A 55,033-nucleotide genomic window follows, 5' to 3' on the forward strand; every position below is an offset into this window, starting at 1 on the left:
TACACCTACACCTACACCTACACCTACACCTACACCTACACCTACACCTACACCTACACCTACACCTACACCTACACCTACACCTACACCTACACCTACACCTACACCTACACCTACACCTACACCTACACCTACACCTACACCTACACCTACACCTACACCTACACCTACACCTACACCTACACCTACACCCATGATGCCCGCGTTATCAGCGTTAGGGCGTCACTTTGGCCGTACAAGAATGTAGGTGTCACTGGCAGCAGGGCATCACTGTTTGGTCTACCCGGTATGGAATTCTTTTAGCAGCAGCATTCGATACGTCAGTGCTTGTGCTGTCGTGAGGATCTATCCAGCTATTTTTAAAATGTTTCAAAATGGTTGACCATTTTGAGTGTTGAGGTGTTTTTATTTTTCCTCTGGTACTCAAAGTCAGTGATTGTGGTTTATTTCACTGGGCAGCGATGGTTTTTTTAAACAATTTCATATTGCTGTTTTTAAACACTATTATTTATCAATGAGCATTGGTTTTGAGCGATTTTACTGATGTTTAATGCGCGATTCCGTTATTGTTTAGACTAAAGTTTCGTTTCAAGCCATCGCAATTATCTCTATCTTGAAATGGTCAACCATTTGGAGGTGACTGGAATGAGTCAAACAGCTACCGTGTCGAGGGCTGGTGTTATTGAGGTGCTTCGGCAGCGAGCTTACAAAATTCGCCGCCACGCTCTGCGGATGGGTGAGGTGCAAGGGCAGGGGTACGTTGGTCAAGCGCTCGGGATTGCCGATGTTTTGGCGGTGTCTTACTTCCATGCCCTGAAGCTGGATCCCAAGAACCCTGACTGGGAAGGACGAGATCGTTTCTTGCTCTCTATCGGGCATTACGCCATCGCCTTGTACGCCGCTTTGATCGAGGCTGGTGTTATCAGCGAGGAAGAGATCGAAGACTACGGCAGCGATGACAGTATTCTGCCCATGTCAGGTATGGCCGACTACACGCCGGGCATGGAAATCACCGGTGGCTCGCTAGGTCACGGTCTGGGTATCGGCGTAGGAATGGCGCTGGGCCTCAAGCGCAAAGAGAGCACTTCACGGATTTTTAACCTGCTTTCAGATGGTGAGCTAAATGAAGGCTCGACCTGGGAAGCTGTCGCATCCGCAGCCCACTGGAAGTTGGATAACCTGATTGCCATTGTCGATGTCAACGATCAGCAGGCCGACGACAGGTCCTCCACCGTACTCAACTACGAGCCGATCGCTGATAAGTGGGTTGCGTTTGGGTGGGAAACCTACCGTGTTGATGGCAATGATCTTGAAGCGCTAGTCGAAGCCTTCGACAGTGCGCTAGCAAGTGACTCAAATAAGCCCCGGGTGATTATCTGCGACACCCTGATGGGGCGCGGTGTGCCTTTCCTCGAAGAACGTGACAAGAACCACTTTATTCGTGTTGATGAGAATGAGTGGAGTGTGGCGCTCAAACAGCTCGATGAAGTTTACGGTGTCCAGTAAGGAGGAAATGAAATGAGCGCCAAGAAGAAGCTAAAGACCTCGGCAATGATTGCGTCCATCGCGGGCGAAGACCAGCCAACGACCGCTGCGCCCTTCGGCCATGCGTTGGTAGAGGCTGCTGGGAAAAATCCCAAGATTGTTGGTATGACGGCAGATCTGGGCAAATATACCGACCTGCACATCTTCGCCCAGGCCTACCCGGATCGCTACTACCAGATGGGCATGGCTGAGCAGCTACTCATGATGGCCGGTGCGGGTATGGCACGCGAAGGCTTTATCCCTTTCGTGACGACCTATAGCGTTTTCGCCTCACGCCGTGCTTACGACTTTATTTGCCTAGCGATTGCCGAAGAGAAACTCAACGTCAAAATTGTTAGCGCACTTCCTGGGCTTACCACGGGCTATGGCCCGAGCCACCAGGCTACCGAAGATATCGCTATCTTCCGCGGCATGCCGAACCTGACCATCATCGACCCTTGTGATGCGGTTGATATCGAGCAGTCAGTTCAAGCGATGGTCGATTTTGATGGCCCCGTCTACTTACGCCTACTGCGTGGCAAGGTGCCCCGTGTTTTAGATCGCTTTGAAGGTTACCAATTCGAGATCGGCAAGGCTAAAAGGCTGCTAGATGGAGAAGATGCCTTAATCATCTCTTCTGGGCTGATGACGATGCGTGCGATTGAGGCTGCCGATGAGCTGAGAGAGAAAGGCACCAACGTGGCGGTTTTACACTGCGCCACAATCAAGCCGCTAGATACCGATACCATTCTGGCGGAGGTTCGTCGCTATCCTGAACGTCCCGTCTTCGTGGCCGAAAACCACTCAATCATTGGTGGTCTGGGCGAAAGCATTGCATCGCTGCTGATGAAAGAGGGTGTATCCGTCAAATTTAATCAGATCGGCCTTCCCGATGAATTTCTGGATGCCGGTGCTTTACCCACTCTGCATGATCGTTACGGTATTTCCACCAAGGAGGTGATCAAAACGCTAAAGCAGCACGTTGCCTGAATATACTAACTAAATCAAAAAACTAAGACTCCAGCTACGTTTGATAACCGCTATTTCTAACAACAAATATTTTAATAGAGAGAAACGTCATGAAAAAAACAGTCCTTGCTTCTGTCATTGCCAGCGCTTTTTTCATTAGTGGTAATGCTGCCGCTCAGCAAACCCTGCAACTTGCCCATAACGCGGCGGAAGGTAACCCCAAGTGGGATGCTTCAGAACTCTTCGCAGAGCTCGTCGAAGAAGGAACCAATGGGGAATTAATCGTCGATGTTGGTGGTAATGCGCAGTACGGCGACGATATGGAAGCCATCACTCAGATGAGAATGGGTACCTTAGCGTTTAGTACCAATAGCCAGGGCTCGACATCCAGCGTTGTACCGCAGTTCTCCGTTCTGGGACTACCGTTTCTGTTCAACTCTCTTCCCAGCGCTTGGGAGGTTATGGACGGCGAAGTCGGCGATGAACTGAAAAGGCTTTCTGAAGAGAAGGGGCTTGTACTACTGGCGCTGTGGGATAACGGCATTCGTCATGTCAGCAATAATGTTCGCCCTATTGAGACCCCTGATGACTTGGAAGGCCTTAAGATTCGAACCCCTCCCGATGAGATGACGGTTGATATCTTTGAGGCGCTTGGCGCAAACCCCACCCCAATGAATTTCTCTGAACTCTATATTGCTCTTGAACAAGGGGTCGTTGATGGTCAGGAAAATCCATTAATGAATATTTACTCATCCAAGCTTCACGAGGTGCAGGACTATATTTCCTTAACCGGCCACAAGTATGAGTCAACCCCGCTACTTATGAGCAAGATGGTCTGGGATACGCTTTCACCCGAATACCAAGAAGTGATTCAGCAAGCGGCCGTCGAGGCGGGTGAGTTCAATCGTCAAGCGTCACTTGAGGCCGACGATGCGCTGAGAAGTAAGATGGAAGAGGCGGGTGTCGCTTTTAACGAAGTAAATCCTGAACCTTTCATCGAAGCCACTTCATCCGTTTATGACCAGTGGGCAGAAGAGTACCCAGAATTGGTCGAGATGGTCGTCAATGCGGCTCAGCGTGAAGCGCAATAACGGAAGGGGCTTTTCATGACGCTCTCAATAGAGAGCCGCGACAGTGAAGTGGGCGGGACCACTTCACTGTTAGCGAGCTCAAAGCGTGTGATTTATCACACCTTCAAATGGGTATCCATCGTCGCTGTTGTGGCTATCTTCGTGTCGCTATTACTGGGTGTGGTGGTTCGCTATGTGTTTTCTACCAACTTGGGCTGGGTAGCGGAAGTGCCCAACTTGGTTTTTCCCTGGTTAACCATGTGCGCCATCGTCGCTGCTGCAGCAAGAAACGAGCACATTGGTGTCGAGTTGGTCGTCGAAAAGTTGCCAAGGCTACCCAAGAAGCTAGTGGTATTGGCCATCAACCTAATAGCAATGATCGCTTTTAGCTTCATGGCCGTTAACGGGTTGGATGTCGTTGAAATTGCAGGCTCCCAGCGATTGCCGATAACCCGGATTGGTATGTCCTGGGCTTATTGGTCAGTCGTCGTTGGTTTTATGGGGTTAGCTGTTATTTCGTTCATCAACATCGCAATGGTGCTCACCGGGGGAGATCAATCCTCTGAACCTCAAGTTTCTCACGGGGAGGAAGGGATATGACGGCCCAGATGCTCATTGGCTTTGTCTTGTTGCTGTTAATGGCGATGCCTGTTGGTTACTCGTTGGTTATAAGTGGTTGGGCGGCGCTATCCGTTTTTGGCCCTATGCCATCCAGTATGGCGGTTATGAAGATATTTCAACCGACGCAAAGTTTCCCTCTGCTGGCGATCCCCTTTTTTATACTCTCTGGTGGGCTAATGATGTCCGGCAAACTAGGACAGAAGTTAGTGGGTTTAGCCTCCATGTTGGTGGGTAAATATCACGGAGGGCTCGGCCAGGTCACCGTGGTGGGCTCCACTGTATTTGGAGGGGTCTCGGGGTCTTCTGTAGCAGAAGCGTCCGCACTTGGTTCCATGCTTATCCCTTGGCAAAAGAGAGAGGGGTATCCTGGCGCTTTCGGTGCTGCTGTTACCTCAGCCTCTTCTGTGATTGCTGGCCTGATGCCGCCTTCTATCCCACTCATCCTGTTTGCTACTGTCTCGAACACCTCCATCGCATCACTGTTCATTGCCGCAGTGATTCCCGCACTGATGCTCGCGGGTGGCATGATGCTGGCTTGCAATATCATTGGCAGACGACGCGGGTTCCCACGTCTTACGCTCAAGTACACTGGCGCTGAAATAAGAAACACGCTGTTCACCGCTTTGCCAGCGTTGTTGATGCCGGTATTTATCGTTGTGCTACTGCGTGCGGGGATTGCCACACCCACTGAGGTAAGTGTCATTGCCGTTGCCTATGCGCTGGTGGTCAGTACGGTTATTTATCGGGATCTGACGGCTGAACGCGTCATGAGTGCGCTGGTAAACACAGTGATTACCACGGGCATTGTGATGCTCATTATCGCAGCAGCCAACATTATTGCTTATATTCTGACGTCAGGCGGTGTCCCGCAGGCCGTCGCTCAATGGGCTGTCGAGTATCTAAAACACCCTATCTTGATCATTTTGGCGATCAACTTGCTGATGCTATTTATCGGCATGTTTCTCGATTTGCCCGCTGCCATCTTGCTGTTAGGGCCAACGCTGGTCTCCATCGCCAACGCGATTGGGCTAGATCTGGTGCAGCTTGGCATCATCATGTGCGTGAACCTCAGCATTGGTCTGTTCACGCCCCCCATCGGTACCACTCTGTTTGTCTCTTCTGCTATTGCCCGTGAACGTATTGGCGCCGTGGTAAAGGAGCTGGGGCCTTTCTATTTGGTGGCTATTGTCGTGTTGCTGCTGGTGTCCTACGTGCCAGCTCTGATTATTTACTGAGGTGGTTATGCAAACTATCGCATTTGCAGGGCTTGGCGCCATGGGGTGGCCTATGGCAACCCGGTTGAAAAAAGATGGTTTCCAGGTGCTGGGTATGGATGCCGTTGAGTCAACGGAAACGGCTTTCAACGACCAGGTGATGTCTCCCGAGCAAAAACAGCGCGGACTGACCCGCTGCGAAGCACTTTTTATCATGGTGGTAAATGCAGATCAGGTGCGTTCTGTACTGTTGGGTACCAACAGTATTGAGTCGCTTAGGCAAGGTGCTTGTGTTGTCCAAATGTCGACCATTTCCCCGGACGATGCGGCGGCTATCTCACAAGAAGTCGCGGCGATTAGGCCTGACCTTCACTTCATCGATGCCCCGGTGTCAGGCGGAGTGGTAGGCGCCGAGGCGGGTGAACTCACGATTATGGCAGCGGGCACCCAAGACGCTTTGTCGAAATGCCGTCAAGCGTTTGAAGTGTTGAGCAAAGTTGTGTTTGAAGCCGGGGAGCAGCCAGGACAGGGCTCGGCGATGAAAGCAGTCAATCAACTGCTGTGCGGTGTGCACATTGCCGCTGCTGCAGAAGCGCTGGCACTGGCAGAGAAGAGCGGTATTGATGCCTCAACAATGCTAACGCTGTTACAGGGCTCATCAGCTTCCAGTTGGATGCTGAAGGATCGTGGCCCTCGGATGATCGCTGAGCCCAGTGATATTACCAGTGTGATCGATATTTTCTGCAAAGACATGGGCATTGTCTGCGACTCAGCCAAGACCTCCAAGGCATTTACGCCACTGGCAGAAACCGCGCGTCAGCTATTTGTTTCCAGTGCTGAGCGAGGAGAGGGCAAGTTAGATGACAGCCAGCTGATTCGCACTTACCGACTGCTGAATGGAACGGCCTAAGGGGACACAATGCCCAGTTTTATATCTGTCAGTACCGCGGCTTACGACGGCTATGATTTCGATGTGATTCTGCCATCGCTAGCGCGGTGTGGCATAAGGAATGTGGAGTTTGCCTTTATTGATGGCTATGTAGAGGTCTTCACCGACAGCGATTTTACTGCTGCTTTCGCAGCTGAGCTAAAAAGTGAAATGCAGCGCCATGGCCAGCAGTGCCGCTATTTTTCCGGCCATATTGATTTGGGCATTGAGAACGCAGCCGCCAGGCTTGAAGCGCGCTGTCGTTTTGCTGCGTCTTTAGGGGCATCCTTTGTAATTACCAACGCTGCTACGCGCGAGCGCGCAGGAACCTTCTTTGCACAGGCCGATACCCTGGCTGCGATTGCTGAAAATTATGGTCTGCGCATTCTGCTTGAGAATCCCGGTAATGGTGTTCCCAATTTACTCGACCACGCCAGTGACGCACCCCTCTTGCTTGAGCGGCTGGACTCCCAGGCCTTCGGTATTAATTACGATATCGGCAACCTGTTAGCCCACCGCCCAGCCCGAGAACCGCTTGAAGATGCACGTGCGGCAATGAATATTGCCGATCATTTTCATCTTAAACCCTGTGCGCGCCGTGAGGGCGGCATCGATTTCGTCCCATTGGGAGCAGGAGATGTGAATGACACTGCTCTGGCGTTGGAGCTTCTTCGCCAGAATAAGCCGTTTTCACTCGAGCTTCCATTCCGCCTACATCGCGATGCCAATGCTCAACCTTGGCGTGATGAGCAACCACTGCCACTCGACGTAATCGAGTCGCGCATTTCCTGCTCTCTTATGGAGCTGTCATCACTCCACAAACAACTTACTACAACCCAATAAAAGGAAAACGCTATGTTACTTAAAGACAAGGTATGTATCGTCACCGGCGCCGCAGGTGAAAAAGGCATTGGCTTGAGAACTGCCAAGCTCTTCTATGAGCACGGAGCCTCAGTCGTCATTTCCGATATCAATGAGCAAGCCTGCGAGCAAGTGCGCAGCGAATTTGACCCTGAGCGCTCACAAATAGTGGTTGGAAACGTGGTGAACCGTGATGATTGCTTCAATTTGGCGAAGGCTGTCATGGATAAATTCGGCCGCATTGATGCGCTCATCAATAACGCTGGTATTACTCAGCCGGTAAAGTTCGAAGAGATTTTGCCAGAAGACTATGATCGCATCCTGGATGTTAACCTCCGTGGCATGCTCTATATGTCGCAGGCTGTCGTACCACATATGAAAGCGGCAAAATCAGGCTCAATTATTAACACCTCTTCGGTTTCCGCGCAGAGGGGGGGCGGTATTTTTGGGGGCCCGCACTACAGTGCCGCCAAGGCTGGCATGTTGGGGCTGGGCAAGGCCATGGCACGAGAGCTTGGTGCTTTTGGCATTCGCATTAACTCCGTTACCCCGGGGTTAATTGCTACAGACATCACCGCTGGCAAGCTTGACGATCAGATGAAAGCCAAGATTTTAGAAGGTATTCCGCTGGCACGAATGGGCACCCCCGAGGATGTAGCCAAGGCCTTCCTGTTTTTGGCGAGTGACCTGTCCAGCTACATTACAGGGGCCACTCTGGATGTTAACGGCGGTATGCACATTCATTGATTATGCTAAGCTGCCCCTATACTTACGAAACGGTATAGGGGTGGCGTTTGGATGATGTTATGAGTCAGATCGATCCGAATCTTTTGGATAGACTTAAGGAGTTTGTGTCGGTCTCCGAACTGTCTAAGGATGGCCGGTTAAAGCTTCCTGCAGAAAGAGCGCTGTGTGAACATTTTGATATGCATCGTTCGTCGGTTAGGAACGTCCTTTCGTTATTGCAAAGTCTTGGCTTCATCGAACGCAAGCAGGGTAGTGGCACCTTTCTTAAAATGCCCGAACCTGTCTTTATCCAGCTCTATTTTGAGCTGGCGCTTAAGCTCAACTACATCTCAGTAGACCATCTTGAAACGGCTAGAGAGATGTTTGAAAAAGAGATCGTACAGGCGGCAGCAGTCAACCATCAGCCTCATGAGCTGAGAAGGCTTGAGTTGCTTTGCGAAAAAATCGTGACGTCATCCGATGTTCTTGAAGGGATTCAGGCGGATTATGAATTCCATGAACTGTTGGCCATTATGGCCAAAAATCCTGCCATATTGATTATTTTCCAAGGGTTATCATCGGTATTGAAAAAGGTGCTTCACCAGCGCAGGATTTTGGCCCGGCAGTCTAAAGAGGCACAAAAGAAAACTAACGAGACGCATATTGCTATTGTCGCAGCAGTTAAAACCCGCGACCGGGAGCTCGCGCGTCAAGCTATGCATGATCACTTTGAAACATGGAACCAGCAGACGATGCGCAGCTTTCCCAAAGCTGAGGATTCAAGTCTTTTTGCCGAGTAAGTGCTACTACTTTGCAGCAAAGAGCCTAAACGGCTAGTTAAGCGTCAACCGTCTATGAATTGACTCAGGTAGCGAGCTAACATTCAGATTGCCCGCTACCTAAGCATCTCCACAATTTTAGCAGTGACTTATTTTAGCCCTTGAATCCGTCGATGGTTTTCCAAAGTCATTACCAACGCTTCAGCCGCTTCCTTGCCTTTGGCACGGAAATGGTCATAGAAAAAATCATGATGTGTGCTGTGTTCATGGAAATGATGCGGCGTCAGCACGACAGAAAGTATGGGAATTTCTGTGTCCAGTTGCACCTGCATCATGCCTTCAACCACTGCCTGAGCAACGAAGTCGTGGCGATAGATGCCTCCATCAATAACAAAGCCCGCACCCACAATGGCGCTGTAACGACCTGTTTTGGCTAGCAACTTAGCTTGAAGAGGCACTTCATAAGCCCCCGCAACTTGGAATATTTCTATTTGATCAGCGGAAAAGCCATGCTCACTGGCAAGTTGAGCAATAAATGCTTCTCTGGCTTGGGCAACAATATCGTGATGCCAAGACGCTTCGATAAAGGCAACGCGAGGGAATGAAGAAAGTTGGGTCTGATTCATGGTCATCCTAAGGGGATTGGTTACCAGAACCAGGGCATGAGGCATCCAATAGCACAGCACCCGCATGCGTTGGAACGCTACGGGTAATATCACTAGGAAACCTTCTCTTTTATCCGGACTATTACCGTCGGCTTCGGGATCTCACCGAATCTGCTGTCCTCAACCGTTAGGTGACACCTCTGGTTGAGCGCTCGTGGGCTTATCCGCATCAATAAAGATATGGCATCACCACCGGTGGGGACTTACACCCCGCCCTGAGAAAGTTCGCCATTACTGGCGGAAGACATTATACGCTGGCTGGCCGACAGATACAGATAGCATGACCAAAAAATTAAGATGATGGATGACGTCTTGAAAGGTGAGCTTAGCAACCAAAAGCATACCTCTTCGCCATCATTGAAGCCCAAACCACTGGTTAAGTGCTAGACTACTGGATGTCATTAGCAGGTTAATTATTGCGTCAATAGGGACAGATTTTAAGATTTAGGGAGTCGATGTGAAGGGCGTCGTGTTGAATGCAGGGAGCGCAAAAGCGCTGGCAATATCACTAACCGTTGGCGCCGTTGGCGGTACGCTGTTTCAACTGTCCGGTTTGCCCCTTGCATGGATGCTTGGCCCTCTTATTGCCAACCTAGTGGTCTCTTCACAAGGCGTGAAGGTCGAAGTGCCTGAGCCACTGCGTAACGTATTTCTAGCCGTCATGGGGTTGGTGTTGGGTAGCCAGGTGACGCCGCAGCTGGCTCATCGCGTACTGGATTGGCCGGTTTCTGCTGCTCTCTTGCTGCTGGGAGTAGCCGCCTCCACTGCCGTAGCCGCTGCCTGGTACCGGCGCTGTGGTTTCGACCCCGTCAGTGCCTGGTTTGGTGCCTCGCCCGGCGCGATGACGGCGATGATTCTGTTGGGCGAAAAGTGCGGTGGCGACCCCCAGCGTATTGCAGTCGCGCAGTCGCTGCGCATCATTTTAGTGATTCTTTTTTTGCCGCCGCTATTTTGGGCCTATGAGGGCGGAGGCGAGGGCATCGGCCCTGTTCATAGCAGTTTTGAACACGGCTGGATGCTTCTGATGATCCCGCTGCTGTTGCCGCTAGGACGCTGGCTGCGAATTCCCAGCCCTGCACTGCTGGCACCACTGCTAGCCGCTGCTCTATTATCCGGTGTTGATATTGCCAGTTTCGCTCTCCCAGAGTGGGGGATGAACCTGATGCTGTGGGTGCTGGGCAGTGCCATTGGTTCGCGCTTTAAGGGCATGACGCGAAAGCTTTTTGGCCGCTATTTATGGCAGTCTGGTGTGGCGACGCTGTTAGCGTTGCTGGTACTTGCACTATTTGCCGAGCTGATTCATCAACTGCTAGGGGTAGGGCGCGATGTGGCGCTGCTGGCGCTGGCGCCGGGGGGCATTGGCGAAATGGCTATTTTGGCCGTCGCGCTCAATATCGACCCGGTGTTTGTTGCCTTTCATCACCTGCTGCGCATGGTCACGCTGATGATCATTGCGCCTTTTTGGGCGCGTTGGCTGCTGCGCCACGCTCCTTCTTAAATCTTAAACAATCAAACTGTTACATAAATAAGTTAACGTCTGTCACATCAACCTCAGACACACCAACGCCAGTCACGTAAGGAAGCCTCATGCTATCGCGTGTTTTACAGCCGCTATTTCGTTACTTCGAAACGCGGGTAAACCCTTATCCGGAAGGCGAGGTTAAAACGCCGCCTAAGGGCTTAATGCCGTTTATTGTGCACTTTTCCCGTCCGATGCTGCCGCTGTTGCTGCTAATGACGCTGTTCACGGCGCTGGTCTCGGCGGCTGAAGTGGTTTTCTTTAGCTACATGGGGCAACTGGTCGATTGGCTGGGCAACGTTGAACGTGCAGGCTTTTGGGCTGAAAACGGCCTGTGGCTTGCTGGCCTGGGGCTATTGCTGCTGATCGGTTTGCCGCTGTTGGTGCTGATGCAGTCATTGGTCACCCATCAGAGTATTTTCGGTAACTACCCGATGATCGGCCGCTGGCTATCCCACCGCCATATGCTTAGCCAGAGCCTGGCATTTTATCAGGACGAATTTGCCGGGCGGGTGTCGCAAAAGGTGATGCAAACGGCGCTGGCGATCCGCGAGACCGTCACCAAGGTGATGGATCTATTGGTCTACGCCATCGTCTATTTCACTGGTGCGGCCTACCTGCTGGGCCGGGCGGATCTTTTGCTGCTGATCCCACTGGGACTGTGGCTGGTGGGCTACCTGTCGATCATGCGCTACTTCGTACCGCGCCTGCGCGATGTCTCCATGGCGCAGGCAGACGCCCGTGCCCAAATGACCGGGCGCGTGGTGGACAGCTACAGCAATATCCAAACCATCAAGCTGTTTGCCGACACCGAGCGCGAGCAGCGCTATGCCAAAGATGCTATGGAAGGCTTTATGGTCACCGTTCACCGCCAGATGCGGCTGGTGACGATCATGAGCGTGGGTTTGACGCTGCTCAACACGGCGCTGTTGGTGGGTACTGCGGCCATGGCGATCAGCGCCTGGTACACGGAGGCGATTTCCCTGGGCGTTTTGGCGATTGCCATCGCGCTGGTTATGCGTATCCGCTTTATGTCTGACTGGATATTGTGGGAAGTCGCCGGGTTGTTTGAAAATATCGGCACGGTTCAAGATGGCATGAACACCATCGCTCAGAAGCCCACGATCAACGATGCGCCCAATGCTAAAGCGCTTCAGGTTCCCCATGGCGAAATTGTGTTTGATGCGCTGCGCTTTCAATACGCCCAGGCGAAAGGGGAGAGTAAAAACGTCTTTGATGGACTCAGCCTGACCATCAAGCCCGGCGAGAAAATCGGCCTGATCGGCCGTTCCGGGGCGGGCAAATCCACTCTGGCCAATCTGCTGCTGCGTTTTTATGACTTGCAAGGTGGGCAGATTTTGATTGATGGGCAAAACATTGCCGAGGTGACTCAAACCTCTTTGCGCCACCAGATTGGCATGGTCACCCAGGACACCTCACTGTTGCACCGCTCACTGCGTGACAACATCCGTTACGGCAGCCCCCACGCCAGTGACGAAGACGTTTGGAACGCGGTGTGCCGCGCCCATGCAGATACCTTTATCAATGATCTGGTCGACCCGAAAGGGCGTCGCGGCCTGGATGCCCATGTGGGCGAGCGCGGAGTGAAGCTTTCCGGTGGGCAGCGCCAGCGGATCGCGATCGCCCGGGTGCTGCTCAAAAATGCCCCGATTCTGGTTCTGGACGAGGCCACCTCGGCGCTGGACTCGGAAGTGGAGGCCGCCATTCAAGAGCAGCTGGATACGCTGATGGAAGGCAAAACGGTGATTGCCATCGCGCATCGGCTGTCGACCATTGCCATGCTCGATCGGTTAATTGTGGTGGATGAAGGGCGCATGGTGGAAAGTGGCACGCACCAGGAGCTGCTTGCACGCAACGGCATTTATGCCAGCCTTTGGCAGCGCCAGTCAGGTGGCTTCCTGGGCCTTGATATCGACGGCAACGGCCCCAACCAACAGTAGATACATAAATCAATGTACATATTCGAACTGTACATACTGAGGTAACGATGAAAGCGATCAAGCTGAATCAGCCCGGCGGTTTGGACAAGCTGGACGTTGTCGACATGGAAGCGCCTGGGGAGCCGGGCCCTGGTGAAATCCGAGTACGTCTACACGCCAGCTCTCTGAATTTTCACGACTACGCCGTGGTCGCTGGGATGATTCCCACCGACGATGGGCGTATTCCCATGTCAGACGGCGCAGGTGTTGTCGAAGCCGTGGGCGATGGTGTCAGTGAGTTCGCGGTGGGCGACCACGTGGTATCGACCTTCTTTCCCCACTGGTTGGAAGGCCCGGCGCGTGTCGGTGATTTTCGCACCACGCCAGGTGACGGCGTGGATGGCTACGCTCGTGAGCAGGTTGTACGCCCGGCTGAGTGGTTTACCCATCAGCCCAAGGGCTATAGCCATGCGGAATCCGCTACCTTAACCACCGCTGGCTTGACCGCTTGGCGGGCGCTGGTCGTCGATGGTGGCATTAAAGCGGGGGATAGCGTGCTGGTGATGGGCACGGGCGGGGTATCCATTTTTGCCCTGCAGTTTGCCCGATTAATGGGCGCGCGGGTAATTGCTACCTCATCATCTAACGAAAAGCTGGCGCGGCTGCGTGAGATGGGCGCCGAGCACACCATCAACTATAAAGAGACGCCTGATTGGGGTAAGCGCGTGAAAGAGCTGACCAACGGCGAAGGCGTTGATCATATCGTCGAAGTGGGCGGGCCAGGTACGCTGCCGCAATCCTTTGATGCGATCAAAATCGGTGGGCATATCGCTTTGATTGGTATCCTCACTGGGCGTGAGGGTGAAATACCGACGGCTAAATTAATGGCCAAGCAGGCGAGTTTGAAAGGCTTGATTGTGGGCAGTCGTCGCCACCAGATCGAGATGATTCGTGCGCTGGAAACATTCGATATGCACCCGATCATTGACCGCGAATTCCCGCTTGCCGAGATCGCCGACGCTTTCCGCCACCAGGAATCTGGCCAGCACTTCGGCAAGATCTGCCTGACGTTTTAAAACAGTTGGCTTACTTTCGAGGAAGTGAGTCATAGATAAATAGTTTGCACGCCTTGCGCACTTGCCGGGCGTGCAAGTGCAGACTAATCTGGCAAGCGGCTGTAGACCACGCCTTTTACTTCAAGCTCCAATATCTCATCGTAGGGCACCATCACGCCTTCAACGTCACCCGGTGTGCGATGGCTGTTCTTAATCTCGGTTTCAGGTATCACCTTTACGCCCATTAGCCCAACGTGCTGGATTCTGGCGCTAAAGCGATTGCCCTCATGCTCAATCAGTAGCCGCTCACCGGCAATACACTTCTCGAGCTTGGCGTGGAGTTCTGTTTCGCTAACGTGGACAACACTCATTGCTTTCTCCTTTAGCTTTTGCCATTGCTCTCGCAATAAAATAATAATCCGTTATGTGCGCTAACGACTGTCTATAAAGACTTTATTTTAGACCATAAGTTCGTCTATGAGGTTAGAAGCTGCGCGCACCGTGCTAAAGTGAACGCTTATTGCTAACCATAGGGACAAGGTCATGGGGGAGCATTCATCATCAGCCGACACGCCGCTGTGGGCGGTCGTCGAGCTCGATCAGTTTCGTACCCCTGAGCAGACCCAGGCAAGCCAATGGCGACGTTCGTTGCGTTCGGCTTCGACGTGGCTGGTAGGCAAAAACAGCGCTGAGCAGCAGGTAAAAGAAGAGCATGAACTGCGTGCGTTGCCCGAGGTTAAGCTAGCGCATTTAGTGCCGCCCATCGATTGGGCGCCCGCCGCAAGGGCTTTGGCGCAGCAGCTAAAAGGCCAGCAAGCGCCGGTTACGTTTTTTATTACCCCGCCGCACAGCGGCCATGTTTCTGTGGTGAGTCAGTGGGCGGAACAGCACCACTTTGCCTGTTTGCCGCCACCCACGCTCAGCGAGCTTGCCGAAGGCGACACTCAGTGGGTAGAGCGTTGTGCCAATCAACGCGAGTGGGCTGTTCCCGCATTAGAACGCTACTTTTTACGCCACACTCAGGGTATTCAGGGCGTACGTGAATTTCTTGAGCGTGCCTTAAGTGGCCGCTTGGGGCAGGGTGTGATTGGCTGTGACAGCTGGGCGTATGCCTACCTACAAGAAGTGGTCGGTATCGAGGGCGCGCCGGTATTTACCCTTCAAGCCATGGAGGGCGAACAGCTGTCGCAGTACTTTGCGAAGATTGCGACCCATGAGGGGCAGTCTCCGTTGGTCTACAGCACGCGAACCGGTAAGCCAGTATTGACTGAATCAGCAACCCAGCATGGCGACAAAGCCCCTAACAAAGAGCTACAGCGCTTAGCTGCTCACTGTCGTGGTCATATAGGTCTTGCTTGGCACTACTGGCGCGAGCGGCTGCGTGAGCCAACAGCAGACGATGAAGAGGCGCTGTGGCTGGTCGATGCCCTCGCCGAGGCAGAACTCTCCACAGATACCGGGGATATCGCCACGCTGGTGCTGCATGCGTTATTGGTTCATGGCGGTCTGGATGACCACTCCCTCGGGCAGGTGTTGCCGTTTTCACACCACGAGGCACTCAATGCCCGGTTAGCTTTGCAGCGCAAAGGGATTGTTTCAAGCAGCGAAGGGCGTTGGCAGATCACACCGTTAAGCTACGCAAGCGTTCGCCAGCTATTGGAATCGCGCAATTATCTGGTTGATCCCCTTTAAGTCGCCGCGCTAACAGCGACAGGCCTGCGGAGGGCACCCATGGACGAACAACAAAAGTACGCACGATTGTTTAACGATATTGATAGCCAAGCGATGATTACCCTTGGGGTGGTGCTGCTATCGACCATTGTGCTGATTATTGTCAGCCAGCGGGGGCTTAACTGGCTGGCCACTCGGTTACACGGGCAAGTGCGTTTCCGCATTTTTGCCTTGGTGCCTCTAACGCGCCTACTGATTTTGATTACTGCACTGGCCATCATCGTACCGATTATTATCGAGCCATCGCTACGTAATATGGTCACGTTGCTGGGAGCACTTGGCTTAGCCATTGGTTTTGCCATGAAGGATTACGTAAGCAGCTTGATTGCGGGTGTTGTTTCGGCGATTGAACTGCCTTATCGCCCAGGGGACTGGGTTAATATTGAAGGCACTTACGGCGAGGTTAAGCACGTCGGTTTGCGCACGGTAGATATTCAGACGCCCGACGATGATTTAGTCGCCGTGCCGCACTTAAAGTTGTGGGATCACGCCGTTTACAACGCTAATAATGGCGGTACCAGCCTGCAGTGCGTGGCGAGTTTTTACCTTCACCCCGAGCACGAAGCAGGCTGGGTACGTAAAGCGCTGCGCGATGTGGCGTTAACCAGCGCCTATCTGAAGTTCGATAAGCCAATTATTGTGGTGGCCGAAGAGAAACCCTGGGGCACCCACTACCGCATACGCGCTTACCCGGTGGATCCGCGCCAGCAGTTTTTGTTTATTACCGATCTAACTGTGCGCGGTAAAACAGTGCTGAGTGCCGCAGGCGTGCAGTCAGCGATGTTGCCACCGGATGCTGCCCTGGATGCACGCAACGCGGCAGAATCTTCTTACTAACAGGCCTTAGGCGTCTGTAGACTCGGGCAGCTCACCGCTGTGATAGACGTTTTGCACATCGTCCAGTTCGTTGAGCATGCCTAGGAATTTTTCGAACATCGCTACATCATCGCCTTCCACCGGGGTGGTGGTTTGCGGCAGGAACTGAATCTCGTCTGCCTCAAAGTCAATCTCACCGAAGGCATCTAATAATGCCTGTTTGGCTTTGGCGTAGTCGGTATGTGGGGCAAAAACGGTGATCCGCTCACCCTCTTGCTCAATATCGGTGACATCCACATCGGCTTCCATCAGCGCTTCAAGCACGGCTTCTTCATCGTTTCCGGCGAAGGAGAAGATAGCGCAGTGGTCAAACATATGGCTGACGCTACCGGGAGTGCCGATTTTACTCTTGGTTTTGGTGAAGCAGCCGCGCACATCGCCAAAGGTGCGGTTGGGGTTGTCGGTAAGGCAGTCGACAATCACCATCACATTGCCAGGGCCGAAGCCTTCATAGCGTGCAGGCGAGAAATCCTCGCCACCGGCACCGCTGGCTTTGTCGAGCGCTTTATCAATAACGTGAGAGGGCACCTGATCTTTTTTGGCCCGCTCCATTAAGCCGCGCAGCGCCAGATTGCCATTAGGGTCGGTGCCGCCCGCTTTAGCGCAAACGTAAATCTCGCGTCCATATTTGCTGTAGACCTTGGTCTTTGCATCGGCCGTTTTGGCCATGGATTCCTTACGGTTCTGAAAAGCCCTACCCATGTTGCCGTCCTATGTTTTCTAGACCTATGTTCTCTATATGCCCCGCGCAATGAGCGGCGGGGCGGATGTTTTCAAAAGAGCGAATAAATCGCATAGAGCAAAAGATTAAATTTTACCCAACAGCGTACCATGCTAACAGCGTTATTTAAGACGCTTACCGAAGTGTTGCTTGGCTTGGCGTATACTGGCCATCATTGCTCATATTTTGATTTTGACCCCTCAAGGAGGAAAAGACATGCCGTTAACACTCTGGCTATCGCTCGCCGCGATTTGTGCCATGGGCGCTATGTCGCCGGGGCCGAGCTTGGCACTGGTGCTGCGCCATACGTTAGGCGGCGGGCGTTTTACTGGAGTGACCGCGGCAGTTTTCCATGCCTTTGGTGTAGGCTTTTATGCGCTCCTTACCGTTTGGGGGCTAGGCGCGATAATCGCCGGTTTTCCGCTGCTGTTCCAGCTGATTACCTGGTTCGGCGCGGCTTATTTGGCGTGGCTAGGGGTTAAAGCGCTGCGTGCCGGGAAAGCCGGTGCCTTAGAGCCTAATGCGATTGTCACTAGCCGAGGGCAGGCGGCCAAAGAGGGCGTGCTGGTGGCATTAGGCAACCCGAAGCTGATTCTGTTTTTTGTTGCACTACTGAGCCAGTTTGTGACCCCGGAGATGAGTGGGGTAGCTAAAGCTATCATTGTGTTAACGGCGATGATTATTGATGGCGGCTGGTACGTGCTGGTGGCGGTGGTGCTTTCCCACTCGCAGATTCTGCCCTGGCTACAGCGGCGTGCCCATTGGATTAACCGCATCACGGGCGTACTGTTAATCGCGCTGGCGCTACGAGTGGTCGCCGGACCGCTGGTGTAAAAAGCATAGCCGTGGCATGGTGATACCCATGCCGTTTGGGGTTTTGTGGGGCTGATTGATGCAAATATACGACCAAGACTGCTATACCCACCAAGGGCTGCCGTTCAATTTACGTGCGCTACGCGGCCAAGTGCTGCTGGTGGTTAACGTTGCCAGCCAGTGTGGCTTTACCCCGCAGCTAAGCGAACTCGAAACCCTTTTTCAGCGCTACCGGGATCGTGGCTTCACTGTGCTCGGTTTCCCGTGTAATCAGTTTGGCCGCCAGTCGCCGGAAAGTGCTCAAGCGTTTTGCCAGTTTGGCGAGCAGCAGTTTGGAGTCAGTTTTCCGCTACTGGAAAAGGTCAATGTCAATGGGAGTGATGCCCATCCACTGTTTGTGCTGCTCAAGCGCGAGGCGCCTGGAGTCCTAGGCACACAGCTGATCAAATGGAATTTTACCAAGTTCCTGGTGGGCCGTGATGGCAAGGTGATAGCCCGATTTGGGCCGCGCTATCACGGGCGCCCGCTACGCCTGGCATTAGAAGAAGCCTTGGATCAAACATACCCATAGCCCCACAGGGCACTATCCCTCTATACCTGCTCGCCCCGCGCGACTGCTACACGATTCATGAGTGCGTTCCAGCGGTGACGCACCATCATGGTCGTTAAGCCTGAAAACAGCGCCCAGCTTTTGCGGCGCCAGCCCTTCAAGCGCATATTGTGATTGACCAACTGCTTCATCAGCTTATAGTCGTCAAATTGTCGCCACTCGCTGGCGATTGAAAGCTGATGGCGAGACATCACCGGTGCCATTTCCAGGCGAAACATCCATTCGAGCTCGTTAAGCGTCATATCATAACGCTCTATGACTTCGACCATACGCGCGTAATCGCGTTCGCTGGGTTCACGATCCAGCCACAGCGGGGCTAGCGCTAGCCATAGATCGCCGCGTTCATCTACTAGCTGCTGTGCATTCATGATCGCCTCGTGGGAAGTCGTTGCTGATATAAGTACTTTGGCAGCTATCGTGACGCGAATGCGCCCCGAGCTCAAGGGCGGGCAGGAGCTCAAGGATGGAGAGTCGCTCATGGGAGGACGATAGCTCAGGAGCGGACAGAGCGCACGGAGGCAGCTAGAATAGCCTCTATGAGTCATGACACTGCTATGCCACAAACTATGCCAAAAGCTATGGCAAAACGGTGTCGCTAGTTATGATGTTGCCAGTTACGATATTAAAAGCTAAATCAATCCGATAAAGAGGTTCTCTGTGATTATTAAACCCAAAGTACGCGGCTTTATTTGTACCACTACTCATCCCATCGGCTGCGAGCAGAACGTTCGCGAACAGATTGAAGCGACCCGTGCTCGCGGTTTGGATAAGCAGGCTGGCCCAAAAAAAGTACTCGTCATTGGGGCTTCAAGTGGCTATGGGTTGGCAGCCCGTATTACCGCAGCTTTTGGCTACGGCGCCGATACCCTGGGCGTTTTCTTTGAAAAGCCTGCCACCGATAAGAAACCCGGCACCGCAGGCTGGTACAACAGTGCCGCCTTCGATAAGTTTGCCAAGCAGGAAGGGCTGTACAGCAAATCGATTAACGGCGATGCGTTCTCCCATGAAGCGCGGGAAAAAGCCATTGAACTGATCAAGCAGGACATGGGCGAGATCGATCTGGTGGTGTACTCGCTGGCGTCGCCCGTGCGTAAGCTGCCGGATAGCGGCGAACTTAAGCGCTCGAGCCTCAAGCCAATTGGCGAAACCTACCGCGCTACTGCTATCGATACCAATAAAGACGCGATTATCGAAGCAGAAGTAGAGCCAGCCACCCAGCAGGAAATCGACGACACCATTACGGTAATGGGTGGCGAAGATTGGGAACTGTGGATGGAAGCACTTGACCAAGCAGGTGTGCTGGCAAAAGGTGCGCGTAGCGTGGCGTTTAGCTATATCGGCACTGAAATCACTTGGCCGATCTACTGGCACGGTGCGCTGGGTAAAGCCAAGGAAGACCTTGACCGCGCTGCCGCGGCTATCGACGCCAAGCTGAAAGAGACCGGTGGCGGTGCCAATGTGGCGGTACTCAAGTCGGTGGTCACCCAAGCGAGCGCGGCCATTCCGGTAATGCCGCTGTATATCGCCATGGTCTACCGCATCATGAAAGAGCAGGGTCTGCACGAAGGCACAATCGATCAATTGAACCGTCTATTCGGTGAGCAGCTCTACTCAGCCCAAGGCAAGCGCGGTGAAATGGTAACTGATGAGGTAGGGCGCCTGCGTTTGGATGACTGGGAGTTGCGCGATGACGTTCAGCAAGCGTGCCAGGATCTTTGGCCTGAAGTGACGACTGAAAACTTATTCGAGATTACCGACTATGCTGGTTATAAGCACGAGTTCTTGAAGCTGTTTGGCTTTGAGCGTGACGATGTCGATTACGATGCCGACGTCAATCCAGAGGTTACGTTTGATGTCGTGAATCTGTAAGCCATTCACAGAGGCGGTAGCGCCGCCCAATTCGACCGGAACGCGGGAGGTGTTTATGGACACTAGGGAAAGCAAAACCCCGGAAGAAGAGAAGCAGCATATTATCAATGAGCGGATACCTGAGGATTATGAAACCTCAAAACCTCATCTACAGCCTGAAGCCAAGAAGCGGCCAGGCGGGCTGTATAAGCTACTCCCGATAGTGGTGATCATTGTCGGCGTGATTGTGGTTAGTATCGTCGTGTTAGGCATTATTAACCGCGGTAATTAGTACTTAACCATTCTCTCTTTTTTGCCGGGCCTTGCGCCCGGCAATTTGCATTCATGCGTCACGTTTTTGTTGCAGTGGTCATAACGCTGCCATCCTCTACGCAATTGGGTAAGATGATCGTTTATCTATGTCGATGGCGGTCTTTCATGCATCTTTTCATGCAACTCAATCAGTTATCATGCAGCCCAACCCGTTAGCCTCACCGGCAGCGCTACCGCGTCGGCGGGTGGCCTTTTTGCTGCTGCCAGGTTTTTCGTTATTGACCCACGCCAGCGCACTGGAACCGCTACAAATGGCTAACCAGCTGAGTGGGCAGATGCTTTACCACACCGTCACATTAAGTCTCAATGACGAGCCCGTGCGCAGTGGTGCTCAGCTTTCGCTCATTGCTCAGCACGCACTAAGTACCGCATTAGGCCCGCTTGACCTGCTGTTGATATGCGCACCAACACCGCTGCCCTATACGCTTCCTGCAAAGTTGAATGAGTGGCTCCGTGGGCACCAGGGGCGTGGTGTGGCACTGGGTGGGTTGGCAGGGGGCACTGAAGTGTTGGCACGCTGTGGGTTGCTTGAAGGCTATCGTGCGACGCTGCCCTGGCAGCGTTTTGAGGCCTTTGCTCAAGCCTATCCGCAAGTGACGCTTTCTCAACAGCTGTTTGAAATTGATCGCGACAGGCTGACCTGCGCGGGGGGAACCGCGGCCATGGATTTGATGCTCACGCTGATTGGCCAGCATCACGGTGCGCGCTTGGCGGAGCAGGTGTCTGAGCAGTTTGTCTGCGACCGCATCCGCTTGGCAGATGAGCGCCAGCATGTGCCGCTGCGTAGCCGCCTGGGGCATGCGCCGCAAAGTCTGGTGGAGGCTGTCACGCTTATGGAAGCCAATATTGAGGAGCCACTCTCGACCCTGGAACTGGCCGAACATCTGGGTATCTCTCGGCGTCAGTTGGAGCGGCTATTTAAGAAGTATCTGCAGGCGGTCCCTAGTCGCTACTACCTGGATTTACGCTTACAAGAGGCGCGCAAACAGCTTCGCGATAGTGACCGGCCGGTAGGCGATATTGCGTTTGCCACGGGATTTTCCTCAGGCGCGCACTTTTCTACCGCCTACCGTCACCATTTCGGCATGACGCCGAGAGAAGAGCGCCTGGGTTAGAAAGATTCAGGTTAATGTATCCACAATGCCACCTTCCACACGCAGTGCCGCCCCGCTGGTTGCACTGGCTTGGGGAGAAGCGGCGTAGACGCTCATACTCGCGACTTCTTCGGGTGTTGCTAAGCGCTGGATAATTGAAGAGGGGCGGTTCTCTTTAACAAAGCGTTCTTCCATCTCTTGCTGAGAGATGCCCTCTTTTTCCGCCATTTCCCCCATCATCTTGATCACGCCTTCTGAACGGGTCGGCCCAGGTAGAATGGCATTCACGGTGACCTGGGTGCCGCTGAGCACTTTGGCCAGCCCGCGAGAGACGGAGAGCAGCGCCGATTTGGTCATGCCGTAATGCACCATTTCACTAGGGATGTTGATCCCCGACTCGCTGGAGATAAACTGTATGCGGCCCCAGTCGCGCTCGCGCATGCCCTGGGCGTAGTGACGGGAAAGCCTCACCGCGCTCATGATATTAATATCGAAAAATTGCTGCCACGTAGCGTCATCTACATCGAAAAAGTCCTGCGGGGCGAAAATGCCTACGTTATTGATCAGGATATCCGCGCTGGGCTGCTGTTTAATAAGCGTTTGGCAACCTTCAGCGGTGCCGAGATCAGCCGCCACGCCTTCTACCTTGGCATTGGGAGTGTCTTTTTTAAGTGCGCTGATGGCACCATCAACACGTGCTTGGGTACGCCCTGTTATAACCACGTCAGCGCCTGCCTTGGCGAGCCCTTGAGCAATTGCAAAACCGATGCCCGCTGTAGAACCCGTGATAATGGCGTGTTTGCCGCTTAGATCAATCTGCATATGCTGGTCTCCTCTCATCCTGAGTGTCGGTGCTCATCACTATGCAACGCAGCTCATCGAATAACCGCATAGCTTGCTAATAAGTATGGGGCTCTTTTAGAGTTCTTCAAGGCGGTTCAGTGATACGCCGAGACGCCGCTATTCATAATTTGCCGTCCCATTGCTGAAAGCGCTTGGACTCTTTACCACCTTATACTGTTGTTACTACTTTCCTCCACTGGAGCTAGCGACCCATGAGCCATACCCCAAGCCGTCAAGATTACGACCACTACATGACGCCCAACTACTCACCACAGCAGGTCATTCCCGTGCGTGGTGAAGGTAGCCGCTTGTGGGATCAACAGGGCCGTGAATATATCGACTTTGCCGGGGGGATCGCGGTTAACTCCCTTGGTCATTGCCATCCAGTACTGGTCAATGCGCTCAAAGAGCAGGGCGAGAAGCTGTGGCACCTTTCCAACGTATATACCAACGAGCCAGCGCTGAACTTGGCCAAGACGCTGGTCGAGCGCACCTTCGCCGATAAGGTGTTCTTATGCTCCTCCGGCGGTGAAGCCAACGAAGCTGCGCTTAAGCTGGCACGCCGCTGGGCGGTGGATAATCACGGTGAGCAGAAAGATAAAATCATCTCGTTCTACCAATCTTTTCATGGCCGCACCTTCTTTACCGTCAGCGTGGGTGGCCAGCCCAAATACTCCCAGGGCTTTGGGCCGGTGCCGGGCGGAATTCTGCACGCTAATTACAATGACCTGGATAGCGTTCGCAAGCTGGTTGGCGACGACACCTGCGCAATTATGGTTGAACCCATGCAGGGCGAGGGCGGTATCGTGCCCGGCACGCAAGAATTCCTCCAAGGGCTGCGCGATCTCTGCGACGAGCACAATGCGCTATTGATTTTTGACGAAGTGCAAACCGGCGTTGGTCGTAGCGGAGAACTCTACGCTTATAAGAACTACGGCATTACGCCGGATATTCTTACCAGTGCCAAATCCTTGGGCGGCGGTTTCCCCATTGGCGCCATGCTGGCTATCGACTCGGTGGCTAAATCGCTGGTTGTTGGCACCCACGGTTCTACTTACGGCGGCAATGCGCTGGCATCTGCCGTTGCCTTGGCGGCGGTGGAGCTTATCGATACGCCCGAGGTGCTCGAAGGCGTTAAGCATCGCCACGATCTGTTCCGCGAGCATTTAGAAACTATCAACCGCAAGCATGGCGTGTTTAAAGAGATTCGCGGTATGGGCTTATTAATAGGTGCCCAGATGTCGGATGCCTATGAAGGGCGTGCCAAAGACATACTACCGCTGGCGATTGAAGAGGGCTTGATGGCGCTGATCGCCGGGCCGAACGTACTGCGCATGGCGCCTTCTCTGGTCATTCCTGAAGCGGATATCGCCGAGGGCATGGCCCGCTTAGAGCGCGCGATTGAGCGATTAGTTGCGGCAGCATGAGTGAACAGCAGGCTGCGTCAATCGTGTTAACTGAAGGGGAGGCATCGAGGATGCTGGTAGTTCGACCCGTTAAAGCGTCTGATCTCACGGCGCTTGAGCAATTAGCCGAGCATGCAGTACCTAAGCTTACTAACTTGCCTGCTAACCGTGAGCGACTTCAGGAGCGCATTGCGCGCTCTCAAGACGCCTTTAATGGTGACGTCGAGTTTCCAGAAAACGAGCACTATACGTTTGTTCTCGCCGATGACACACGCGAGGAAGTGCTCGGTACCGCCACCATACGTGCCCAGGCGGGTGCCAATGAGGCCTACTACACCTACCGCCAGGAAACGCTGATTCACGCCTCCCAGCAGTTGAACGTACGTCGTGAAGTGCAGACGCTAGCGCTCTCCCATGAAGTTTCTGACGCTACCCTGCTGTGCGCCTTTTCGCTTAACCCGCGTTATAAAGGCACCAGCGCGGAGAGCCTGCTGCGCCGGGCGCGGTTGATGTTTATCGCCCAGTACCCCGAGCGGTTTTCGCGTATTCTGGCGGTGGCGTTTCCCGGCTACTTGGATACGCGCAGTGAATCGCCGTTCTGGGAAAGCGTGGGGCGGCACTTTTTCGCCCGCAGTTTCCAGGATATTAACCACATTGCCGGGGTGCGCTCGAAAAGCTTTATCGCCGAAGTAATGCCCCAGTTCCCGCTCTATTTGCCGCTGCTAACACCCCAGGCGCGGGCGGCGATAGGTCGTGAGCACCCTGTTCATGAAGAGGCGTTGGAGGAGATGCTGGCGGAGGGCTTCGTGCGTTCGCGCCATGTGGATATTTTCGACGCCGGACCGATTGTCAAAGCCGAGCGCGAGCGGTTGGAAACCTTCCGCAGTGCTGCCTGGCACCCGGTGCGCATTCGCCCTGAACACGCTTTGCCGGATGCTGAACCCGCGCTGGTTGCCAATCAAAAGCTGGGCGAGTTTCGCTGCATCGTCGCCCGCTACGCGCTGTCACCCACGGGCCAGTTGATGCTCTCAGCGGAGCATGCTGAGCGGCTGGGTGTCACGGAAGGGCGAGCGGTGCTTGCTGCGCCGCTGACGCTACCCACCGTGGTAGACGCGCTCGATGAAGGAGAAATGTAATGCGCATTCGACCCATTGCCCGTGATGATCTGGATGGGCTTCAGGCGCTTGCGCAGCAGGCGGGCGTTGGCTTTACCTCGCTGCCGGATAATCGCGAGTTTCTAGCCGGTAAGATTGAAGCGGCTGCCAGTGCCTTTGAAGAGCGCACTCCGGTGGATGATCGGCTTTATTTCTTTGTGCTAGAGGATGAAGTAAGCGGCGAGTTGGCGGGCTGCTGCGCCATTGAGGGGCAGGTGGGGCGCGAGGTGCCGTTCTATAACTATCGGCTGGGAACCCTTGCGCACTCATCCATTCAGCTGGATCTTCACCGCACTATCGACACGCTGTTTTTAAGCTCCGACCACACCGGCGATGCCGAAGTATGCTCGCTGTTTCTGCGTCCTGAGTATCGCGGCGAAGCCAACAAACATTTGCGCAATGGCGCGCTGCTCTCCAAAGCGCGCTGGCTGTTTATTGCCCAGTTTCGTGATCGCTTTCCCGATAAAGTGCTGGCGGAGATGCGTGGGGTGTTTGATGAGCACAATACCAGCCCCTTTTGGGAGAGCCTGGGCAAGCACTTCTTTCCCATGGATTTCAGCGAAGCGGATCGCTTAACCGGCCTGGGGCAGAAGAGCTTTATTGGCGAGCTGATGCCCAAGTTCCCCATTTACACCACCTTTATGGCCGAAGAGGCGCGGGCTTGTATTGGTCAGGTGCATCGCCACACCCGACCGGCGCTGGAGATGCTTAAGAAAGAGGGGCTGCGCTGGGAAGGCTATATCGATATTTTCGACGGTGGCCCGACGGTGGAAGCTTACATTGACGATGTGCGCGCCATCCGTAACTCACGGCTCTGCCAAGTGGAAGTATCCAATAGCGCAGCAGAAGAGAGTGTCAGCCGCTGGCTGGCCGCCAACACCCATATGCTCAGCTTTACCGCCAGTTGGGTAGGCCGTGCCCCCAGCGATGACAACACTATCGTGCTGAGCGCACAAGAAGCGAAGCGCTTAGGCGTTGCCACCGGCGATACCCTACGGCTACTCGAGACCTAGGCGACGTTTACAGGAGAGTTTTATGCACGCCCAACAGCAGCAACTGATCAATGGCGCCTGGGTCGCAGGCGACGCCGAGCCGTTGAGCAAGCACGATCCCGTTTCCGGACAGCCGTTATGGCAAGCAGCGACGGCCAGTACTAAGCAGGTCGCAGCCGCTGTAGAGGCCGCCCGCGGTGCCTTCCCCGGCTGGGCGCGTACCCCTTTTGCCGAGCGCCAGGCGCTAGTCGAACGGTTTGCCGAGGTGCTCAAAAACCGCGGGGAAGACTTAGCCGTGGCGATTGCCTCTGAAACCGGTAAACCGCTCTGGGAAGCGCGCACCGAAGCGGGTGCCATGGTGGGTAAGGTGGCGCTGTCGGTTAAGGCGTATAACGAGCGCACCGGGGAACGGGCAAAAGTGGTGGGCAGTGCAAATGCGGTGCTGCGCCATCGTCCTCATGGTGTGATGGCGGTGTTTGGCCCTTACAACTTCCCTGGCCACCTGCCCAACGGCCATATGGTGCCTGCGCTATTGGCGGGTAACTGTGTGGTCTTCAAGCCCAGCGACCAAACCCCGCTTACTGCGGATTTGACCCTACAGTGCTGGCTAGAGGCCGGGCTTCCGGCAGGCGTCATTAACCTGGTGCAGGGCGGTGTGCCGGTAGGCCAGGCACTGGCAGGTAACCCGGATATTGATGGCCTGCTGTTTACCGGTAGCGCCAAAGTGGGCGGTATGCTGCACCAGCAGTTTGCCGGACAACTGGATAAAATTCTGGCGCTGGAACTAGGCGGCAATAACCCCCTGGTAGTGAAGGATGTCGACGACGAGCGTGCCGCGGTATTGACCATTCTGCAGTCGGCGTACCTCTCCGGCGGCCAGCGCTGCACCTGCGCGCGGCGCTTAATGGTGCCGGAGGGTGCAGTAGGCGATCGATTGATCGATGCGCTTTCTGAGGCGATCGCCAAGTTACACGTGGCGGGCCAGTTCGAAGAAAATCCTGCGCCGTTCTATGGCGGTTTGGTCAGCGTAGCGGCGGCGGACGGCCTGCTCAAGGCCCAAGAGGAGCTGGAGGCCATGGGCGGTACGGTGATCAATCGTATGAAGCGCCAGAAAGAGAACACCAGCCTGTTAAGTCCCGCGCTAATTGATGTGACCGGTCTTGACGTGCCGGACGAGGAGCACTTCGGCCCGCTGCTGAAAATCCACCGCTATCGCGATTGGGATGAAGCGCTACAGCTTGCCAATAACACCCGCTACGGGCTCTCCGCCGGTTTAATTGGCGGCGATCGAGCCGATTGGGATGACTTCCTGCTGCGTATTCGTGCCGGAATCGTCAACTGGAACCGCCAAACCACCGGTGCATCCGGCGATGCACCTTTTGGTGGTGTGGGTGACAGCGGCAACCACCGTCCCAGCGCGTTTTACGCGGCGGATTACTGCGCCTACCCAGTCGCCTCCATGGAAGCTGACAGCCTGGAGATGCCCGAGACCCTGCCGCCGGGAGTGAGCCTGTGAGTGCCGCCGATCTCAGCAGCGTTAGGGAAGTCAATTTTGACGGCCTAGTCGGCCCAACCCATAACTACTCTGGGTTGGCCGTGGGCAATGTCGCGTCCATGAGTCACGGCGGCTTAGTCTCCAATCCCAAGGAGGGCGCGCTGCAGGGGCTGCTTAAGATGAAGTCGCTGATGGACGCGGGCTATGCCCAGGGCGTTCTGCCACCCCAACAGCGCCCCGATATTGGCGCACTGCGCGATTTAGGTTTTAGCGGTAGTAATGGTGAGGTGCTGGCTCGTGCTTCTAAAGAAGCGCCGCAACTGCTTCGGGCGGTGTGCTCGGCGTCCAGTATGTGGACGGCTAACGCGGGCACTATTACTCCCAGCATTGATGTACCGGATAGTCGGGTACATTTCACGCCAGCGAATCTACAATCCAGCTTTCACCGCTATTTAGAACCGCAAACCACCGGTCGCGTGCTGCAGGCAATTTTCCGCGACGAGCAGCACTTCGCCCACCATCCGGTGCTGCCTGCAACGCCTGCCTTTTCTGACGAAGGGGCGGCTAATCACACCCGTTTATGTTGTGAGTACGGCGAGCCGGGCGTTCACCTATTTGTCTATGGCCGTCAGGCGTTTGGTGACGTGCGTAGCGGTGAGCGAGAACCCAAGCACTATCCGGCCAGGCAAACCCTGGAAGCCAGTCAGGCGGTGGCCCGCCAACATGGGTTAACAGAGGCGCAAACGGTATTTGCCCAGCAGCACCCGGACGCCATCGACGCGGGCGTCTTCCATAATGACGTCATTGCTGTGGGCAACGGCCCCGTGCTGCTCTACCACGAAATGGCCTTTCTGGATGAAGAAGGCACGCTCGATGAGCTGCGCGCCAAAATGGCCAGCCCGCTGATTCCCGTGCGCGTGCCCTTGGAAGCGGTAAGCATGGAGGATGCGGTAGCCTCGTATCTATTTAATTCGCAGCTGCTCTCCAACCCGGATGGCACCATGACGCTGGTAGTGCCCGGCGAATGCCAGGAGCGCGAGGCGGTATGGCGCACCATTCAGGATTATCTACTGGCGGGCAATAATCCGATCAGTGAGGTGATCGTCAAAGACGTCAAGCAGAGCATGCGCAACGGTGGTGGCCCCGCTTGCCTGCGCCTGCGCGTGGTGCTAACGGAGGCCGAACGTGCAGCGCTCTCTGGCCGCGTGCTGCTCACCAATGCACTGTACACTGACCTGACCGCGTGGGTGGAACGCCACTACCGCGTTCGCCTCGCCCCGGACGATTTGGCCGATCCACAGCTGGCGGAAGAGTCGCTTGTTGCACTGGATGAACTGACGCAGTTACTGCAGATTGGTTCGGTCTACCCGTTTCAGTTGGGGTAGGGGATTGATTAAACAGAGTAAAGAGAGAATCAAAAGAGCCATCAGACTTGGTGGCTTACCTCTATTGGTTTTATAAGGCGGAGGCTGTGACAACTGATGAAGGCGTCCTTCGGTAGGTACACGTCCTCATTAAGTCTGCAATAAGCAGTAAAAAGCGTTAGCTAGCAACACAAGTGCCCGCCCGTAGTTTAAGAATATCTAGTGCATCCTCTAGACGGCCGATACCACTGATGCCTCCGCTTTCAGCGAAATTGCACGCGGCGTCCATTTTTGGCCCCATAGAACCAGCCGGCAGGTCCAGCTTGCGAGCTTCATCCAGCGTTAATTTATGGATAGGTGCAGCGGTGTCCTTACCGAAGTCACGGTAGATGGCGTCCACGTCAGTGAGAAGGAGCAAGGCATCTGCGCCCAGCTGGCTGGCCAGAAGTGCGCTGGCGGCGTCTTTATCGATCACGGCTTCGATGCCGATCATGCTGCCGTTCTCTCGGCGAAGAATGGGGATGCCACCGCCTCCGGCGCAGATCACCACAACGCCCTGTTCCAGCAGCAGCTGGAGCACCCTCATGTCGGGTATCTCCAAGGGCTTGGGCGAAGGCACTACCCGCCGCCACTTGTCACCATCCTGAGCGATGTGCCAACCGGCGGCTTCGGCTTTGGTCTCGGCTTCTTCCCTTTCGTAAACTGGCCCGACAAACTTGGTGGGATTGCTGAAGGCGGGGTCATTCTTGTCGACCAGAACCTGGGTAAGTAGGGTGGCCACAGGTCTGTTATGGTCCAGGGCGTTTTCCAGTTCCTGCTCGATGATGTAGCCGATCATACCTTCTGTTTCAGCGCCCAGTACATCCAGCGGATAAGCTTCGTCCGGCTTATAGGCAGCGCCCTGAAGCGCCAGTAAGCCTACCTGGGGGCCATTGCCGTGAGTGACTACCAGCTGGTGGCCGGCGCGGATGATTTCGGCCAATGATTCGGCGGCAATTTTCACGTTGGCGCGCTGGGCCTCGGCGGTCAGGGGCTCCCCTCGCCGCAACAGGGCATTGCCTCCCAGAGCTGCTACTACAAGCATGTCATGCTCCTCGAATCAGTTTCCAAGAGTGGCGACGAGCACCGCCTTAATGGTGTGCATTCGGTTCTCCGCCTGATCAAATACGATAGAGGCGGGACTTTCAAAGACATCGTCGGTGACTTCCATGGCATCGATGCCGAACTCGGCCTGTATTTCCTTGCCTATGGTGGTCTCGGTGTTATGGAAGGCCGGCAGACAATGCATGAACCTTACGCGGGGGTTGCCGGTTTTCTCCATCAGGGCAGCATTGACCTGGTAGGGCTGCAACAGTTTGATTCGCTCTGCCCACTTTTCCTTCGGCTCACCCATGGACACCCACACATCGGTGTAGACAAAATCCACGCCTGCCACCGCAGCATCGATGTCTTCCGTGATCATGATTCGTGCGCCGGTCTCACTGGCAATGGTCTGTGCTTCATTCTGAATAGCCTCGCTGGGCCAACAGGCCTTGGGCGCACACAAGCGCACATCCATTCCCATCATGGCGCCGCCGATCAGCAGGCTGTCGCCCATGTTATTCGCAGCGTCCCCGATAAATACAAAGGCAACATCCCGCAGCGGCTTTTCCACATTTTCCTGCATGGTCAGGAAGTCTGCGAGGATCTGTGTAGGGTGGAATTCATTGGTCAGCCCATTGTAAACCGGCACGCCGGCATATTGTGCCAGCTCCTCAACCACCGTCTGGCCGAACCCCCGGTATTCGATGGCATCGTAAACGCGGCCGAGCACACGGGCGGTATCCTTGACGGATTCCTTGTGGCCGATATGGGTGCCCGTCGGGCCCAGATAGGTTACTCGGGCGCACTGATCAAACGCTGCAACCTCAAAGCCTACCCGGGTTCGGGTGGAGTTCTTTTCAAAGATTAGCGCTATGTCCTTGCCCTGCAACTGCGGTACTTCGGTGCCAGCGTACTTGGCTGTTTTCAGGTCGGTGGAAAGCTTGAGCAAAAAACTGATCTCTCGGGGCGTAAAGTCCCTCAGGGTCAGGAAGTGCCGGTTCTTGAGATTGAAAGCCATGGTTCTGCTCCTTCCTTGTCAGACTGTATCTCGTATTGTCGGGCAGCTCATGCAACGCCCGCCGCCCCGGCCCCGGCCCAACTCCGCTCCGGGTATGGCCAGTACCTCTATGCCGGCTGCCTCCAGCGCAGCATTGGTATCGTCGTTGCGGTCATAACCGATGACGACCCCCGGACTCAGTGCTAGCACGTTATTGCCATCGTTCCATTGTTCTCGCTCCCGTTCGGCAGGGGTATCGCCACCCGTGGCGACCACTTCCAGGGACGGGTAACCAAGTACATCGGCAACAACATCAAACAGCGGGCGGCTGTCCTGGAAGAACGACAGGTGCTTGCTGCCTTCCCCCGGACGCAGGTCGTAGCAAACCATTTCATCTGCGACTTCCTTGAAAGTGGTCACTACATTGCCGCCACAGAAGGTAAACACGGTATCCAGGTGCATGGCAGAACGGGTCTTGGGAATCTGGCAGGCAATTATCCGTTCTGCAGTGCCGTTAGCAAAAAGCGTCTTGGCCAGCTGGCCAATGGCTTGCGGGGAGGATCGTTCCCCCATCCCCACCAGCACGACACCATTACCCACCGGCATGATGTCCCCTCCTTCCAGGGTCGCCAGCGCATGATCTTCAAGCGGGTCGCCCCAATGCACGTTCACCTTGCCGGCAAACTTCGGATGGAAACGGTAGATCGCGCTCATTAGCAGCGTCTCTGGTTTGCGCGCAGCCCAGTACATAGGGTTCAGGGTGACACCGTCATAAATCCAGGCGCTGTTATCCCGGGTGAACAGTAAGTTGGGCAGTGGCGGCAGCACAAAGCCGTGAGGCCCCAGATGGTTACCGAACAGCCCTGAAGGGTCGAAAGGCAGGTCTCCTACTTCCAAACCACCAATGAGAAATTTCGCCAGCGTATTACCCGGCAGTTCGTTCATCCATGCGCGAAGGTCGGATACCATGCCTACCCCGATATGATTCCAGGTAATACGGTGGTCTAGAACCCAGGTACGTGCTTCGGGAATATCAAGCGTTGTCGCCAGCAGGTCGTTAACGTCCAGAACCTCCACACCCCGTTCACGCATTACCTCGGCGAATACGTCATGGTCTTTCTGTGCCTGCTTGACCCAGAAGACATCGTCGAACAATAACGCATCGCAGTTGGAGGGAGTCAGTCTTCTATGGGCTAGCCCAGGGCGGCAGACGATAACTTGCCGTAAAGTCCCAGTTTCCGAGTGAACGCCCAAAGTGTGTTCTGACATGTCGCATACTCCTTTGCCCTGGTTATAGAAATGCACCAATGCTAATAACTGCACTGATAAAAACAGTCAAAATAAGAAGGAGAGGCCAGATAAATACTAGCCAACGGTCATAAGAGATACGGCCTATCGCTAGGCCACCGACCACTACGGCAAAGGTCGGGTTTATCAGATTAACCAGGCCGTTGGCTGATTGGTAAGCAGTTACCACCAAGTCACGTCCCACGTCAGCAAAGTCGCCCAAGGGCGCTAAAATAGGCATGGATAGTACGGCAAGTCCGGATGAGGAGGGTACGAAGAAACTCATTCCTACCTCGATCCAGAACATCAAATTGATAAAGGTTAGTTCAGGCAATCCACCTAATGTACTTTCGGCGCTATGCAAGATGGTATCGGCAATCATGCCTTGTTCCATGATCACCACGATGCCGCGTGCCAGACCAACGACCAGGGCTACGCCGAGCAGATCGCGGGCGCCGTCGACAAAACTACTGGTCAGCTTTTTCTCGCCCAGCCGAGCGATGATGCCGATCACAATGGCGGAACCAAAGAAAAGTGCGCCCATCCTAGCCATCCACCAGCCTTGGGACGAGACGCCCCAAATCATCGCAATGAAGGTCAGAGCAAAAATAACAAGGGTAATTTTCTGAGTGCCTGAAAGATCAAAATTTTCCAGCTCGTCGTGTCCCTGTAGAAAGAGTTTGCGGTGTGCATTCTGTTGTCTGGCCACAACGGAGCGAGCAGGATCCAACTTAATGCGTTTGGCGTAGCGCATCACGTAGACTGAACAAATCACCAGCCCGCCAATCAGCAGCACCAGCCGAAGTACAATTCCATCTGTAAAAGGAATATCCGCTGCGTTAGAGGCAATGACAGTAGCGAAGGGGTTGATGGTGGAGCCCAGCACACCAATACCAGCGCCGATCAGAATCACGGCGACTCCTGTGATCGCATCATAGCCAGCAGCGATGATGATGGGGATTAGAATGGCATAGAAGGCCAGAGTCTCTTCTGCCATGCCGTAGGTGGTGCCTCCAAGGGCAAACAGCGTCATCAGGATGGGGATCATCCAGATCTCTCGGCCTTCCAGCCGATGCATCACGTTACGTATCCCCGTGTCGATTGCGCCGGTAGCATTGATAACGCCTAAGAAGCCACCCAAAAACAGCACAAATAAGGCAACGTCGATGGCATTGGCGGCATAGCTGTCGGGATCATAGAAACCCGCCGTGGGGGCCAGCATGATGTCCACAAAACCTTGAGGGTTTGAATCAACCGTTACATAGGTGCCAGGTACTGCAATTTCGCGTCCGACCTCTTCGTTCATCGTACGTTCGTATTGCCCGGCAGGAATGATCCAGGTCAGCGCCGCTACAAGAATAATTAGCAGGAAGAGAATTGAGTAGGCTGTAGGGAACCGTGTCGCTAGATCCTCTTCAGGCTTTGATGGAGTGAGCTTTTCATCTGACATGCGTTGTCTCCGACCTATGGTTAAGGAGCAATCAACTATATTCAGTGTAGTCCCATTACAATGGCTTGAATTGATTTAGATCAATCACGCAAAAGTGCATGCAGATGCAGCTAATAAATGGCGAAAAATTTAATTGGTCGAGCCGTGCTTGCTGCTGTAACTGGTAATGCAGATTTTGAGCTTTGGTATGTTCTGAAGACGAGCTGGTAAGTTTTTCGTAGCTTTAACTATTATTATCTTTTACGTTTTTACTTCCTGGCTAGGCGATTCACGGGATTGAACGATACGACAATCGCGCTTTCACGCAGCGGGAAAGTGCTGTACGCGACTGACCGAGCGCTAAGGGGTCTTCGTCATCGATGCCCCCGCTTGCTGGACAGTCAGAATGGTAGGTTGGATCTCGGCCAAGACGGCATCAGGATGACCTCAGTGAGTTTCACTGAATTCATCGAAAAAGTGATTCCCGGCGTGCGCTGTGAGCCAGTGATGGAGCAGAAGCTGATCGGCTAATTCTCATTCTGCCCAATGCCTCTCCAGCGGCGCCTGCCAAGAGGTTGATCCAGCCGCAACGGAGCATCGGTTTCGAAGATATCATCGGCGAAAGTCACATCATGCTGGAAACTTGTGTGACCGCACGAAAGATGGCGCAGAGTGGTGCCCCCCATCCTGATCGAGGGCGAGACGCGGGTAGGCAAGGAGCTGTTCGCGCGTGCTATCCACAACGAATTGCCACGCTCGGGTTCGTTCGTCCCGATTAACTGTGGCGCGATGTCCCGTGAATTGATGGCCAGTGAGCTGTTCGGTTATGAAAAGGGGGCTTTTACCGGTGCGGATCGCTCGTCTGCCGGCAAGATCGAGGTGGCAGATTGTGGCACTCTATGCCTTGACGAAATCGGCGAATTGCCGCCCGGTATGCAGCCGTATCTGTTACGGGTACTGGACGACGGTATCGTCTACCGTATCGGCAGCCATCAGGAAAAGCGGGTAGCCATCGGTCTGGTATCGATGACCAACCGCAACCTGGCCAATGAAGTGGAAAAGGGCACCTTTCGTCAGGATCTGTTTTATCGCATTGCTACGCTGCGCTTGAGGGTTCCGCCTCTGCGCGAGCGGGGAGACGACGTGCTGTTGATCGCCGAGCAGCTGTGCAGAACGCTTGCCATGCAACGGGGAACAACCCCCGTTTCACTGTCGAGCGAGGCCCAGGACTGCTTGAGTCATTACCATTGGCCCGGAAACGTGCGCGAGCTGCGCAATGTTCTGGAAATGTCGATGCTAATGGCTTCGGGGAAATGCATTGAATGGCACGACTTACCCGAGGAGGTTCGTATGAACCAAGAGGCCCCTTCAGCGACGAATAGGCTAGAATATACGTCGACTTCTGATCTCAGGACAACGGAAGAGCTTCTCATCAAAGAAACAATAGCGCGCCAAGGAGGTAACTTGACCCAAGCGGCAAAGCAACTCGGCATTGCCCGATCCACGCTCTACAGCCGGTTGGCTAAAGAGGCGAAACGGTAGCGGTAGTAGCCCTGATTTGACGAAGCCACATTACCAGATTCGTTTGATAATAGACGCTCTTTATCTTCCCGGTGTGAACTCGTTCTAACCGCCAGCTTGCTTTGTTTTATGCGCCCAGAAGAGAGCAATGCAACAATATATGTTGACTTTTAGTGAATGAAGAAGGCATTGCAATGGTGCGTCATTGGCGGCAAACGCGATAAGTCCAAAGCATTAAACGCTACCGCTGCGATCTCTTGGATGTTCGACAATCACAATACCATCGAGATTATGCCGATATGCCCTTAATCGACATCCGCACTGCACTCGTAACCGATTTGACAGACATTCAGTCCTGCGCTCGTTTGGCCTATTCAAAGTACATCAGTCGCATTGGTCGTGAACCTGCGCCCATGCATGCAGACTACGCAAGCCTAGTCGGCTACGGCTACATAGATGTTGCTATCCTTGATTCACATTTTGTGGGCTATGTTGTGTTCTACCCCGAAGGCGATCATTTTCACCTCGAAAACGTTGCCATACTACCCGAGTATGGTGGCCTCGGCATTGGGAAGCGATTGATCGATCACGTGGAATGTTCAGCCGAGGAAAAGGGATACGAAGCCGTGGAACTTTATACGAATGAAGCCATGATAGAAAATCTCGCCATGTACCCCAAACTAGGATACGTCAGGGGCGAGTGTCGGCATGAAGCGGGGTTTAATCGAGTGTATTTCCGAAAGCAGCTAAAGTTAAATGGCTGACAAGAAGAGCTTTCCTAGTTGGGTCGATTCAGTTAAAACGTCACTCTTGAGTTCATCACCGTATTGGAGATTGGAGATTGGAGATTGGTGATTTGAGAAAAGTATTAATGAGCGCCTGTCTCTTGGGTAAACAGGTTCGCTATGATGGTGGCGCCCTTTCCGTGGATGATCAGATCGTTGAGCAGTGGCGTTCTGAAGGCCGAATCGTTTCTGTTTGCCCCGAAGTTGAGGCGGGGATGAGTATTCCCAGGCCGCCCGCGGAGATTTTCCAAGGCAGTGGTAAGGGTGTTTTAAACGGTGAGGTCGATGTTATCGAAAACGATGGAGGCAAGGTGACCAATGAATTTTTAGCAGGTGCCTCTATCGCTTTGAACCTGTGCCGTAAATTCGCTATCGATATCGCAGTGCTTGCTGAGTTCAGTCCTTCATGCGGAAGCACCGCTATTTATGACGGCAGTTTCTCTGGTAAAAAAGTACCGGGTATGGGAGTAACAGCCGCACTGCTTCGGGAACATGGTGTGCACGTGTTTAGTCAGTATGAAATAGCCCAAGCTAACACTGCACTTCTTGCTACAAGTTCGTGAAAGCAGCATTAGGATATCGAGATATGACGCCTATTATTCGGTCTACTAACGACAAGGCGTTCGCGGAAAAATTAATTCGCCAAAATATGTCTGCTTACTACGAACAGTTGGATATGCGCTGGAATACAGCCCTGTTTGATAAACAATGGGATGAGTTAAACAGTTACGAATTAGTTATTAACGCTAGCCCAGTAGGGTTGTTATGCATAAATCACGATGAAGCCGCTTACTATATTCGAGAGCTACAAATTGATCAGAAGTGGCAGCGCCAAGGCTTAGGTACAGCGGCAATCCGCCACACGAAGGAAATCGCCCAACAGTCGGGCATCCGCTTACTTCGGCTGCGTGTGTTTTGTATCAACCCAGCAATAGCGCTATACGAGCGTATGGGGTTTCGCGTGCATAAAACAGAGGGTGGGACTCACTATATGGAGCGGAGCATACTCTAACCCGTTAAATTAATGGGGCTTTACTGTTAAGTACTACAAGAGATTGCGCCGGTGCTGCTGCTGGAACCTACCGACGCTCGCTTTACTTTTTTAGGTTGGATGACGGGGTAGTTTGCCGATTTTTGTATTAATAACCTACCGTAAAGGCTTTCTGAATATGCTGGGGCGTCTCTGCTTCATCAAGCATCGCTACCGCGAAATCCTCCATTGAAATGCGAGATTCTCCGTTATTGTCCACGACGAGGGTATCGGTGCCAAGACGATATCGTCCCGTACGCTCTCCAGGCATGAGCATGGCGGCAGGGGAGAAGTAAGTCCACGCTGTGCTGGTTTCACCCAAGCAGAGTTCATACTGAGCTTGGCATGCCTTGGCAATTTCTAGCGCAGAGGCAGGAAGGAAATCGGGGGCTGTTAAGACCGTATCACCGGCGCGCCCGGGGATTAGCAATCGTGCGGCTCCGCCTACCAAGAGCACTCGCTGACCCGGAAGGGCACTCGCCATTAGAGAACGGGTTAGCGCCACCAGCGTCGCTTCTTTTCCATCGGGTGGGCGAACGGCGCTGATCAGCACGTCTTGTCCTTGAATAACATGAGCTAGCTGGTGTGAGTCCGCTATATCCGCGACACAGCGGCTGGCTTCAGCGGGCAGTTTGTTAAGCTGACTCTCTGTTCTCACCACGCCGGTTACGTTATGACCACGTGCTAATGCTTCATTCATAATGCGTTTGCCAACGTCGCCAGCGGCACCAAATATTGCAATTTTCATGATATATCTCTCTTGGGTTCATTAGTTAAGTTGTTTGGCTTTGCCAATGTTGAGCAGGGTAATTCCGGCTCCAATTAATAGGGTGCCAAGCAGTAAGCCTTCGGGAGCGGTTTCTCCTTGTAGCAATATGGCGACCGGAACGCCCACCACGGCGCCGACGGAACCCAATAGGCTCAGAAACACCGGGCCGCCGCTTTTCTGTAGCAGGAAGAGCAGTAAGAACTGGCCTGCGAAGACCATCGCCTGGAGTGCCATCAGCAAGAACGGCAGGGGACGTTCTGTCGGAACGTTCAGTGAGAAGCCAGGCAGAAACCCCACGCTGAGGAGAATGATGGCCGCTGCGATAAGCATCCCCGGCGCCAACGCATCGCTGGATACGCCTTCTGGCCAGCGTAAGGTTCGGTAGATGTTGCCGATAGCCAGCAGAACGGGACCAATTAAAGCGAGGAGAATCCAGAGGTAATTGGCATCCGGCGCCGAAAGCTTATGGAAGGCCAGGGTGACGGCCCCCGCGAGGGCTGATATAACCCCCGCCGCACGCAACACCTGAAACCGCTCCATTTTTAACGCTAATGCGCCGATGTAGGTGAGTAGCGGTGGCAGAGTGATGATTAATGCCACGAACCCCGCACCCACATGGGGGATAGCTGAGAAAAAAAGCAGGTTGGCACCCGCTACGCCCAGCAGACCTGAAATAGCGTAATACTCAACGGTGCGAACGTTAACCGGCGGCAGATTGCCGCGGAAGGCCGCGAGAACCAATAGAATAAGCGCCGCTCCTGAAATTGACCAAAACAGAAAAGCGAGTGCCGGTAGCTGAATGTCACCGGCAAGTTTTGCCAAATTAGTCGATAGACCCAGCAAGGCTCCGCCGGATAACAGATACACCAGTGGGGCAAGCCAAGCTCTTTTGCGTGAGTGTGTGCGGGTAGTGCTTAATGATGTCATTCGCGTAGTTCTCATTGGTACCGTTTCGAAGTGTCTTGATATCAAGATATGTGTGATTAATCTTGACGTCAAGATAATTAAGCGCAAAATACACTCATGGATCATGTAGACAACATTCTCAAACAGTGGCGGCAGGAGCGGCCTGACCTCGATGTAGCGCCGATGGCTACCATCGGGCGGGTCAAACGGCTGAATCACACCTTAATGCGCGCAATGGAGAAGACCTGGGCGAAATACGGTCTGACTGACGCGAGCTTTGACGTTCTGGCAACTCTTCGCCGTGAGGGGGCGCCCTACGCGCTATCACCGGGGGATTTGATGGCATCCACCATGGTGACTTCAGGCACCATGACTCACCGCATCAATCAACTGGAAAAGGCGGGTTTGATCAAGCGGGTCAAAAACCCCGACGATGGTCGTGGTTTTCTCATCTCTCTTTCCCAGCGTGGATTCGAGTTAATCGATGAAGCCGTTGCTGCTCATGTGGAAACCCAGGCGCAGCTGGTGAGCGGCCTAACTGAAGAGCAACGAGCGCAACTCGATGAGCTGCTTAAGCAGTTCTTGGCGGGATTGGAGCAGGAGTGATGTGTGTCGTAGCGGCAACTTAGCCACTATTGAAAAGAGTCACGCCTAGACTTTGTTCCATCTCGCTTAAACACTTGAATACGTTGGCATGGCTGATACACAGCGCTCGGCTGGCGCCGGATAGCGCCCCCACCTCTGCAATCGCTAGATCGTCCCACCTTATTTGCTGTTCATTCATGCAAACTGAGTTGTCATTTTCCGCGAATGTTTGAGCGTATTTGAACAGGTTAGTCTGTCGTTGAACCAATCAATAGGGGAAGCGCAGAATGAATGTGTTGATCGTCTTGGCTCATCCTGAACGCAAGTCGTTTAATGGCGGCTTAGTGGATGGGGCGGTAGAACAACTGGTGGGCGAGGGGCATACAGTGGAAGTGGATGATCTCTATGCTGAGCAGTTTGATCCGGTGGAGCGCCCTGAGCAATATCCGCATAGCGCCGTGGCGTCGGACTACTTCTATCCCCTCAATGAGCAGCGGGCTCACTACGAGAAAAACACATTACCGCAGGATGTCCAGCGGGAGTTGGCGCGGTTGGAGTGGGCTGACTTGGTGATCTTCCAGTTTCCCTTATGGTGGCACGCCCAGCCTGCCATTTTGAAAGGCTGGTTTGATCGGGTGTTGGTGTATGGCGGGCGCTATACAAGCCGCATGCGTTACGACAGAGGCTACTATCGCGGTAGGAAGGCGATGCTATCAGTCACCACGGGCTCACCGGAGAAAGCATTTCAGCCTTTTGGCCGAGCTGGCAATATGGTGCACTGGCTGTGGCCCATACACGCATCGTTGTATTATGTTGGCTTTGACGTGCTGGCGCCTCAGGTGGGTTACGGCATTCAAGGTGGCGGTATTCGTTACCAAGAGGAAGCTGACATCATTGGTCACCTAGAGGCCTGCAAAGCGGCCTTGGTAGCTCGTCTGAGAAACTTGGACAGCGAACTGCCCATCCCCTTTACCGGATGGGATGACTGGGACGAAGATGGCGTTTTACGCCAAACAAACCCGCTGAGATGGCGGCTAGGCTGAGCTCGTGTAGACTCTTACTGTCTATAAAACAGATCAGCAAAAGGCCCAATCAGCGCCATGACCACCTCGAACCACCGTTTTTCCGATGCTGAGCGCCGTGGGCTCTACCGCGCCATACACGAGCGGCGCGATGTGCGCTCGCAATTTCTGCCCGACAGAATACCTCCTGATGTACTGGCCCGCCTTTTGGAGGCCGCGCATCATGCGCCTTCAGTGGGATTTATGCAGCCCTGGGATTTCATCGTGATTGAAAGTCGCAGCGTCAGAGAAGCAGTGCTGGCGATGTTCGAGCAGGAGAATCAGAAGGCCGCCGAACGCTTTGAAGGCGAGCGTCAAGCGCATTATCGCAGCCTTAAGCTGCAAGGTATTATGGAGAGCCCGCTTAATCTCTGTATTACCTGTGACCGAAGCCGGGGCGGCCCTCACGTGCTGGGGCGCAATAGTATGGTGGATACCGATCTTTTCAGCACTTGTCTCGCTGTACAGAATCTCTGGTTGGCTGCGCGGGTAGAAGGTATTGGCGTTGGTTGGGTGAGCATTCTCGACCAAGAGCAGCTGAGCAAGGCGCTGAATCTGCCTGACCACGTTTACCCCTTGGCGTATCTCTGCCTTGGCTATGTTAGCGAGTTTTTAGACCAACCAGAGCTTGAAGCCAAAGGCTGGCGCTCTCGCTTGCCATTAAGTGAACTAGTACATGGCGATCAGTGGGGGCAGCCGCTTGCCAGTGGTTTGTGAGGAAGTTTTTATAAGGGGGGCCAGCTCGCTGTGCCCAAGTCATCTACTCTTTGCTTGCGGCGCTGGTTCTTGTCTTCGTACATGCGCTGGTCTGCCAGAGCAAATACCTGTATGGCAGGCACTTCGCTGGAGCTGGCGAATCCCAAGCTCAAATGAAGCGTCAGTTCTTCACGTTCACCGCTAGCGGTGTCGATAATGCAACGCTGTTCAGGCAAATTGTCTCTGATCAAGTTGGCCATACGCTTGGCTGCCGTCAAGTCGGCAGAAGGAAATAGAATGACGAATTCATCGCCACCGCAGCGTGCAAGTATGTCGCTGTCCCTGCAGTGAAGTTGCAGGTACTTGGCAACGCTGGAAATCAGTTGATCGCCTGCAACATGACCATAATGGTCGTTCACTTCCTTAAGCTTGTCGACGTCCATCATCAATACAGCAAAATCCAGGCTCGGCGTCTGCGCCTTGCCTTGAATGCTCATTTGCAGCGCGGCTTCCAAGAAACCTCGGTTATAAAGGCCGGTGAGTCCGTCACGCTCAGCCGTTTTCTTCAATTCCAAATGTAGCAATTTATTTTCGGTAGCGGCCGCTAGTTGGTCGGCAAAGAGGGAAAGTATTTGCTCCAAGCCGTCTTCTCGGCTGGGAGCTTTCATGATCAGCCAGCCTTCGTACAAGCTTAGACGGCCTTCCATGGACATGACATATAGGTTCTCGCCTTCGTCTGTTTGTGGCCGTGTGTCCGGCTGTACTCTTTGCCTACGAACGCTGGCCAATAGATGCTTTAGACGCTGTTCATCCTTTGGGCTTAGTCCCGCAACAGCCGCGTAGCGTGTCACTTCACAACGTTGTCGTTCTTGTACAAAAACAGCAAAACCGTAGTCGGGGAAATGGGAGTGTAGGTGGTTTAATGAGTCATCTAGCAGGGTATGGATATTGGTCGCACGATTTGCCACCGTCCCGAGATCAAGCAGCGCGTGAAAGACTCGGTTCTGAAACTGAATCTCGCCAATGCTGCGGCCGATCTGACGATTCTGACTGTACGTTATGCGGCCTATGGTTAGAAAATAGATGACTGCCCCCGTCCATTGGTAGATGTCTAAATTGTTGCTCACATAGGGGCGAAACTTGAATCCCGTTAAGGCGCTTCCAATCAAGGCTGCGGTTGTGAAAAGTACGGCTGAAATAAGCATCTTCCGTACTCCGCCGACCACTAAATTGTTCATCAAACAGGCAAGCCCAATGGTGATGGTGGCTAAAACGTAAAAATCCAGCACGCTGCACCAAAAACCAAATAGCAGGCTGTCATAGAGGAGATTTCTGAACTCGGCACGCTTGGAGTTCTGGGCGCTTACAGCAAGCGCATAGGCAACACCGGGCCATAGCAGCAGCAAAATCCCGGGCAGAATAAGTGTCCAGCCGCTACCTTCTACCACGGCAATCCATACGGTGAGTCCGAAGGTATGGCAAAAGGCAAAAATTCGCGGGGCAATTGTCGCCAATGCAAGACGGTGTGTGCGCCTTGATGAATGTTGCATTTGTGAGTCTGTATTCAAAGTTATTTGATTAACAGACTAGCACTTAAGAGGCTAAGAAGCCTTATCCTTAAAATCAGGCGAATAGCGCCTTCGTTATCTCCCAGGTTTTAGACTGTTTCAGGGCGTATCTGTTGAATATGGTGAAGCGCTCTCACAACTTGCTAGTAAATGGTTGGCGTGTTCGCGAAGCGCCTCTTTGAGGCCGTCTGGTTTGAGGATGGTAAATTGAAATGGGAGCTGTGCCAGCCAATAGGCAAACCACTCGAAACTATCCGTGCGTGTATGGAGCAGTAGTCCACCTTCAACCTGTTCGAACTGACCTGTACAGAAAAATTGGTTCTCAAAGCCAGTGGACGCGGCATGATCAATGTGTAGCACCAGTGATACTTCATGAGTGGGGCCCCAGGACATGAGGCTTTCGCTCAAAAAATCGGCTGCATCAAAGCGGGTGGGGCGTATGAAGGTACCTGAGAGTAGGTGCACGCCGCTGATGCGATCTAACCGAAATGAGCGCATGGCTCCCCGCAGATGGCAAAAACCGACGGCATACCACCTACCTTGTTGGAAAACTAGCCCGTAAGGGTCGATCTGACGCTTAACTGGATCATGCTGCGGGGAGTGGTAGGTAAGCCCCACGGTTCGCATGGTCTCTGTGGCTTTAGTCAGCGTCTCAAGGGCGCGGTCATCACGGCTGGGTTCGCGCCGGGGTAAGATCACCTGAGTGGTCTCACTGATACCGCGAACACGGCTTTTTAAATTAGCTGGCATCACTCGCTCGAGCTTCGCTTGTACGCTGGCAATGGCGGGCGCTGCGTTTGTTAGTCCCAGCTGGCTAGCGGCCAATAAGCCTAACGAAACGGCGAATGTCTCTTCTTCGGTAAACATCATGGGTGGCAGCTTGAAGCCAGCCACCAATCGGTAGCCACCGTAGCGCCCTTGCTCGGTCACTATCGGCACGCCTATATCTTCCAGCGCCGTAATGTATCGCCGTATAGTGCGCCGATCCACGCCCAGGCGCTCGGCCAATTCAGCGCCGCCCATTTGGCCATTAGCTTGCAGCAACTCAAGCACCGCAAGTACGCGTGTTGTGGGGCCTGCCATTACTGCCTCCCTACTGAAGCCATCGTTAAAGTCTTGCAGAAAAATGCATTGTTGCTTTTATTTAGGGCGGATTCTCACCTATTAACAAACTAATCTGATCTGGCAGTACCTTGTGTCACCGGAAAATTGACTGAAAAAGGAGCCTAATATGTCAGAGCTAACGTTTTACACCCACCCTATGTCCCGCGGGCGCGTTGTGCGCTGGATGTTGGAAGAAGTAGGCATAGACTACTCGGTAAAGGCGATGGAGTTCGATTCAGAGATGAAATCTGAGGACTACTTGGCCATAAACCCCATGGGCAAGGTGCCTGCCATCAAACATGGCAACACTGTTGTGACGGAAGTGGCGGCTATCTGCGCGTACCTGGCGGATCAGGTTCCGGATAAAAAGCTTTCACCACCCCCGCAATCTCCCGAACGTGGAGTTTATTATCGCTGGCTTTTTTTTATGGCGGGTCCGTTTGAAATGGCTACTAGTGCAAAGGCCTACAATTGGAAAATCGACAGCAGCAACGTACAGGCCGTTGGTTGTGGCCAAGTGGAAGACAGTATCAATACGCTTGAAAAAGTACTCAGTGAAAACGCTTATATTTGCGGCGATCAGTTTACTGCCGCAGATATATTGGTTAGCAGTTATCTTTGGTGGGAAACAATGCAGGAGAATATCCCACCAAAAGAGGTGTTTAAGCATTACATAGAGCGTATGGAAAGCAGGCCAGCAGCCAAGCGGGCCAATGAGTTGGACGATGAACTGGCTAAGAAAATGAAGCCTTTGTACGTCTGATGGCTTAATTGCATTACCGCTTTTGTATTAAGTTGGCAATTGCTTTCAAGGTAGATGAACCCTATCTGGTTGCAGTTTTTGCTACAGATAATAGCAGTAAAGCCTCTGGCCAACGGCGTGTGCGGAAGGTATCGGCGCTGGCCAGCCTACCCATATATCGCTACTGTATTCGCCTATGCTAAATAATAAGATAGGGCGCCATTCATGCAAAGCGATATCACCCTCCAGCGGCTCAGCGCTGACGATCCAAATGTTGTGTTAGTTTCGGGGTGGACATTTGAAGCCTGGGGTCATTTACACCCAGGTCTCACCCAAGAACAGGCTATTCAACATTTAAAGGCCGAATGTGGTCAGGGTGGTGTGCCCTCCATCTTTGTGGCTATACAAGGCGAAACCCCTGTGGGAACCGCCAGCCTAATTGCCGATGATATGAGCATTCGTCGTGAATTTACCCCCTGGCTTGCCTCAGTATTTGTCGTACCCGAATGGCGGGGGCAGGGTATTGCCTCTGCGTTGGTACGCCGGATAGAAGTAGAAGCCGCTGAGAGCGGCATCGAGCGCTTCTATCTCTATACTCCCGACCAGCAGGCGCTCTATCGTCGGCTGGGTTGGCAAGATGAAGAAAGCCTTGAGTATCGGGGCGAAAACGTAACAGTGATGTCACGGCAGCTGGGGCTTTAAGGGGCGCTTATGATCAGTGGCCGCGCATTACGCTATTTCGATACTGTGGCCCGGTGTCGTTCGCTGCGCCAAGCTGCCGCCCAACTGCATATTGCCCCCACAGCGATTAGCCGCCAGATCGATTTACTGGAACACCAGCTTGGCGCACCACTCATCGAGCGTGGCCCCAACGGCATTAGCCTGACGGCGGCGGGGGAGTTGTTGGCTGCCCAGGCGCAGCGTACCCTCCGTGACCTAGAGCGGGTGCAGGAACATATTGCCGATTTGAAGGGCTTGCGAACTGGGCGGGTCAGTTTGCAGGTGGCGGAAGGCGTTGTCGCTGGCTTGCTAGCGCCTACGTTAGCCAAGATGGGGCAGCGCTATCCCCATTTGAGTTTTGATATCGGGATCGTCAGCGCTAGCCAAATGGTGGAGGCGCTGCGCCGAGGCGATGCCGATATTGGCCTGTCCTTCTTTATGCCCCGGCATGATGACATTGTGCCCTTTGCTAGTGCCGAGTTGCATCACCATGCAGTGATGGCTCCAGGCCATCCGTTGACCGCAGCTTCTGAGGTGAGTCTTCACACCTTGGCAGAGCACCGGTTGATCTTACCTGATGAATCCTATGGTGCTCGCCAAGCGCTGGAGCGTGCAGCACACCGGGCAGGCGTTACCCTAATACCTACCTTTAAGACCGCCTCGCTGGAAACTCAAAAAGCACTTGCCCTTAACGGCGCAGGCGTTCTGGTATTGCCACCGATGGCGGTAGCTCGGGAGTGCCAATTAGGTCAACTCATTAGCATCCCCTTGGCTCCTTCAGAGCTTGAGGCCGCGCGAATTGATCTCTGCGTTTATCGCCATCGCCAGCGCAGCTTTGCCACTGAAGCTTGCCTTTCGCTGCTGGCAAGTGCCCTACAGACACTGCCAGTCTAATCATCCGGAAAGATTTTAAAAGCGAAGAGTGCACACAAAAAGTGGACACGCTGAGGTCAAGATTGAAATAGCAGAAGACACGGTGTGGGTTCATGCTGAGCTTGTTAATAACGTCAGCCTGATAACAACAGCAAAAGGTAATGTGATGCCTGCACTACACCAACTCACCGCCACTCAATTAATTGATGGCTACCGAGCTTATAGGTTCTCGCCAACTGAAGTAGCCAGCGCCCTGGTTGAGCATATCGACGCCTGGGAGCCGCACATCAATGCGCTGTATGCCTATCAACCTGATGCGTTCATTAAAGCAGCCGAAGCCTCCACCCAGCGCTGGGCTAGGGGGCAACCTAGCGGCGCGCTGGATGGCGTGCCAATCACCCTTAAAGAGTTGATTGCCACCAAAGGGATGCCAGTGCCGGGGGGAACCGGGCTTGGCGAGCAGCCCGTTGCCACTGAAGACGCTCCCCCCGCTGCTCGTTTAGGGGAAGATAACGCTCTGCTGCTGGCGAAAACTACCTGCCCCGACTTTGGCATGCTCTCATCCGGGCTCTCGTCGTTTCATGGTTTGACCCGCAATCCATGGGATTTAGCTTGTAATACCGGCGGTTCAAGCGCGGGCGCGGGCGCTGCCGCCGCTGCTGGGCTTGGGCCACTGCATGTGGGCACCGATATTGGTGGCTCGATACGCCTTCCTGCGGCGTGGTGTGGTGTCGTCGGCTTTAAGCCCACTTTGGGCCGGGTACCGATAGACCCTTATTATGTAGGCCGCTGTGCCGGGCCAATGACCCGAAGCGTAGCGGATGCCGCGCTGATGATGACGGCGCTTGCCCGCACAGATCGACGCGATGCGATGCGTCTGCCGCCGGAAACGATTGACTGGATGGATCTGGAGCTCGACGTTAAAGGTTTGCGAGTGGGTGTGATGATGAAGGCGGGCTGCGGGTTACCTTTGGATGATGAGATTCGCCACCACGTGGAACAGGCCGCAAAGCAGTTGGAAGCCGCTGGGGCAACGCTGGTGCCGATGGCGCCAGTGCTGTCCCGAGAAATGTTAGATGGCCTGGATCACTTCTGGCAGGCCCGTCAGTGGGGCGAGCTGTTAAAGCTCTCGGCTAACGAGCGTGAGCAAGTGTTGCCTGCCATTTTAGCCTGGGCCGACGGTGGTGCACACTTAAGTGGCGTAGAAGCAGTGCATGGTTTTCAGCAAACCATGGCGATGCGACGCGCCACCGAAGCCGTATTTGATGAGGTCGATGCGGTGATTTCACCCACCACACCCAATATCGCCTTCCCAGCCGAGTGGCCATCGCCTACCAATGATCCGCGCCAGCCCTTTGAGCACATTGCTTACACCGTGCCGTGGAATATGGGCGAGCAGCCTGCGATCTCGCTTAATGCTGGGTTTAGCCGTTCCGCTAGTTCCGTCAATATGCCGATAGGCGTGCAGTTGGTTGGCCCGCGCTTTGGAGATCACTTTGTGCTGAAACTGGCGCGGCAGCTAGAAATGCGTTTGGCGTTGCCCATGCGCTGGCCGATGCTGCCAGTGATTAACGCTGCAGTTAAATAAGAGGAACACTCATGGAACGTTTATTGGTACTGCCTACCTCCCGGGCGGGCTGGGGTCTGTTCATTGCGTTTGTGGTGCTGGTGCTGGCGGGAACGTGGCCGGTGATTGGTTGGGTAAACAGAGCCACCTTAGTGATGGGGTTGCCTCTGTTAGTGGTGTGGAGCTACCTAGTGATTTTTGCCTGTGTAGTGGTGATGCTGATCGGCAATCGCATTGTGGAGCGAGACGACCATGAATAGCCCTTGGCCACTGTTGATAACCTTGACCTATGTCGCCATTGCCATGGTGATTGGCCTACGCGCCAGAGCAGGGCGTTCCATGAATAGCTTGGAGGAGTGGGGCGTAGCGGGCCGCAGCATGGGGCCGGTGACGCTCTACCTGCTGATTGCCGCCGGTAGTGTGAGTGCTTACACCTTTATGGGAGCGCCCGGGTGGGCTTATTCCAAAGGGGTGGCGGTGTTTTATGTGGCGATTTACCTTTCGTATCTAGCGCTGGTTGCTTGGTATTTCGGCCCTAAAGTGTGGCAGTTCGGCGAGCAGTTTGGTCACGTGACCCAGGCAAGTGCCATATCCGACCGCTACCAGAGCCCCGCGCTAGGCGCACTGGCGGCGCTTGTTATGGCGATCGGCTCTATTGCTTATGCGGTGCTGCAGACCATAGGTTCGGCTTATATTCTGTTTGTGATGAGCGGCGGTTTGATTCCGATTTGGTTGGGGGTCGTGCTGGTACTGGCCTGCATTGCCGTTTACCTCTATGCCAGTGGTCAGCGGGCGATTGGTCGCACCAATGCCTTTCAAGGCGTGTTGATGCTGATTGTGGCTTGGGCCGTTGGCCTCTGGGCCGTTCATAGCGCCACCGGCGGGTTGAGCTTTGCGGGCGTGTTCGAGCGTATCCAAGCCGAGCATAGCGAGTTTCTCACTCTGCCCGGCGCAGGCGGCGATATGAGCTTTAGTTTCTGGACAACCTCGATCATCGTTTCCATGTTCTCGTTTATGCCGCCGGTGTGGACGCAGTGGATGAGCGCCTCCTCGGCACGAACTATTCGCCGCAGCGCGACGTGGCTACCCACGTATTACGTGGTTATTCTGCCTATGGTCGTTGTCGGCTTTATTGGCATTTTTTCGCTACCTGAACTGGCCCGGGCCGATACCGTGGTACTTGAGTACGCCATGCAGCACTTGCCGGTAGTATTGGTTGGATTACTTGGCGCGGGTACTTTGGCAGCCTCAATGTCTTCCAGCGAGCCGTTTATTCATTCGGTATCGTTGTCACTCAGCAAGGATGTACTACAGCCGGTGCTAAAACTCTCGGATGGCGTTACTGGAAAACTTGCGCGGCTGCTGATTCTGCCCATTATGTTTTTAGTGGTCGCGCCGCTCGCCATTGCCGAGCCCGGCAGTTTGGTAATGATTCTGTTAGTGGGGCTCGGGTTTGCCTCCCAGGTGCTGCCTGCCTTTATCGGCATGTTCTTCTGGCCGCGGGCTTCTCGCTTAGGTGTAATGGCGGGTATCGTAGCGGGCTTTCTGATTACCGTGGCGTTTACTACTCTTTGGCCACACCCAATGGGTATTCACGCGGGCTTCTGGGGGCTGATGCTTAACCTGCCGGTATTTGTCGCCGTCTCTTTGATTACGCCTGCTACCCACGCTGAGGTGGTGGAGCGCTTCTTTCGTATTGCCGCTCCACGAGGTTTTACCCAACGGGGACGTCGGGCTGCGGTGTGAGTGCTGACTTAATCTATTCATGGTTATCGACTACCTTTGTACTAAAGTGTTTTTTGCATCAACAAAGGTAATTCGATGAGTCATGCATTGACTGGACATAACCGCCCTCAGCAGGTGATTGAGGCTACCCACCAGGCGAATAACGCCTTACCAACGGCCACCCGCCAAGCTAAGTACGCCAAAATGGCTGCGTCGCCCTACCGCTTTTATCGCGGCAGTAATCATTTGTACTGGAATGATGTATGGCACGATTGGCGGTTCGCCCTGTTTGGCGGCTGGCCGGAGACCCAAACCTGGTTGCAGGGCGACGCCCACGTCTATAACTTTGGCGCTTATGGTCACCACGATGACCAAGTGCGCTACGGCATGGATGACTTCGATGATGCGCTGATTGGCGACTACCAATACGATCTGTGGCGGCTGGCTATCAGCGTCGTATTAGATGCTCGTGAAAATGCTGAGCTGGATCCAAAAACGATTGATAAAGCGCTTAAAAAGTTAATAGAGGGCTATTACCAAACGCTGGTCGATCACGTTGATAGTCAGCCCGTGCACGCCGTGACCCTTGATAGTGCAAAGGGCCTGCTTAAGCCCTTTATGAGTAAAGTCGCCGATAAGCAGAGCCGTGCGCGGATGCTCGAAAAGTGGACGACCCTAGATGAGCAGAAAGGCCGCCAGTTCGCCGAACGGCCTGGCAAGCTCGCTAACCTGCCTGCGGATGTGGCCAGCCAACTACGCCGCTTAATTGAGCAGGAGTATCAGCAAACGCTACAACACGCTATTAAAGAGAGTGATCCCCACCATTTTCGCGTCAAAGATACGGCACGGCGTTTGGATGCAGGCACCGGTTCGTTGGGTGTCGAACGCTATTACGTCTTGATTGAAGGCGGTGTCGAGCACGAGCACGATGACATCATCCTGGATGTTAAAGAGCAGGTACCTCCAGAAGCATTTCGATTAATGGATAAAAAACAGCAGCAGGCGTGGCGTAAGCTGTTTCCTAACGAAGCCATCCGTCATGCAGCTGCCTTCCACGCCATTGCTGAGCACCCAGATGCCTATCTCGGCTGGCTAACCATGAACGGAAAGGTGTTTTCGGTGCGTGAGCGCTCGCCGTTCAAGAAAGACTTTCCGACCCATAAGCTTTCTGGCGGTAAGTCATATCGAAAACTGGCAAAGCAGTGGGGAGAAATTCTCGCCCGTGAACACCTGCGCGGTGCCCAGGCGCTTAACCAGGGTGACTCAACACGCTTTGCCAAGGCCGTTTGCCAACGATTAAAAGGGCGTGAAGACCTGTTTATTGAGGTGGTTACAACACTGGCGGTGGCTTACGCCGACTGCACAGAGCAGGATTACGCTGTGTTTATTGATCACTTCCTGGCGTCGGGGGCTGCTTAATTAACCAATACCATGAGTGGTTATTGCGGCTGTTGCCTACCGAGCATAAATCCCTGCTCTTCAAGTGTCTCTTCCCATACTACACAGCGGTTACGGCCGCTGTGCTTGGCTTGATAAAGCGCTTCATCGGCAAGGCGCAGCAATTTCTTAGGGTCTTGAGTGTGATCAGGATATGTTGCGACACCGCAGGAAAGCGTGATTTTCCGCAGCGAAGAGCCTTGATGAATAAATGCCTGATGAGCAATGGATGTTAACAGCGCCTTTGCGCGCGTCTCGGCAGCGATTCGGGAGGTAGCAGGTAGCAAGGCAACAAATTCTTCGCCCCCAAAGCGACAGATCACATCCAAATCTCTTAAGTGGTGCCGCAATAACAGGGCGATTTCGACCAGCACGGCATCTCCTGCGTCATGACCAAAATCATCGTTAATCTGTTTGAAGTGATCCACATCCAGCATTAGCACGGAGAGTTGACTGTCATGCTGCTTAGCTCGCTGGCAATGGTGCTCGAATGCCGTGTCGAAATGGCGACGGTTGTGCAAGCCTGTTAATGGGTCTTTGCGTGAGAGCCCTTCCAGTTCTTGAACTAACCGGTCGAGGTCGGCGGTTCGCGCCGCCACCTGCTGCTCTAGAGTCTCATTGGCCATGGCAAGTTGTTGCTGTGTATGCCGATAGTGCCACAGAAAAATAGCCGCGTTCGCTAAAGAAAAAGCCAGTGTGCCGTAGCTCAAGGGCACACTGCGCCAGCCCACAAAGCCGTGGGCGACCACCATATCGGCGAGTAGCAGCGGGGCAAAAAAAGTAAAACTCACTACCAGAAGCCGTTGTTCAAGGGTGAGCTTTTGAAAGCGCATGAGCGCAAGTGCCAGCATTATGGGGAGCGTTAAGGCCAGCATGACATCAAAGATGGGGAAGGTTAATGAAAGGCTCAGCACTCCCAATTGAACCAAACCAATCGCCAGCACCAGATACACCAAGTGAATAACCCAAAGGAGAGTTATCCAGCGCTTAGCGGTGCCCTCCAACCAATAGCTGAGTAACAACCCCAGTGCCACCGGCAGGGTGTAGTAACTGGCTGCTCGGAGTGTGTCCCAGGTCAATGGCTCATCGGCAATGAGTTGACGGGCTGGGGTCTCCGCAAGCAGCATTAGCCCTGAAGCATAAGCAAACAACGCAATAGACCCAAAACCACGGCGTTCGGGACCTATTAACGCGAAAATGGTGGCCAGGATAGCGAGCACCAATACCAAAGCACTCACACCGAGATCCTGAGCAGATTCATGGATAATTTGCTTTAAAACCTCAATGCGTTCCATTACCTGGACTTGGCCCCATAAGCCAATACTGGTGTAGTAAGAGTAAAAGCGAAAGGTAAGCGTCTGACCGGCGGCATTTTCTGGTAGGTCTATCATGTGCCAGGGCCAGCCCGCAAAATCGCCTTTTCCCTGTTCGTCAAATTCACCATATTGATAGATCAGTTCATCGTCTAGATAAACTTGCCCAATCAAATTGATACTGGTGATAAAAAGTACTGGATCGTTCCAATCACCGGCGGGCACTGTCGTACGTAACCAGAGGTGTTCGTGCCCGTTGCGGCCAGGTGGGTTCGAAGGGGAGTCAATCGACTGCCACTCTGTCGAGTCGCTTTGCAGCCATTGAGGATGGCTATCGGCATCGTAAGGAGAGTCGCCCCAGCGATACTCCCAATTATGGAGCGGTTTGGGAGAGGTATCAGCTAGTAGGTAGCCTGAATATGCCAACAGTAACGCAAGCGTTAAGAGCAGTAGAGTGCTTCGGCGAATGGCGAACCCACTAGGCGGCATGGTGAACGTCCTAATCTCTTGGTCGCGATCTTGCTATTAATAAGTGCTACATAGGGGCCATCATTAACGACGCTACGTGCACAATAAAAGTGAGGCTGAGCATTAAGCGTAGAGTTTAACGAATATGAACCTTACGTAGGTGATGTTTTCTTCAACGGTTGCTAGCGGTTAGCTTCCTGCACTTAACCCAAAAGCCTGGCTACTCGGGCCAGGCTTTGCAAAGCATATAAATACTCAAGTACGCTTTTAGTTACCGCTAGCGGCTCCGCCTACCAGCCCACTGCGAAAATCACTGTGATTACGGCTTTTAAGGTGGTTTGCGACTGTATCTTCTGGTGAGCCGGCCATTTCGCGGAACATGCCCATTGAGCCAAGCAGAGCAGAGGACTCGTAGGGTACGAATACTCGCTCACCATTCTTCGCCATATTGGGTAGTACCTTGATATAGCTCTGGCCCAGCAGGTAGCCCACTACGGTGCGCTTATTCTCTTCACTATCGCCAATGGCACTAAGCACCAGTTTAATAGACTCCTGCTCACCCTGGGCACGTAGAATGGCCGACTCTTTGTCACCTTGAGCGTTGAGGATCGAGGATTCACGTTGCCCCTGGGCCATTGCAATCGCCGCTGATTTCTCCCCCTCGGCCTCGGTGACGGTGGCACGGCGCTTACGTTCGGCGGCCATTTGCAGGCGCATTGCAGTTTCCACCTCTTCCGGCATAGCGATGTCCTGCACCTCGACGCGGGAGATTTTGACCCCCCATTTAGACGCAGGCTCTTCCATCGCGGCCTGAATCTCATTATTCACTTCCGCACGGGATTCAAACAGTTTATCCAGTTCCATTTTACCGACCACTGAACGTAGCGTGGTTTTGGCCAGTACTTCGACGGCCTGGCTCATATTCTCTACCTCATAGACGGCCCGCTTGGGGTCGATGATTTGGTAGTAGAGCGCGCCGTTGATACGCACGGTGACGTTATCGGTGGTGACGACCGGTTGACCGGGGAAATCCATCACCGTTTCGCGGCGGTCAATGCGGGTTTCGTCGGTGGTGATAGCGGTATAGTCCTCACCCATTTTGCGATAGCGCAGCATGGTGATCGCGCGGGGTTGTTCGATAAATGGAATGATAATGTTAATGCCGCTTTCTAAAACGCGGTGAAAAGAACCTAGGCGCTCAACCACCATTACTTCCGATTGGCGAATAATAATTAGGCCTTTAGAGATGATCAGTACTGCGATCACGACAATAATGAGGCTTATTAATAAGCCGGGGCTTATAGGTAGATCCATGGTTAAGGCTCCTTGCGTTGGGAATTGTCATCTTGAAAGGCTGTGTCTTCAGGCTGATGTAATGCGACTAGCGCAGTGGTGCCTTCAAATCGTTTAAATATGACCAGCGTACCGCTGGGTAGCTCGGTTTCACCGCTTTCAAGTACGCGCAGGCGGTAGAAATCGCCGTTGACTTTAATGCCCGTGGCATCATCAAAATCCCGGCGTAGAGTAGTGTAGCGATTACCTTTTTCCACACCTGTGCCTGTTGTGCCATAAGCAACGCCGCGGGGGGAGAAGCGCGGGCGAATGACCATAATGCATATTGGCAGCAGTACCCCGGTAAAAATAGCCATGCCAAGCAGTTGCCAAGGAAGCGTTAATCCTAGCGCTGTAACGGCCGCTGTTAGCGCAGCGGCAATACCCAGCGCTAGCAGCACCATCGCGCCAGAAGTCAGCTCTGCCAAACTTAATAGTAAGGCGAGTACCAACCAGCTATAAGCCGGGCTCCAGTCCATAGCAGTGTTACTCCGTCGTGAATGCAAGTGTTAATGACAATTCGGTCAGCGTAACCTAATTATGTGAACTTATCTTGCTTAGGTCGCAAGCGTGTTTTTGGGTGCGAGCATATCCTCTGAAGGGTGCTATCCTGCCTGCCTTTAAAGATAGCGAGCATAAAAAAGGAGAAGGGCGTGTTGTCGGGCGTGGTCTATTGGCTGGATATGGCGGGTGTCATCGTGTTCGCGCTTTCGGGCGTGATTTTGGCGTGCCGGTCGCGCATGGATCCTATAGGTATGCTGGTGCTGGCAGCGGTGACCGGCATTGGTGGAGGCACGCTGCGTGATTTAGTGCTCGGTGTAAGGCCGGTGTTCTGGGTGACGGATCCAACCTACCTGTGGGTGATTTTAGCCACCGTGGGTGTG

Annotated in this window: 57 protein-coding genes and 1 riboswitch (1 of these 58 cut by a window edge); of the genes, 40 read left to right on the forward strand and 17 right to left on the reverse strand. The window is 53.8% G+C overall.

The genetic code is table 11. From position 1 onward, the window contains the following. The 10 genes from HALTITAN_RS25140 to HALTITAN_RS20025 form a co-directional block, all read left to right on the forward strand. Positions 1 to 303, forward strand: a 303-nt coding sequence (locus tag HALTITAN_RS25140) for a hypothetical protein (protein ID WP_201764705.1), incomplete at its 5' end; no start/stop codon positions are given. A 342-nt stretch (positions 304 to 645) separates the two neighbouring features. Further along, positions 646 to 1,506 carry a transketolase gene (locus HALTITAN_RS19985; RefSeq protein WP_039860238.1) on the forward strand — a complete coding sequence of 287 codons (861 nt, stop codon included), beginning with the start codon at positions 646 to 648 and terminating at the stop codon, positions 1,504 to 1,506. 12 nt (positions 1,507 to 1,518) lie between these two features. Beyond that, positions 1,519 to 2,514: a transketolase family protein gene (locus tag HALTITAN_RS19990; protein WP_009288166.1), complete on the forward strand. Its 996-nt coding sequence runs from the start codon at positions 1,519 to 1,521 to the stop codon at positions 2,512 to 2,514. A gap of 89 nt (positions 2,515 to 2,603) precedes the next feature. Further along, complete coding sequence (locus tag HALTITAN_RS19995; RefSeq protein WP_009288167.1) at positions 2,604 to 3,584, forward strand: TRAP transporter substrate-binding protein; 981 nt, start codon at positions 2,604 to 2,606, stop codon at positions 3,582 to 3,584. A gap of 15 nt (positions 3,585 to 3,599) precedes the next feature. After that, positions 3,600 to 4,163, forward strand: a complete 564-nt coding sequence (locus tag HALTITAN_RS20000; protein WP_009288168.1) for a TRAP transporter small permease — start codon at positions 3,600 to 3,602, stop codon at positions 4,161 to 4,163. Then, positions 4,160 to 5,419 carry a TRAP transporter large permease gene (locus HALTITAN_RS20005; RefSeq protein ID WP_009288169.1) on the forward strand — a complete coding sequence of 420 codons (1,260 nt, stop codon included), beginning with the start codon at positions 4,160 to 4,162 and terminating at the stop codon, positions 5,417 to 5,419. Before HALTITAN_RS20000 ends, HALTITAN_RS20005 begins: the two co-directional genes overlap by 4 nt. Positions 5,420 to 5,426: 7 nt before the next feature. Then, positions 5,427 to 6,308 carry an NAD(P)-dependent oxidoreductase gene (locus HALTITAN_RS20010; protein WP_051052158.1) on the forward strand — a complete coding sequence of 294 codons (882 nt, stop codon included), beginning with the start codon at positions 5,427 to 5,429 and terminating at the stop codon, positions 6,306 to 6,308. 9 nt (positions 6,309 to 6,317) lie between these two features. Continuing rightward, the gene (locus HALTITAN_RS20015) at positions 6,318 to 7,169 is read left to right on the forward strand and encodes a sugar phosphate isomerase/epimerase family protein (RefSeq protein WP_009288171.1); all 852 of its coding nucleotides are present in this window, start codon (positions 6,318 to 6,320) and stop codon (positions 7,167 to 7,169) included. 12 nt (positions 7,170 to 7,181) lie between these two features. Then, positions 7,182 to 7,934: an SDR family NAD(P)-dependent oxidoreductase gene (locus HALTITAN_RS20020; protein WP_039860240.1), complete on the forward strand. Its 753-nt coding sequence runs from the start codon at positions 7,182 to 7,184 to the stop codon at positions 7,932 to 7,934. A gap of 59 nt (positions 7,935 to 7,993) precedes the next feature. Further along, the gene (locus HALTITAN_RS20025; RefSeq protein WP_039860242.1) at positions 7,994 to 8,713 is read left to right on the forward strand and encodes a FadR/GntR family transcriptional regulator; all 720 of its coding nucleotides are present in this window, start codon (positions 7,994 to 7,996) and stop codon (positions 8,711 to 8,713) included. Positions 8,714 to 8,841: 128 nt separating this feature from the next. On the opposite strand, the gene HALTITAN_RS20030 is transcribed toward HALTITAN_RS20025, so the two are convergent. Next, positions 8,842 to 9,318, reverse strand: a complete 477-nt coding sequence (locus HALTITAN_RS20030) for a 6,7-dimethyl-8-ribityllumazine synthase (protein ID WP_039860244.1) — start codon at positions 9,316 to 9,318, stop codon at positions 8,842 to 8,844. Positions 9,319 to 9,415: 97 nt separating this feature from the next. Continuing rightward, positions 9,416 to 9,584: riboswitch (FMN riboswitch) on the reverse strand. 230 nt (positions 9,585 to 9,814) lie between these two features. Between HALTITAN_RS20030 and HALTITAN_RS20035 the strand changes: the two genes are divergently transcribed. The 3 genes from HALTITAN_RS20035 (at position 9,815) to HALTITAN_RS20045 (ending at position 13,892) form a co-directional block, all read left to right on the forward strand. Then, the gene (locus HALTITAN_RS20035) at positions 9,815 to 10,855 is read left to right on the forward strand and encodes an AbrB family transcriptional regulator (protein WP_009288173.1); all 1,041 of its coding nucleotides are present in this window, start codon (positions 9,815 to 9,817) and stop codon (positions 10,853 to 10,855) included. Between the two features lie 89 nt (positions 10,856 to 10,944). Continuing rightward, positions 10,945 to 12,837, forward strand: coding sequence for an ABC transporter ATP-binding protein (locus HALTITAN_RS20040; protein WP_009288174.1), 1,893 nt, complete (start codon positions 10,945 to 10,947; stop codon positions 12,835 to 12,837). A gap of 47 nt (positions 12,838 to 12,884) precedes the next feature. Further along, a complete protein-coding gene (locus tag HALTITAN_RS20045; RefSeq protein ID WP_009288175.1) occupies positions 12,885 to 13,892 on the forward strand; it encodes a zinc-dependent alcohol dehydrogenase family protein in 1,008 nt (335 codons plus the stop codon). 83 nt (positions 13,893 to 13,975) lie between these two features. Here the strand turns inward: HALTITAN_RS20045 and HALTITAN_RS20050 are convergent, their stop codons facing one another. Then, entirely contained in the window at positions 13,976 to 14,242 is a 267-nt protein-coding gene (locus tag HALTITAN_RS20050) for a hypothetical protein (protein ID WP_027959997.1), read from the reverse strand. A 172-nt stretch (positions 14,243 to 14,414) separates the two neighbouring features. Here HALTITAN_RS20050 and HALTITAN_RS20055 point away from each other — a divergent pair, with 172 nt between their 5' ends. Next, complete coding sequence (locus tag HALTITAN_RS20055; RefSeq protein WP_009288176.1) at positions 14,415 to 15,563, forward strand: hypothetical protein; 1,149 nt, start codon at positions 14,415 to 14,417, stop codon at positions 15,561 to 15,563. Positions 15,564 to 15,602: 39 nt separating this feature from the next. Beyond that, entirely contained in the window at positions 15,603 to 16,439 is an 837-nt protein-coding gene (locus tag HALTITAN_RS20060) for a mechanosensitive ion channel family protein (RefSeq protein WP_009288177.1), read from the forward strand. A 6-nt stretch (positions 16,440 to 16,445) separates the two neighbouring features. On the opposite strand, the gene HALTITAN_RS20065 is transcribed toward HALTITAN_RS20060, so the two are convergent. Then, on the reverse strand, positions 16,446 to 17,180 hold the full coding sequence (locus HALTITAN_RS20065) for a YebC/PmpR family DNA-binding transcriptional regulator (protein WP_009288178.1): 735 nt from the start codon (positions 17,178 to 17,180) through the stop codon (positions 16,446 to 16,448). Between the two features lie 235 nt (positions 17,181 to 17,415). On the opposite strand from HALTITAN_RS20065, the gene HALTITAN_RS20070 reads away from it, so the two are divergent. Both HALTITAN_RS20070 and HALTITAN_RS20075 read left to right on the forward strand, forming a co-directional pair. After that, complete coding sequence (locus tag HALTITAN_RS20070) at positions 17,416 to 18,033, forward strand: LysE family translocator (RefSeq protein WP_022522487.1); 618 nt, start codon at positions 17,416 to 17,418, stop codon at positions 18,031 to 18,033. A gap of 58 nt (positions 18,034 to 18,091) precedes the next feature. Continuing rightward, complete coding sequence (locus HALTITAN_RS20075; protein ID WP_039860245.1) at positions 18,092 to 18,583, forward strand: glutathione peroxidase; 492 nt, start codon at positions 18,092 to 18,094, stop codon at positions 18,581 to 18,583. Between the two features lie 20 nt (positions 18,584 to 18,603). On the opposite strand, the gene HALTITAN_RS20080 is transcribed toward HALTITAN_RS20075, so the two are convergent. After that, positions 18,604 to 18,990, reverse strand: a complete 387-nt coding sequence (locus tag HALTITAN_RS20080; RefSeq protein ID WP_027960003.1) for a DUF7079 family protein — start codon at positions 18,988 to 18,990, stop codon at positions 18,604 to 18,606. 289 nt (positions 18,991 to 19,279) lie between these two features. Here HALTITAN_RS20080 and fabV point away from each other — a divergent pair, with 289 nt between their 5' ends. The 3 genes from fabV (at position 19,280) to HALTITAN_RS20095 (ending at position 21,918) form a co-directional block, all read left to right on the forward strand. Further along, complete coding sequence (gene fabV, locus HALTITAN_RS20085) at positions 19,280 to 20,491, forward strand: enoyl-ACP reductase FabV (RefSeq protein WP_009288181.1); 1,212 nt, start codon at positions 19,280 to 19,282, stop codon at positions 20,489 to 20,491. 55 nt (positions 20,492 to 20,546) lie between these two features. Further along, positions 20,547 to 20,762 (forward strand): hypothetical protein, encoded by a 216-nt coding sequence (locus tag HALTITAN_RS20090; RefSeq protein ID WP_022522490.1) that lies wholly within the window; start codon positions 20,547 to 20,549, stop codon positions 20,760 to 20,762. A gap of 178 nt (positions 20,763 to 20,940) precedes the next feature. After that, positions 20,941 to 21,918, forward strand: a complete 978-nt coding sequence (locus HALTITAN_RS20095) for a GlxA family transcriptional regulator (RefSeq protein ID WP_176316247.1) — start codon at positions 20,941 to 20,943, stop codon at positions 21,916 to 21,918. 6 nt (positions 21,919 to 21,924) lie between these two features. Here HALTITAN_RS20095 and HALTITAN_RS20100 read toward each other — a convergent pair whose 3' ends face one another. Beyond that, positions 21,925 to 22,719, reverse strand: coding sequence for an SDR family NAD(P)-dependent oxidoreductase (locus tag HALTITAN_RS20100; protein WP_027960006.1), 795 nt, complete (start codon positions 22,717 to 22,719; stop codon positions 21,925 to 21,927). 233 nt (positions 22,720 to 22,952) lie between these two features. Here HALTITAN_RS20100 and HALTITAN_RS20105 point away from each other — a divergent pair, with 233 nt between their 5' ends. The 5 genes from HALTITAN_RS20105 to astB are packed head-to-tail and all read left to right on the forward strand — an operon-like array spanning position 22,953 to position 29,172. Next, positions 22,953 to 24,167, forward strand: a complete 1,215-nt coding sequence (locus tag HALTITAN_RS20105; RefSeq protein ID WP_009288183.1) for an aspartate aminotransferase family protein — start codon at positions 22,953 to 22,955, stop codon at positions 24,165 to 24,167. Between the two features lie 50 nt (positions 24,168 to 24,217). Further along, entirely contained in the window at positions 24,218 to 25,282 is a 1,065-nt protein-coding gene (locus HALTITAN_RS20110; RefSeq protein ID WP_039860247.1) for an arginine N-succinyltransferase, read from the forward strand. Next, positions 25,282 to 26,313 carry an arginine N-succinyltransferase gene (astA, locus tag HALTITAN_RS20115; protein ID WP_039860248.1) on the forward strand — a complete coding sequence of 344 codons (1,032 nt, stop codon included), beginning with the start codon at positions 25,282 to 25,284 and terminating at the stop codon, positions 26,311 to 26,313. The genes HALTITAN_RS20110 and astA overlap by 1 nt, the downstream gene beginning before the upstream one ends. Positions 26,314 to 26,335: 22 nt before the next feature. Then, entirely contained in the window at positions 26,336 to 27,808 is a 1,473-nt protein-coding gene (gene astD / locus HALTITAN_RS20120; RefSeq protein WP_039860250.1) for a succinylglutamate-semialdehyde dehydrogenase, read from the forward strand. After that, positions 27,805 to 29,172, forward strand: coding sequence for an N-succinylarginine dihydrolase (gene astB, locus HALTITAN_RS20125; RefSeq protein WP_009288185.1), 1,368 nt, complete (start codon positions 27,805 to 27,807; stop codon positions 29,170 to 29,172). The genes astD and astB overlap by 4 nt, the downstream gene beginning before the upstream one ends. A gap of 157 nt (positions 29,173 to 29,329) precedes the next feature. Here the strand turns inward: astB and arcC are convergent, their stop codons facing one another. The 4 genes from arcC to HALTITAN_RS20145 are packed head-to-tail and all read right to left on the reverse strand — an operon-like array spanning position 29,330 to position 33,968. Further along, positions 29,330 to 30,235 (reverse strand): carbamate kinase, encoded by a 906-nt coding sequence (gene arcC / locus HALTITAN_RS20130; protein ID WP_009288186.1) that lies wholly within the window; start codon positions 30,233 to 30,235, stop codon positions 29,330 to 29,332. A 15-nt stretch (positions 30,236 to 30,250) separates the two neighbouring features. Beyond that, positions 30,251 to 31,252 (reverse strand): ornithine carbamoyltransferase, encoded by a 1,002-nt coding sequence (gene argF, locus HALTITAN_RS20135; protein ID WP_009288187.1) that lies wholly within the window; start codon positions 31,250 to 31,252, stop codon positions 30,251 to 30,253. A gap of 18 nt (positions 31,253 to 31,270) precedes the next feature. Further along, positions 31,271 to 32,500, reverse strand: a complete 1,230-nt coding sequence (locus HALTITAN_RS20140) for an arginine deiminase (RefSeq protein ID WP_027960012.1) — start codon at positions 32,498 to 32,500, stop codon at positions 31,271 to 31,273. 22 nt (positions 32,501 to 32,522) lie between these two features. Then, the gene (locus HALTITAN_RS20145; RefSeq protein ID WP_009288189.1) at positions 32,523 to 33,968 is read right to left on the reverse strand and encodes a YfcC family protein; all 1,446 of its coding nucleotides are present in this window, start codon (positions 33,966 to 33,968) and stop codon (positions 32,523 to 32,525) included. A gap of 654 nt (positions 33,969 to 34,622) precedes the next feature. Here HALTITAN_RS20145 and HALTITAN_RS20150 point away from each other — a divergent pair. The 4 genes from HALTITAN_RS20150 to HALTITAN_RS20165 all read left to right on the forward strand — a co-directional run bounded on the left by HALTITAN_RS20150 (position 34,623) and on the right by HALTITAN_RS20165 (position 37,265). After that, positions 34,623 to 35,489, forward strand: a complete 867-nt coding sequence (locus tag HALTITAN_RS20150; protein ID WP_197029734.1) for a sigma 54-interacting transcriptional regulator — start codon at positions 34,623 to 34,625, stop codon at positions 35,487 to 35,489. Positions 35,490 to 35,767: 278 nt separating this feature from the next. Next, on the forward strand, positions 35,768 to 36,232 hold the full coding sequence (locus HALTITAN_RS20155; protein WP_027960013.1) for a GNAT family N-acetyltransferase: 465 nt from the start codon (positions 35,768 to 35,770) through the stop codon (positions 36,230 to 36,232). Positions 36,233 to 36,309: 77 nt separating this feature from the next. Then, positions 36,310 to 36,816 carry a 2-thiouracil desulfurase family protein gene (locus HALTITAN_RS20160; RefSeq protein WP_009288192.1) on the forward strand — a complete coding sequence of 169 codons (507 nt, stop codon included), beginning with the start codon at positions 36,310 to 36,312 and terminating at the stop codon, positions 36,814 to 36,816. A 23-nt stretch (positions 36,817 to 36,839) separates the two neighbouring features. Next, positions 36,840 to 37,265: a GNAT family N-acetyltransferase gene (locus HALTITAN_RS20165; protein ID WP_039860254.1), complete on the forward strand. Its 426-nt coding sequence runs from the start codon at positions 36,840 to 36,842 to the stop codon at positions 37,263 to 37,265. A gap of 127 nt (positions 37,266 to 37,392) precedes the next feature. Here the strand turns inward: HALTITAN_RS20165 and HALTITAN_RS20170 are convergent, their stop codons facing one another. Continuing rightward, positions 37,393 to 38,031, reverse strand: coding sequence for an NAD(P)-dependent oxidoreductase (locus HALTITAN_RS20170; protein ID WP_027960016.1), 639 nt, complete (start codon positions 38,029 to 38,031; stop codon positions 37,393 to 37,395). Between the two features lie 21 nt (positions 38,032 to 38,052). Further along, entirely contained in the window at positions 38,053 to 38,979 is a 927-nt protein-coding gene (locus HALTITAN_RS20175; protein WP_027960017.1) for a DMT family transporter, read from the reverse strand. A 96-nt stretch (positions 38,980 to 39,075) separates the two neighbouring features. Between HALTITAN_RS20175 and HALTITAN_RS20180 the strand changes: the two genes are divergently transcribed. Beyond that, positions 39,076 to 39,564, forward strand: a complete 489-nt coding sequence (locus HALTITAN_RS20180) for a MarR family winged helix-turn-helix transcriptional regulator (protein ID WP_027960018.1) — start codon at positions 39,076 to 39,078, stop codon at positions 39,562 to 39,564. A 19-nt stretch (positions 39,565 to 39,583) separates the two neighbouring features. On the opposite strand, the gene HALTITAN_RS26240 is transcribed toward HALTITAN_RS20180, so the two are convergent. Further along, entirely contained in the window at positions 39,584 to 39,742 is a 159-nt protein-coding gene (locus HALTITAN_RS26240; RefSeq protein WP_083868858.1) for a helix-turn-helix domain-containing protein, read from the reverse strand. A gap of 88 nt (positions 39,743 to 39,830) precedes the next feature. On the opposite strand from HALTITAN_RS26240, the gene HALTITAN_RS20185 reads away from it, so the two are divergent. Further along, positions 39,831 to 40,586, forward strand: a complete 756-nt coding sequence (locus HALTITAN_RS20185) for an NAD(P)H-dependent oxidoreductase (RefSeq protein ID WP_039860256.1) — start codon at positions 39,831 to 39,833, stop codon at positions 40,584 to 40,586. 57 nt (positions 40,587 to 40,643) lie between these two features. Further along, positions 40,644 to 41,321, forward strand: a complete 678-nt coding sequence (bluB, locus tag HALTITAN_RS20190) for a 5,6-dimethylbenzimidazole synthase (RefSeq protein ID WP_009288193.1) — start codon at positions 40,644 to 40,646, stop codon at positions 41,319 to 41,321. Between the two features lie 8 nt (positions 41,322 to 41,329). Here the strand turns inward: bluB and HALTITAN_RS20195 are convergent, their stop codons facing one another. Further along, positions 41,330 to 42,850, reverse strand: a complete 1,521-nt coding sequence (locus HALTITAN_RS20195; RefSeq protein WP_035538237.1) for a sensor domain-containing diguanylate cyclase — start codon at positions 42,848 to 42,850, stop codon at positions 41,330 to 41,332. A gap of 117 nt (positions 42,851 to 42,967) precedes the next feature. Next, positions 42,968 to 43,951 carry a helix-turn-helix transcriptional regulator gene (locus HALTITAN_RS20200; protein ID WP_009288195.1) on the reverse strand — a complete coding sequence of 328 codons (984 nt, stop codon included), beginning with the start codon at positions 43,949 to 43,951 and terminating at the stop codon, positions 42,968 to 42,970. Between the two features lie 148 nt (positions 43,952 to 44,099). On the opposite strand from HALTITAN_RS20200, the gene HALTITAN_RS20205 reads away from it, so the two are divergent. From HALTITAN_RS20205 to HALTITAN_RS20235, 7 genes are all read left to right on the forward strand, one after another. Continuing rightward, entirely contained in the window at positions 44,100 to 44,735 is a 636-nt protein-coding gene (locus tag HALTITAN_RS20205; RefSeq protein WP_039860258.1) for a glutathione S-transferase family protein, read from the forward strand. A gap of 204 nt (positions 44,736 to 44,939) precedes the next feature. Then, the gene (locus HALTITAN_RS20210; RefSeq protein ID WP_009288196.1) at positions 44,940 to 45,416 is read left to right on the forward strand and encodes a GNAT family N-acetyltransferase; all 477 of its coding nucleotides are present in this window, start codon (positions 44,940 to 44,942) and stop codon (positions 45,414 to 45,416) included. 9 nt (positions 45,417 to 45,425) lie between these two features. Then, positions 45,426 to 46,328, forward strand: a complete 903-nt coding sequence (locus tag HALTITAN_RS20215; protein ID WP_009288197.1) for a LysR family transcriptional regulator — start codon at positions 45,426 to 45,428, stop codon at positions 46,326 to 46,328. 145 nt (positions 46,329 to 46,473) lie between these two features. After that, a complete protein-coding gene (locus tag HALTITAN_RS20220) occupies positions 46,474 to 47,895 on the forward strand; it encodes an amidase (RefSeq protein WP_039860260.1) in 1,422 nt (473 codons plus the stop codon). Positions 47,896 to 47,906: 11 nt separating this feature from the next. Continuing rightward, on the forward strand, positions 47,907 to 48,134 hold the full coding sequence (locus HALTITAN_RS20225) for a hypothetical protein (RefSeq protein ID WP_039860262.1): 228 nt from the start codon (positions 47,907 to 47,909) through the stop codon (positions 48,132 to 48,134). Beyond that, the gene (locus tag HALTITAN_RS20230) at positions 48,127 to 49,620 is read left to right on the forward strand and encodes a sodium:solute symporter family protein (protein ID WP_039860264.1); all 1,494 of its coding nucleotides are present in this window, start codon (positions 48,127 to 48,129) and stop codon (positions 49,618 to 49,620) included. The genes HALTITAN_RS20225 and HALTITAN_RS20230 overlap by 8 nt, the downstream gene beginning before the upstream one ends. 75 nt (positions 49,621 to 49,695) lie before the next feature. Beyond that, positions 49,696 to 51,018 carry a DUF2252 domain-containing protein gene (locus HALTITAN_RS20235; protein ID WP_009288200.1) on the forward strand — a complete coding sequence of 441 codons (1,323 nt, stop codon included), beginning with the start codon at positions 49,696 to 49,698 and terminating at the stop codon, positions 51,016 to 51,018. 20 nt (positions 51,019 to 51,038) lie between these two features. On the opposite strand, the gene HALTITAN_RS20240 is transcribed toward HALTITAN_RS20235, so the two are convergent. From HALTITAN_RS20240 to HALTITAN_RS20250, 3 genes are all read right to left on the reverse strand, one after another. Then, positions 51,039 to 52,838, reverse strand: coding sequence for a GGDEF domain-containing protein (locus HALTITAN_RS20240; RefSeq protein ID WP_009288201.1), 1,800 nt, complete (start codon positions 52,836 to 52,838; stop codon positions 51,039 to 51,041). A 246-nt stretch (positions 52,839 to 53,084) separates the two neighbouring features. Beyond that, positions 53,085 to 54,131 carry an SPFH domain-containing protein gene (locus tag HALTITAN_RS20245; RefSeq protein WP_009288202.1) on the reverse strand — a complete coding sequence of 349 codons (1,047 nt, stop codon included), beginning with the start codon at positions 54,129 to 54,131 and terminating at the stop codon, positions 53,085 to 53,087. 2 nt (positions 54,132 to 54,133) lie between these two features. Then, a complete protein-coding gene (locus tag HALTITAN_RS20250) occupies positions 54,134 to 54,628 on the reverse strand; it encodes an NfeD family protein (RefSeq protein ID WP_027960029.1) in 495 nt (164 codons plus the stop codon). A gap of 177 nt (positions 54,629 to 54,805) precedes the next feature. Between HALTITAN_RS20250 and HALTITAN_RS20255 the strand changes: the two genes are divergently transcribed. Next, on the forward strand, positions 54,806 to 55,033 hold the 5' end (the start) of the coding sequence (locus HALTITAN_RS20255; protein ID WP_082116921.1) for a trimeric intracellular cation channel family protein. 489 nt of this gene lie beyond the right edge of the window; 228 of the gene's 717 nt are visible here — the first part of the coding sequence; its start codon is at positions 54,806 to 54,808; its stop codon lies beyond the right edge, outside the window.

This window comes from Vreelandella titanicae BH1, from assembly GCF_000336575.1.
Taxonomy (GTDB): Bacteria; Pseudomonadota; Gammaproteobacteria; order Pseudomonadales; family Halomonadaceae; genus Vreelandella; species Vreelandella titanicae.

What these genes read in the sequence shown, in the direction of transcription:
- HALTITAN_RS19985 (WP_039860238.1), top strand. Translation starts at nt 646, where the DNA reads ATGAGTCAAACAGCTACCGTGTCGAGGGCTGGTGTTATTGAGGTGCTT.
- HALTITAN_RS19990 (WP_009288166.1), top strand. Translation starts at nt 1,519, where the DNA reads ATGAGCGCCAAGAAGAAGCTAAAGACCTCGGCAATGATTGCGTCCATC.
- HALTITAN_RS19995 (WP_009288167.1), top strand. Translation starts at nt 2,604, where the DNA reads ATGAAAAAAACAGTCCTTGCTTCTGTCATTGCCAGCGCTTTTTTCATT.
- HALTITAN_RS20000 (WP_009288168.1), top strand. Translation starts at nt 3,600, where the DNA reads ATGACGCTCTCAATAGAGAGCCGCGACAGTGAAGTGGGCGGGACCACT.
- HALTITAN_RS20005 (WP_009288169.1), top strand. Translation starts at nt 4,160, where the DNA reads ATGACGGCCCAGATGCTCATTGGCTTTGTCTTGTTGCTGTTAATGGCG.
- HALTITAN_RS20010 (WP_051052158.1), top strand. Translation starts at nt 5,427, where the DNA reads ATGCAAACTATCGCATTTGCAGGGCTTGGCGCCATGGGGTGGCCTATG.
- HALTITAN_RS20015 (WP_009288171.1), top strand. Translation starts at nt 6,318, where the DNA reads ATGCCCAGTTTTATATCTGTCAGTACCGCGGCTTACGACGGCTATGAT.
- HALTITAN_RS20020 (WP_039860240.1), top strand. Translation starts at nt 7,182, where the DNA reads ATGTTACTTAAAGACAAGGTATGTATCGTCACCGGCGCCGCAGGTGAA.
- HALTITAN_RS20025 (WP_039860242.1), top strand. Translation starts at nt 7,994, where the DNA reads ATGAGTCAGATCGATCCGAATCTTTTGGATAGACTTAAGGAGTTTGTG.
- HALTITAN_RS20030 (WP_039860244.1), bottom strand. Translation starts at nt 9,318, where the DNA reads ATGAATCAGACCCAACTTTCTTCATTCCCTCGCGTTGCCTTTATCGAA.
- HALTITAN_RS20040 (WP_009288174.1), top strand. Translation starts at nt 10,945, where the DNA reads ATGCTATCGCGTGTTTTACAGCCGCTATTTCGTTACTTCGAAACGCGG.
- HALTITAN_RS20045 (WP_009288175.1), top strand. Translation starts at nt 12,885, where the DNA reads ATGAAAGCGATCAAGCTGAATCAGCCCGGCGGTTTGGACAAGCTGGAC.
- HALTITAN_RS20050 (WP_027959997.1), bottom strand. Translation starts at nt 14,242, where the DNA reads ATGAGTGTTGTCCACGTTAGCGAAACAGAACTCCACGCCAAGCTCGAG.
- HALTITAN_RS20055 (WP_009288176.1), top strand. Translation starts at nt 14,415, where the DNA reads ATGGGGGAGCATTCATCATCAGCCGACACGCCGCTGTGGGCGGTCGTC.
- HALTITAN_RS20060 (WP_009288177.1), top strand. Translation starts at nt 15,603, where the DNA reads ATGGACGAACAACAAAAGTACGCACGATTGTTTAACGATATTGATAGC.
- HALTITAN_RS20065 (WP_009288178.1), bottom strand. Translation starts at nt 17,180, where the DNA reads ATGGGTAGGGCTTTTCAGAACCGTAAGGAATCCATGGCCAAAACGGCC.
- HALTITAN_RS20070 (WP_022522487.1), top strand. Translation starts at nt 17,416, where the DNA reads ATGCCGTTAACACTCTGGCTATCGCTCGCCGCGATTTGTGCCATGGGC.
- HALTITAN_RS20075 (WP_039860245.1), top strand. Translation starts at nt 18,092, where the DNA reads ATGCAAATATACGACCAAGACTGCTATACCCACCAAGGGCTGCCGTTC.
- HALTITAN_RS20080 (WP_027960003.1), bottom strand. Translation starts at nt 18,990, where the DNA reads ATGAATGCACAGCAGCTAGTAGATGAACGCGGCGATCTATGGCTAGCG.
- HALTITAN_RS20090 (WP_022522490.1), top strand. Translation starts at nt 20,547, where the DNA reads ATGGACACTAGGGAAAGCAAAACCCCGGAAGAAGAGAAGCAGCATATT.
- HALTITAN_RS20095 (WP_176316247.1), top strand. Translation starts at nt 20,941, where the DNA reads ATGCAGCCCAACCCGTTAGCCTCACCGGCAGCGCTACCGCGTCGGCGG.
- HALTITAN_RS20100 (WP_027960006.1), bottom strand. Translation starts at nt 22,719, where the DNA reads ATGCAGATTGATCTAAGCGGCAAACACGCCATTATCACGGGTTCTACA.
- HALTITAN_RS20105 (WP_009288183.1), top strand. Translation starts at nt 22,953, where the DNA reads ATGAGCCATACCCCAAGCCGTCAAGATTACGACCACTACATGACGCCC.
- HALTITAN_RS20110 (WP_039860247.1), top strand. Translation starts at nt 24,218, where the DNA reads ATGCTGGTAGTTCGACCCGTTAAAGCGTCTGATCTCACGGCGCTTGAG.
- astA (WP_039860248.1), top strand. Translation starts at nt 25,282, where the DNA reads ATGCGCATTCGACCCATTGCCCGTGATGATCTGGATGGGCTTCAGGCG.
- astD (WP_039860250.1), top strand. Translation starts at nt 26,336, where the DNA reads ATGCACGCCCAACAGCAGCAACTGATCAATGGCGCCTGGGTCGCAGGC.
- arcC (WP_009288186.1), bottom strand. Translation starts at nt 30,235, where the DNA reads ATGCTTGTAGTAGCAGCTCTGGGAGGCAATGCCCTGTTGCGGCGAGGG.
- argF (WP_009288187.1), bottom strand. Translation starts at nt 31,252, where the DNA reads ATGGCTTTCAATCTCAAGAACCGGCACTTCCTGACCCTGAGGGACTTT.
- HALTITAN_RS20140 (WP_027960012.1), bottom strand. Translation starts at nt 32,500, where the DNA reads ATGTCAGAACACACTTTGGGCGTTCACTCGGAAACTGGGACTTTACGG.
- HALTITAN_RS20145 (WP_009288189.1), bottom strand. Translation starts at nt 33,968, where the DNA reads ATGTCAGATGAAAAGCTCACTCCATCAAAGCCTGAAGAGGATCTAGCG.
- HALTITAN_RS20155 (WP_027960013.1), top strand. Translation starts at nt 35,768, where the DNA reads ATGCCCTTAATCGACATCCGCACTGCACTCGTAACCGATTTGACAGAC.
- HALTITAN_RS20165 (WP_039860254.1), top strand. Translation starts at nt 36,840, where the DNA reads ATGACGCCTATTATTCGGTCTACTAACGACAAGGCGTTCGCGGAAAAA.
- HALTITAN_RS20170 (WP_027960016.1), bottom strand. Translation starts at nt 38,031, where the DNA reads ATGAAAATTGCAATATTTGGTGCCGCTGGCGACGTTGGCAAACGCATT.
- HALTITAN_RS20175 (WP_027960017.1), bottom strand. Translation starts at nt 38,979, where the DNA reads ATGACATCATTAAGCACTACCCGCACACACTCACGCAAAAGAGCTTGG.
- HALTITAN_RS20180 (WP_027960018.1), top strand. Translation starts at nt 39,076, where the DNA reads ATGGATCATGTAGACAACATTCTCAAACAGTGGCGGCAGGAGCGGCCT.
- HALTITAN_RS26240 (WP_083868858.1), bottom strand. Translation starts at nt 39,742, where the DNA reads ATGAATGAACAGCAAATAAGGTGGGACGATCTAGCGATTGCAGAGGTG.
- HALTITAN_RS20185 (WP_039860256.1), top strand. Translation starts at nt 39,831, where the DNA reads ATGAATGTGTTGATCGTCTTGGCTCATCCTGAACGCAAGTCGTTTAAT.
- bluB (WP_009288193.1), top strand. Translation starts at nt 40,644, where the DNA reads ATGACCACCTCGAACCACCGTTTTTCCGATGCTGAGCGCCGTGGGCTC.
- HALTITAN_RS20195 (WP_035538237.1), bottom strand. Translation starts at nt 42,850, where the DNA reads ATGCAACATTCATCAAGGCGCACACACCGTCTTGCATTGGCGACAATT.
- HALTITAN_RS20200 (WP_009288195.1), bottom strand. Translation starts at nt 43,951, where the DNA reads ATGGCAGGCCCCACAACACGCGTACTTGCGGTGCTTGAGTTGCTGCAA.
- HALTITAN_RS20205 (WP_039860258.1), top strand. Translation starts at nt 44,100, where the DNA reads ATGTCAGAGCTAACGTTTTACACCCACCCTATGTCCCGCGGGCGCGTT.
- HALTITAN_RS20210 (WP_009288196.1), top strand. Translation starts at nt 44,940, where the DNA reads ATGCAAAGCGATATCACCCTCCAGCGGCTCAGCGCTGACGATCCAAAT.
- HALTITAN_RS20215 (WP_009288197.1), top strand. Translation starts at nt 45,426, where the DNA reads ATGATCAGTGGCCGCGCATTACGCTATTTCGATACTGTGGCCCGGTGT.
- HALTITAN_RS20220 (WP_039860260.1), top strand. Translation starts at nt 46,474, where the DNA reads ATGCCTGCACTACACCAACTCACCGCCACTCAATTAATTGATGGCTAC.
- HALTITAN_RS20225 (WP_039860262.1), top strand. Translation starts at nt 47,907, where the DNA reads ATGGAACGTTTATTGGTACTGCCTACCTCCCGGGCGGGCTGGGGTCTG.
- HALTITAN_RS20230 (WP_039860264.1), top strand. Translation starts at nt 48,127, where the DNA reads ATGAATAGCCCTTGGCCACTGTTGATAACCTTGACCTATGTCGCCATT.
- HALTITAN_RS20235 (WP_009288200.1), top strand. Translation starts at nt 49,696, where the DNA reads ATGAGTCATGCATTGACTGGACATAACCGCCCTCAGCAGGTGATTGAG.
- HALTITAN_RS20240 (WP_009288201.1), bottom strand. Translation starts at nt 52,838, where the DNA reads ATGCCGCCTAGTGGGTTCGCCATTCGCCGAAGCACTCTACTGCTCTTA.
- HALTITAN_RS20245 (WP_009288202.1), bottom strand. Translation starts at nt 54,131, where the DNA reads ATGGATCTACCTATAAGCCCCGGCTTATTAATAAGCCTCATTATTGTC.
- HALTITAN_RS20250 (WP_027960029.1), bottom strand. Translation starts at nt 54,628, where the DNA reads ATGGACTGGAGCCCGGCTTATAGCTGGTTGGTACTCGCCTTACTATTA.